The 44030-nt window shown below is 66.2% G+C and carries 38 protein-coding genes and 1 pseudogene (1 of these 39 cut by a window edge); 23 read left to right on the top strand and 16 right to left on the bottom strand.

Annotation, left to right across the window (positions count from 1 at the left end; translation table 11 throughout):
• From HMPREF9006_RS10795 to HMPREF9006_RS03955, 9 genes are all read left to right on the top strand, one after another.
• Nucleotides 1–1758: PD-(D/E)XK nuclease family protein (locus HMPREF9006_RS10795; RefSeq protein ID WP_009212262.1), on the top strand; the 1758-nt coding region annotated here is incomplete at its 5' end.
• A gap of 19 nt (nucleotides 1759–1777) precedes the next feature.
• The gene (locus tag HMPREF9006_RS03985) at nucleotides 1778–5194 is read left to right on the top strand and encodes an ATP-dependent DNA helicase (RefSeq protein WP_009212261.1); all 3417 of its coding nucleotides are present in this window, start codon (nucleotides 1778–1780) and stop codon (nucleotides 5192–5194) included.
• A 125-nt stretch (nucleotides 5195–5319) separates the two neighbouring features.
• On the top strand, nucleotides 5320–6339 hold the full coding sequence (locus HMPREF9006_RS10555) for a hypothetical protein (RefSeq protein WP_156794388.1): 1020 nt from the start codon (nucleotides 5320–5322) through the stop codon (nucleotides 6337–6339).
• Nucleotides 6340–6712: 373 nt separating this feature from the next.
• Nucleotides 6713–7282, top strand: coding sequence for an IS3 family transposase (locus HMPREF9006_RS11080; RefSeq protein WP_083806941.1), 570 nt, complete (start codon nucleotides 6713–6715; stop codon nucleotides 7280–7282).
• The gene (locus tag HMPREF9006_RS10275; RefSeq protein WP_232209824.1) at nucleotides 7188–7580 is read left to right on the top strand and encodes an integrase core domain-containing protein; all 393 of its coding nucleotides are present in this window, start codon (nucleotides 7188–7190) and stop codon (nucleotides 7578–7580) included. Before HMPREF9006_RS11080 ends, HMPREF9006_RS10275 begins: the two co-directional genes overlap by 95 nt.
• Before the next feature lie 270 nt (nucleotides 7581–7850).
• Nucleotides 7851–7997 carry a hypothetical protein gene (locus HMPREF9006_RS10550; RefSeq protein ID WP_009212257.1) on the top strand — a complete coding sequence of 49 codons (147 nt, stop codon included), beginning with the start codon at nucleotides 7851–7853 and terminating at the stop codon, nucleotides 7995–7997.
• A gap of 194 nt (nucleotides 7998–8191) precedes the next feature.
• Nucleotides 8192–8749: an ABC transporter substrate-binding protein gene (locus HMPREF9006_RS03965; protein ID WP_232209823.1), complete on the top strand. Its 558-nt coding sequence runs from the start codon at nucleotides 8192–8194 to the stop codon at nucleotides 8747–8749.
• A gap of 297 nt (nucleotides 8750–9046) precedes the next feature.
• On the top strand, nucleotides 9047–10180 hold the full coding sequence (locus HMPREF9006_RS03960; protein ID WP_009212255.1) for an ImmA/IrrE family metallo-endopeptidase: 1134 nt from the start codon (nucleotides 9047–9049) through the stop codon (nucleotides 10178–10180).
• 3 nt (nucleotides 10181–10183) lie between these two features.
• Nucleotides 10184–10666 carry a DUF4411 family protein gene (locus tag HMPREF9006_RS03955; RefSeq protein ID WP_009212254.1) on the top strand — a complete coding sequence of 161 codons (483 nt, stop codon included), beginning with the start codon at nucleotides 10184–10186 and terminating at the stop codon, nucleotides 10664–10666.
• Here the strand turns inward: HMPREF9006_RS03955 and HMPREF9006_RS10545 are convergent.
• The 12 genes and pseudogenes from HMPREF9006_RS10545 to HMPREF9006_RS03895 all read right to left on the bottom strand — a co-directional run bounded on the left by HMPREF9006_RS10545 (nucleotide 10663) and on the right by HMPREF9006_RS03895 (nucleotide 25282).
• The gene (locus HMPREF9006_RS10545; protein ID WP_009212253.1) at nucleotides 10663–10929 is read right to left on the bottom strand and encodes a hypothetical protein; all 267 of its coding nucleotides are present in this window, start codon (nucleotides 10927–10929) and stop codon (nucleotides 10663–10665) included. The genes HMPREF9006_RS03955 and HMPREF9006_RS10545 overlap by 4 nt on opposite strands.
• A 162-nt stretch (nucleotides 10930–11091) precedes the next feature.
• On the bottom strand, nucleotides 11092–12015 hold the full coding sequence (iolE, locus tag HMPREF9006_RS03945) for a myo-inosose-2 dehydratase (protein WP_009212251.1): 924 nt from the start codon (nucleotides 12013–12015) through the stop codon (nucleotides 11092–11094).
• A 139-nt stretch (nucleotides 12016–12154) separates the two neighbouring features.
• Nucleotides 12155–13812 (bottom strand): annotated as a pseudogene (locus HMPREF9006_RS03940) (MFS transporter).
• A gap of 260 nt (nucleotides 13813–14072) precedes the next feature.
• The gene (locus tag HMPREF9006_RS03935; protein ID WP_009212248.1) at nucleotides 14073–14840 is read right to left on the bottom strand and encodes a GntR family transcriptional regulator; all 768 of its coding nucleotides are present in this window, start codon (nucleotides 14838–14840) and stop codon (nucleotides 14073–14075) included.
• Between the two features lie 452 nt (nucleotides 14841–15292).
• Nucleotides 15293–16441 carry a glycosyltransferase family 4 protein gene (locus HMPREF9006_RS03930; protein WP_009212247.1) on the bottom strand — a complete coding sequence of 383 codons (1149 nt, stop codon included), beginning with the start codon at nucleotides 16439–16441 and terminating at the stop codon, nucleotides 15293–15295.
• 10 nt (nucleotides 16442–16451) lie between these two features.
• Nucleotides 16452–17801, bottom strand: a complete 1350-nt coding sequence (locus HMPREF9006_RS03925; RefSeq protein ID WP_009212246.1) for a lipopolysaccharide biosynthesis protein — start codon at nucleotides 17799–17801, stop codon at nucleotides 16452–16454.
• Nucleotides 17798–18700 (bottom strand): LicD family protein, encoded by a 903-nt coding sequence (locus HMPREF9006_RS03920; protein WP_009212245.1) that lies wholly within the window; start codon nucleotides 18698–18700, stop codon nucleotides 17798–17800. Before HMPREF9006_RS03920 ends, HMPREF9006_RS03925 begins: the two co-directional genes overlap by 4 nt.
• Before the next feature lie 29 nt (nucleotides 18701–18729).
• Nucleotides 18730–19587: a LicD family protein gene (locus HMPREF9006_RS03915; RefSeq protein WP_009212244.1), complete on the bottom strand. Its 858-nt coding sequence runs from the start codon at nucleotides 19585–19587 to the stop codon at nucleotides 18730–18732.
• A 55-nt stretch (nucleotides 19588–19642) separates the two neighbouring features.
• Nucleotides 19643–20617, bottom strand: a complete 975-nt coding sequence (locus HMPREF9006_RS03910) for a DMT family transporter (protein WP_009212243.1) — start codon at nucleotides 20615–20617, stop codon at nucleotides 19643–19645.
• Nucleotides 20614–22449, bottom strand: coding sequence for a phosphotransferase (locus tag HMPREF9006_RS03905; RefSeq protein WP_009212242.1), 1836 nt, complete (start codon nucleotides 22447–22449; stop codon nucleotides 20614–20616). Before HMPREF9006_RS03905 ends, HMPREF9006_RS03910 begins: the two co-directional genes overlap by 4 nt.
• A gap of 116 nt (nucleotides 22450–22565) precedes the next feature.
• Nucleotides 22566–24107 (bottom strand): DUF2142 domain-containing protein, encoded by a 1542-nt coding sequence (locus HMPREF9006_RS03900; RefSeq protein ID WP_009212241.1) that lies wholly within the window; start codon nucleotides 24105–24107, stop codon nucleotides 22566–22568.
• Between the two features lie 32 nt (nucleotides 24108–24139).
• Nucleotides 24140–25282, bottom strand: a complete 1143-nt coding sequence (locus HMPREF9006_RS03895; RefSeq protein WP_009212240.1) for a glycosyltransferase family 4 protein — start codon at nucleotides 25280–25282, stop codon at nucleotides 24140–24142.
• A gap of 97 nt (nucleotides 25283–25379) precedes the next feature.
• Between HMPREF9006_RS03895 and HMPREF9006_RS03890 the strand changes: the two genes are divergently transcribed.
• From HMPREF9006_RS03890 to HMPREF9006_RS03850, 9 genes are all read left to right on the top strand, one after another.
• A complete protein-coding gene (locus HMPREF9006_RS03890; RefSeq protein WP_232209822.1) occupies nucleotides 25380–26498 on the top strand; it encodes a glycosyltransferase family 4 protein in 1119 nt (372 codons plus the stop codon).
• Nucleotides 26495–27640, top strand: coding sequence for a glycosyltransferase family 2 protein (locus HMPREF9006_RS03885; protein WP_009212238.1), 1146 nt, complete (start codon nucleotides 26495–26497; stop codon nucleotides 27638–27640). The genes HMPREF9006_RS03890 and HMPREF9006_RS03885 overlap by 4 nt, the downstream gene beginning before the upstream one ends.
• 75 nt (nucleotides 27641–27715) lie before the next feature.
• Nucleotides 27716–28990, top strand: coding sequence for a rhamnosyltransferase WsaF family glycosyltransferase (locus HMPREF9006_RS03880; protein WP_009212237.1), 1275 nt, complete (start codon nucleotides 27716–27718; stop codon nucleotides 28988–28990).
• Nucleotides 28983–29909, top strand: coding sequence for an NAD-dependent epimerase/dehydratase family protein (locus HMPREF9006_RS03875; protein ID WP_009212236.1), 927 nt, complete (start codon nucleotides 28983–28985; stop codon nucleotides 29907–29909). Before HMPREF9006_RS03880 ends, HMPREF9006_RS03875 begins: the two co-directional genes overlap by 8 nt.
• Nucleotides 29899–30867 carry a glycosyltransferase family A protein gene (locus HMPREF9006_RS03870; protein ID WP_009212235.1) on the top strand — a complete coding sequence of 323 codons (969 nt, stop codon included), beginning with the start codon at nucleotides 29899–29901 and terminating at the stop codon, nucleotides 30865–30867. Before HMPREF9006_RS03875 ends, HMPREF9006_RS03870 begins: the two co-directional genes overlap by 11 nt.
• Nucleotides 30868–30902: 35 nt before the next feature.
• Nucleotides 30903–31838 carry an ABC transporter permease gene (locus HMPREF9006_RS03865; RefSeq protein WP_009212234.1) on the top strand — a complete coding sequence of 312 codons (936 nt, stop codon included), beginning with the start codon at nucleotides 30903–30905 and terminating at the stop codon, nucleotides 31836–31838.
• Entirely contained in the window at nucleotides 31838–33013 is a 1176-nt protein-coding gene (locus HMPREF9006_RS03860) for an ABC transporter ATP-binding protein (RefSeq protein WP_009212233.1), read from the top strand. Before HMPREF9006_RS03865 ends, HMPREF9006_RS03860 begins: the two co-directional genes overlap by 1 nt.
• Nucleotides 33014–33173: 160 nt before the next feature.
• Complete coding sequence (gene rfbB / locus HMPREF9006_RS03855; RefSeq protein ID WP_009212232.1) at nucleotides 33174–34181, top strand: dTDP-glucose 4,6-dehydratase; 1008 nt, start codon at nucleotides 33174–33176, stop codon at nucleotides 34179–34181.
• A gap of 4 nt (nucleotides 34182–34185) precedes the next feature.
• Entirely contained in the window at nucleotides 34186–35160 is a 975-nt protein-coding gene (locus HMPREF9006_RS03850) for a glycosyltransferase (RefSeq protein WP_156794387.1), read from the top strand.
• On the opposite strand, the gene HMPREF9006_RS03845 is transcribed toward HMPREF9006_RS03850, so the two are convergent.
• The gene (locus HMPREF9006_RS03845; RefSeq protein ID WP_034232064.1) at nucleotides 35161–35772 is read right to left on the bottom strand and encodes a hypothetical protein; all 612 of its coding nucleotides are present in this window, start codon (nucleotides 35770–35772) and stop codon (nucleotides 35161–35163) included. It abuts the gene before it with no gap.
• A gap of 311 nt (nucleotides 35773–36083) precedes the next feature.
• On the opposite strand from HMPREF9006_RS03845, the gene HMPREF9006_RS03840 reads away from it, so the two are divergent.
• From HMPREF9006_RS03840 to HMPREF9006_RS03830, 3 genes are read left to right on the top strand one after another with little or no spacing between them, the layout of a single operon-like run.
• Nucleotides 36084–36380, top strand: coding sequence for a WhiB family transcriptional regulator (locus tag HMPREF9006_RS03840; protein WP_009212229.1), 297 nt, complete (start codon nucleotides 36084–36086; stop codon nucleotides 36378–36380).
• Nucleotides 36377–39541: a glycosyltransferase gene (locus HMPREF9006_RS03835; protein ID WP_009212228.1), complete on the top strand. Its 3165-nt coding sequence runs from the start codon at nucleotides 36377–36379 to the stop codon at nucleotides 39539–39541. The genes HMPREF9006_RS03840 and HMPREF9006_RS03835 overlap by 4 nt, the downstream gene beginning before the upstream one ends.
• The gene (locus HMPREF9006_RS03830) at nucleotides 39538–41073 is read left to right on the top strand and encodes a DUF5719 family protein (RefSeq protein WP_009212227.1); all 1536 of its coding nucleotides are present in this window, start codon (nucleotides 39538–39540) and stop codon (nucleotides 41071–41073) included. Before HMPREF9006_RS03835 ends, HMPREF9006_RS03830 begins: the two co-directional genes overlap by 4 nt.
• A 9-nt stretch (nucleotides 41074–41082) precedes the next feature.
• Here the strand turns inward: HMPREF9006_RS03830 and HMPREF9006_RS03825 are convergent, their stop codons facing one another.
• Nucleotides 41083–41505, bottom strand: a complete 423-nt coding sequence (locus HMPREF9006_RS03825; protein ID WP_009212226.1) for a metallopeptidase family protein — start codon at nucleotides 41503–41505, stop codon at nucleotides 41083–41085.
• A 69-nt stretch (nucleotides 41506–41574) separates the two neighbouring features.
• On the opposite strand from HMPREF9006_RS03825, the gene HMPREF9006_RS03820 reads away from it, so the two are divergent.
• Nucleotides 41575–42024, top strand: a complete 450-nt coding sequence (locus HMPREF9006_RS03820; protein ID WP_009212225.1) for a DUF3499 domain-containing protein — start codon at nucleotides 41575–41577, stop codon at nucleotides 42022–42024.
• A 3-nt stretch (nucleotides 42025–42027) separates the two neighbouring features.
• On the opposite strand, the gene HMPREF9006_RS03815 is transcribed toward HMPREF9006_RS03820, so the two are convergent.
• On the bottom strand, nucleotides 42028–42858 hold the full coding sequence (locus HMPREF9006_RS03815) for an RDD family protein (protein WP_009212224.1): 831 nt from the start codon (nucleotides 42856–42858) through the stop codon (nucleotides 42028–42030).
• 18 nt (nucleotides 42859–42876) lie between these two features.
• Between HMPREF9006_RS03815 and HMPREF9006_RS03810 the strand changes: the two genes are divergently transcribed.
• Nucleotides 42877–43869, top strand: a complete 993-nt coding sequence (locus HMPREF9006_RS03810) for a stage II sporulation protein M (protein WP_009212223.1) — start codon at nucleotides 42877–42879, stop codon at nucleotides 43867–43869.
• Nucleotides 43870–43889: 20 nt separating this feature from the next.
• Here HMPREF9006_RS03810 and HMPREF9006_RS03805 read toward each other — a convergent pair whose 3' ends face one another.
• Nucleotides 43890–44030, bottom strand: the final stretch of a protein-coding gene (locus tag HMPREF9006_RS03805) for a DUF58 domain-containing protein (protein WP_009212222.1). It continues 1191 nt past the right edge of the window; only the last 141 of its 1332 coding nucleotides appear in the window; the start codon falls outside the window, past its right edge; the stop codon is at nucleotides 43890–43892.

The following is a 44030-nucleotide window of genomic DNA, read 5'->3' as shown; positions in this document are numbered from 1 at the left end:
CGCACCCAGGCGGCCGAGGAGGACGGCGACCCGGTGGCGCCGATCCCGCTGACGTCGGCCGACCTCGTGGCCGACCCGCGCACCTGGCGCCCCACCATCGAGGAGGCCGAGCGTGCCGGAGGCAAGCGCGCCCGCGCCGCAAGTGCGCTCGCGCGGCCACTCGAGGTCGCCTCGCGCCTGTGGGACCTGGGAATGAACGGCAGCAACCGCCCGCAGGAACGCCTGTGGGAGCTGTGGGAGGCCGCCGGCGTCGCGGACGAGTGGCGCTCCCGAGCAATCGCGTCGGACGAGTCCTCGGGGTGGTACGACGACCAGCTGGACGCCGTCGTCGCCCTCCTGCGCGTCGCCGACGTGTGGCAGCAGCGCAACCCCGCCACAAGTGCGGCGCAATTCGCCGCCGAATTGGCCTCGGGCACGGTCCCCATCGACACAATCTCACGCGTGGGCGTGCGGCCCGCGGGCGTTGAGGTCCTCACCCCCGCCCAGGCGATGGGCCGCCACTGGGAGGTCGTCGTCCTCGCCGGCCTGCAGGACGGGGCGTGGCCAAACCTGCGGCTGCGCGACCGGATCCTGCGCGCAGACCTGCTGGCGGACGCGGGCGCGGGACGAACCAGTGTGGGGGAGGACGGCCGCGAAGAACTCATCGATTCCGTGCGGGCCGCTCGCGCCGCGGTGCTCGATGACGAGTACCGGCTCTTCGTCGCGGCCGTGACGAGGGCTCGGCGCGTCGTCCACGCCGGTGCCGTGCGCGCCGAGGACGCCGCACCCTCCGTCTTCTTCGACCTGGTGGCTCGCCTGGCGGGCACTCCCCGCGTCGGCGACCTGGTACCCGTGGATCCGGTGGACGCGCCCCTGTCACTGTCCGGACACATCGCCGACCTGCGTGCGCGCGCGGCAGCCCCCGACGACCCGGCGGACGCCGACCTGGCGGCCACCCTCCTGGCCCTGCTGGCGCGCGAGGGCATCGCCTCGGCTCAGCCTCACCGCTGGCTGGGCGCGGGCGGAACCCCCACGAGCGCCCGGGACTACCGGGGCGACATCGTGCTGTCCCCCTCGCAATTCGAACGCGCGCTGGTGTGCCCCCTCAGGTGGTTCCTCACGACGGTGGGGGCCGAAGGCACGGCCAACGCGGCGGCAAGCCTGGGAACCCTCGTGCACGCGGTCGCCGAGGAGAACCCGCACGGCACCGCGGAGGAACTGACCGAGGCCCTCGAGGCTCGCATCAACGAGCTGGGCTACAACCTGGACACGTGGGCGGGCCGCGTCGCCGATAGGCGCGCACACGCGATCGTCGACAACCTGGCCAGCTACGTCGTGGGCGTCCCTGGAGACGTCGACGTCGAAGAGACGGTGGAGGCCACGGTCGAGGGCGTGACCATCCGCGGCCGAATGGACCGCCTCGAGCACGTCGACGAGGGCGTGCGCGTCACGGACCTGAAGACCGGCAAGGGCGGCTACACGAAGGCGAGCGTGCGAGACAACCCCCAGCTCGCCGCGTACCAGATGGCCCTCATCGCCTCGGGACGATCGGTCGCGGGCGCGCGCATCGCCCTGCTCGGCGGCGCGAAGCCGCAGATCCTGGATCAGCCACCGCTGCGCGGGCAAGAACTGGAGAAGTGGCTCGATTGCGTGCGCGAGGTGGCTCTCGGCGCCCGCGGCCCCTACTTCCAGGCACGGCCCTCGCAGGAGGCCTGCCGATACTGCTCCTTCGACCGGCTGTGCCCGGCACGCGAGCGAGGCCGCAAGGTGGTGGAATGACGTGGAACAGGAGAGTGCGATGAGCGTGAGCGCCACCCAGATCCAGGCGATCGTTGACCGCTCGAAGACCCCGACGCCCGAGCAGGTGCGCGTGGTGGAATCCCCGCGCCGTCCCCTCCTGGTGGTCGCGGGCGCCGGGTCGGGCAAGACGGAGACCATGTCGATGAGGGTCCTGTGGCTCCTGGCCAATCACCCGGACCTCACGCCGGCCTCGATCCTGGGCCTGACCTTCACGCGCAAGGCGGCGGGGGAACTGGGGGACCGACTGCGGGCGCGCATCCGCCTCCTCGCGGAGGCGATGCCTCACCTGCGCGAGCGCCTGGACGCGGACCCGGTGTCCCTGACCTACAACTCCTTCGCCGAACGCATCGTCTCCGAGCACGGGATGCGCATCGGCATCGACCCCGACTTCTCGATGCTCTCCGAGGCCGGAGCGCTGGACATGATGCTTCAGATCGTCGAGGCGTGGCCAAACGACCTCGATGAGGAACTCACGCCCCTGGGCGCCGTTTCCCAGGTCCTTCATCTGGCCGGGGAGATCGCCGAGCACGGTTACACGGTCTCCAGCGCCCGGGAGGCACTCGAAGAGTTTGGCCGCGAGCTGGAACAGGTGGGCGACACGAACGAGGACGCGAGGCGGCTCCTGCGCGCCAACCGTCGTCGCATCGCCTTCCTCGGCCCCATCGAGGCCTACCAGCAGCGCAAACGGGACCTGGGATTCCTGGACTTTTCCGACCAGCTGGTCCTGGCCACGCGCATCGTCCGCGAGGCGCCGGTGGTCCGCGAGGCGCTGCGCGAGGAGTTCCGCGCCGTCCTGCTCGACGAGTTCCAGGACACGTCCGTCATCCAGATGGACCTGCTCTCCATGCTCTTTGGCGACCACGCGGTCACCGCGGTCGGCGACCCGAATCAGGCGATCTACGGGTGGCGGGGGGCCTCGGCCTCGTCCCTGGAGTCCTTCCTCGAACGCTTCTGCTCCGCCCCGGCCACGCCGGAGCAGACCCTCACCCTGTCCACCGCGTGGCGCAACGACCGGGCGATCCTGGACGCCGCGAACCGCGTGGCCGCGCCCCTGCGCGAGGTCGCCGCCTATCAGGAGGGCAAGTGTGCGCTCAACGCCCAGTCGCCCGTCCTGGTGGCGCGCGGAGGAGCGGGAGGCGGACGCGTCGAGGTCGCCTACGCCCCCGCCTACGAGGACGCGCTGGGGGTGGCCGTCGACTTCGTGCAGCGCATGCGCTCGCGGGCCGGCGAGGGCGGCAAGCGGCGCACGGTCGCCGTGCTGTGCAGGCGACGCAAGGACTTTGCCTACGTGGACGCGGCGCTGCGGGACGCGGGAATCCCCACGGAGATCGTGGGCCTGGGGGGTCTGCTCGACCAGGGGGCGGTCCAAGACGTGCGCGCCGCGCTGGAGCTGGCCCACGACGTGGGTGCGTCCCCGTGGCTGGCGCGCCTCCTGGCGGGCATCGACCTGGGGGCCGCGGACCTGATGGCGCTGGGCGATTGGGCGCGCGTCCTTGCCCGGGCGGAGGGCGCGAGCGCCCACCAGGCGGTCCTCCTCGACGCGGTGGATGCTCCCCCGCAGCCGGGCTGGTCGGCCGAGGGACGTCCGGCGATCAGCGAGGAGGCGGTGCGCCGTGTTCGTCTGCTGGGCGAGCGGCTGCGGGCCGTGCGCGAGGGGGTGGGGCGCACCGTCGTGGAACAGGTGGAACGCACGATCCGCATCATGGGAACCCTCGACGACGTCATTGCCGATCCTCTGTCGATGGGTGGGCGCGCCGCATTGGATGAGTTCATCTCGGTGGCCGCCGCCTACGAGAGGGACACGCCGGGAGCGTCGCTGGGATCATTCCTCGCCTACCTGCGCATGGCGGACGAGCGCGAGGACGGGCTCGAGGCACCCCTGGGGGAACCCGATCCGCGCGCCGTGCAGATCATGACGGTCCACGCCTCCAAGGGACTCGAGTGGGATTGCGTCGTCGTCTTCGGTTTGAGCGACGGCGTCTTCCCGTCGCACGACAAGCGCAAGACGGTGTCGTGGCTGGACGAGCCGCCGATCGACTCCGCGTGGCTGACGGATGCGAGCGCGTTGCCTCACCCGCTGCGCGGGGACCGCGCCGACCTGCCGCCCTTCGCGTTGGATGTGGAGGGCGAGGCCAAGCCTTCCGCCGCGTACTCCAAGTGGATGAAGGGACACTACGGTCGCGCCCTGGGCGTGCACGCAGAGCGCGAGGAGCGACGCCTGGCGTACGTGGCGATGACTCGGGCGCGTAGCGCCCAGCTCCTGGTGGGTTCCTGGATCTATCGGATGGGTTCGGCGACGAGGCAGCCGTCGCGCTACCTGATGGAGGCACGCGACGAGCTTTTCGGTCAGGAACCGGACCTGGTCGATGATTCGCTGACGCGCGTCGATGACCGCGGCGTGTGGGCCAGGGGGGACTGGCGAGGCCTGGGGGTCGAGTCGGTGTCCGGGGCGGGGGCGTGCCTGATCGCCCCGCAGCCCGACGACGAGGAGATCGCTCAGAGTTGCGCCGCGGCGGCCTCGGCGACCTTCCCGGAGGAACCGGGTCCCTCGCGTCGACTGGTGGCTGGTGCGGCCGCGGCCGTGGAGGCGCAGATCCGAGCCCTGGCCGGGGACCGCGACGTGTACGAGGCCCTGGCCGAGCTGGGCGACGACCCCGCGGTGAGGGACACGGTTGCCCTGATCGAGGAATATCACCTGGGGCTCGAGACCCCGGTCGTGGACCTGTGGGCCGAGAGGGTCCCCGCAACCTCCGTCTCGGCGCTCCTCCACGATGGCGAGGAGTTTGCGCGCGACATGCGTCGCCCCATGCCGTCCAGGCCCAGCTCCTTGTCCGCGCTCGGCACCGTGTTCCATGCGTGGGTGGAGCGAGAACTTCACCTGGCCTCCGCGGATCCCGCCTCCGAGGCCTTCGAGCTTGCCACCGGCGAGGACGCCGCGTTGGCGGGCGGGGACGGCGCGGACGAGGCCCTGCTGACGGAGGGGGAACGCGGCCGCCTCGACCGACTCCGCGCGAACTTCCGCGCGTTTGTCGCCACGCGCCTCGCAGGCTATCGGGCGGTCGCGATCGAGGAGGCCTTCTCCGTTCAGGTGGGCGGCGTCTCCGTCCAGGGGCGCATCGACGCCGTCTTTGAGCGAGTGGGCGAGCAGGGGCCGCGTTTCCTGGTGGTCGATTGGAAGAGCGGGGCGCCGATCACCGCGGCGACGAAGCCCGACAAGATCGCCTACTTCGTCACCCAGCTGCGCCTGTACCGGCGCGCATGGGCGGCCCGCACGGGGGTGGGCCCAGAGGAGGTGGGGGCGATGGTCGCTTTCCTCGCGGGCCCGTCGCACCACACGCTCGAGAGCCTGGAAGCCATGCTCGGGGCGGGCGCGTCGTCCCTGGATGAGGCCGTGAAGGGGGCACTGGAACAGTGAGAAAGTGAAATAAGGTGGGTGAGGTGTTCAGTAAGGAACTCAAGTTGACGGCAAGTCGTCACGCACGGCTTTCTGGATTCGTGGATTCTGAGTATAATTTGAGGATATGATCGGCATGGTTAATTATGTTTGACTTAAAATTAATTCAAGACGTCTTACTGTCAGTTCTTCTTGGGGTATTTGGTGGTGCTCTTCTGAAGACGTTCTATTCGATGGTTCGAGCTAAAGCGCCTACTTCTTATGCGTATTCCGCATCGCATCTTGAAAGGAGTGCTAAATCGTCAATCGTTGCGTATATGATTTTTCGGTTCGCTCCTGTCTACTTTGTTAGTCTTGCTGTTTGTGTTACGGCTGAACGTGTAGGGCTTTATGTGTTGCTTGCACTAATTTCGAGTACGGTGCTGTTTGTTCTTGTGTCTTCGGTGGCTTCTATCTATAATAGGTGGGCGGCTCCGGGAAAAGGGGCGCAATTTCATACAGTTTTGCAGTCGTTTAGTGGCTTGGTGACAGTTGCGATTGCATTACTTGCCTATTGCTCATATTCGTCTGTATCCTTTCTTGTTCCCGAGCCTAATGAATTCATTATCGCAATCTGGACTGCGGTGTTTGTAGCAGTCGTTGCACGGTTATTTGCTAGTGTCACGTCCGGATTTGGCGATTATTTGGATGTTGCGAAGCGTGTTGAGCTGGTCAAGAATGATATTGGGGAGGAAAAGTGGGAATGGATTCGTCGAGAGTGTCAAGAGGCTCGTGTTCCCTGGTGTGTTGTTGCTGCAATTGTCGTCGTTGAGGTGAGTGAGCGGCCGGCTTGGATGAGATGTGTTGAACGAATCTGTGCTTATCTGACTCTTCAAAGTTTCACAATGAGTTTTGGCGTCACTCAGGAAAGTTCTAAGCGTGTGTTGACGGATATGGAATCGGTGCGTATGACTATCCAGTGGGTTGCGGATAGTTTGCCTGACGATGCAAAAGAGTATCTATTATGCAAAAAAGAGTTTGAAAATCCCGCTGAGAGATCAAAATTTCATGACGGTGTTGCGAAGGCTAACTCTGCAGTTAAGGCGCTCGCTGATGCTCGTAATCCGGATGGTCGGTACGGGGAAATGGTTGGCCAGGTGTCTTGGGCTTTGTATCACTGGGTTTAGGCTGGTGTTGTTGACACTTCGTGAAGCGGGTGTGTGTGCCTGCGGCCAGTGAGGTGCCTGTGATGGGAACTCGTCGTCGTTTTACGCCGGAGTATCGTCGTGATGTTGCGACTCTGGTGTTGGATACGGGGTCTACGATCGCGTCTGTGGCTTGGGATTGAGGGCTGGGTGAATCGGTGGTGGGCCGGTGGGTCACACTCGAGCGCGAGCGACGCCAGGCCGTGCGTGAGGGCCGTCCTGATCCACGCGAGATGGAAGCTGAGATCACTGCTCTGCGTCGGCGGGTGCGTGAGCTGGAGAAGGAGAATGAGTTTTTGGGAAAAGCCAGCGGTTTCTTCGCCTCTGGGCACCAAAACACCAGCGCTTTGAACTGATGGACGCGCAGAAGGCTTCCTACTCAATCACCTTGATGGCCGAGGTTTTAGGGGTCACGCGCGCAGGCTATTACGCCTGGAAAAACCGAGCGTCCCACAGGGGCCAGCGCGCGCTGGTGCGGCGGCGTCTGGATGAAGCGGTGGCCTGGGAACACGAGGTGTCGGGCGGCACGTATGGGGCTCCCCGCATCAGCCATGCTCTGACGCGCGCGGGCGTGGATGTGGGGGTGCGGGCAGTCGCCGCATCGATGCGCCGGCAAGGCCTCACAGGCCTGAACGCGCACCCGCGCCCGGCCAAGCGCGGCGGACGGGGTCCAGTGGCCCATGAGGATCACTGCGCCCGCCAGTGGGATCAAGGCGCCCTAGACCGCGTGTGGATCACGGACTTTACCTACCTGCGCTGCGCGCAAGGCTGGGTCTACCTGTGCGCCGTGCGTGATGCGCACTCGCGTAGAGTGCTCGGATACGCCATGGGTGAGCAGCAAAACACGCGGTCTGGTCATCAGCGCGCTCGACATGGCCGCTACCACCCGTGGCAGCTTCCCCCGTGGGGTCGTGTTGCACGCTGATCGGGGAACACAGTTCACCTCCCAGAAGCTGGCCGCCAACATGCGCGCCGCGAAAGGAACCATGTCGATGGGCCAGGCCCAAGTGTGCTGGGACAACGCCATGGCCGAATCCCTTTGGGCCACCCTCACAACCGAGTACTACTACCGGCGCACCGTCACCACCCGCGACCAGGTCTACACCGGGGTCGCCACCTGGATCGAAGACTCCTACAACCACCGCCGCATCCACACCAGCCTCGGCGGCAAATCCCCCACCGAACACGAACTACACCAAGCGGTCCAGGCAACAGCCGCATAAACAAACCGTCAACAACTTGCGCACAGGTCCAGACATTGTCGAGGTCCTTGAAGACAGCGGGGGTAGAAGTCCGCTCATCATCAAGGACCTCGACCTCTACCCGCAACCCCCGCTCAACACCCGGTCACCCACACTCAACCCGGAAGAGCCACATAACGGTGGTGCTGAGCTTGTCCTTGGTGCTAACGATTACCTCTCCGCTCCCAGGAAGCCCGACGAGCAGCATGGAAGTCGGCCCGCACGGGGGTGGGTCCAGAGGAGGTGGGGGCGATGGTCGCTTTCCTGGCGGGTCCCTCCCACTTCTCGCTTGACGAGCTGGAAGACGCCCTCGGTGGTGCCGCGCCGCTGGACGAGGCGCTGCGAGGCGCACTGGGGAGGGCAGAGACGTCCCCCGGGGGAGGAGAGGCCCCCGAGTGAGTCTTGTGGGTCATGGACGATTGACAGGCCTTTTGTGGATCGGCCATCACGGCTCTCACCTGCGCGAATGGGGCGCCTGGCACGGGTGAGGGCGCGCGTTGGGCCTCCTTCAGTGCGTGACCTTCCGCTTGTTGGTCTCGGGGATACGCTGGTACAGTTGTCCTGTCAATTTCAATGACGAGAGACGGCACATATTGGACTGCCCCACGGGTGCGCTACTCGCAGGCGCCTGCGGTTCGGGCGGATCCTCGGCGGGTGGCTCCGGCGGCGACCGGGTCCACCAGATGTACACGTGGGTCTCCACGGAGAACGATCGCGCCCAGTGGCAGTCCTTCGTGGACGCCGCCAAGGAGAAGGACCCGAACTTCACCCTGACCTTCGATGGTCCGTCCTTCAACGACTACTGGACCAAGGTCAAGACGCGCATGGTGGGCTCCGACGCGCCCTGTATCCTCACCACGCAGGCCGCTCGCGCACAGGAACTTTCCGGACTTCTCGAGCCTCTCGACTCCTACATGGAAGCCGCTGGAATCCACGCCTCCGACTACAACGCTGCGATGATGCAGGGGATGACGGTGGACGGCAAGGTCCTGGCGCTGCCCTACGACGCCGAGCCGGACGTCCTGTACTACAACCGCGAGATGTTCGAAAAGGCCGGGCTGAGCGAGCCCACGACCTCCTACACGACGGAGCAGTTCCTCAAGGATGCGAAGGCTCTGACGCCCGGCGCGGCGTGCTCGTGGGACGGCTGACCCTGCGGGCGGGGGAGCGGCCGCCGTGCGACGCGCGTGGGGATTCCTTCCCCGTCGTCGTTGACGCCCCTCGGTCCTAACGCGAGGGGGTGTGGGTGCGGGCAATGCTCGCACCCACACCCTGTCCACACCAGCAGCGGCACCATCGCGACGATGGCCGTCGCGACGGGTAGCGTCAGAGCCTGAGACTCCTGTTCCGATGGGGTGATATCGCTGGGGAAAACGCCAAGGAGCTGGAAACGACAGGAGCTCGCTGTACGATGATGTCATCGATCTGTGCCCGGGAGGAGGGACGCTATGAGCGCGCGCGTGGCCGTCAGTCAGTCAGTGCTGTCGTGGGCCCTCCAGCGCTCTGAGCGTACCTACGAGGAAGCACTGACGAAGTACCCGCACCTTGGGGACTGGATGGATGGACGTATCCAGCCTACCCTTCGCGACCTTGAGAAGTTCGCGGTCTTTACCCACACGTCCCTCGGTGCGCTCATCATGCCTGAGCCTCCTGATGAGACGCTGCCCATCGCCGATATGCGTACTCGTGAGAGTGCCGTCATTGAGCGTCCCTCCGGGAACCTTCTCGACACCATCGACCGTTATCAGCAGTTCCAGGATTGGTATCATGATTACGCTCTTGAACAGGGGGCCGAGAAGCTTCCATTCTTGGGCAGCGTGAATGGGGACGCTGATCCCCGCCGTGTTGCTCGGGATGTGCGTAGTCTCCTGCAGCTTGAACTATTGGAAGCGAAGGCACCGGATCAGTGGCGTCGTCGTCTTGTGAGTGTGCTCGAAGATGCAGGCGTGTTGGTTATGATGAGCGGAATCGTTGGAGCGAATACTCAACGGCCTCTATCTACGGACGAGTTTCGTGGCTTTAGCCTTTACGATGACATTGCCCCGCTGATTTTCGTCAATCTCGCCCGAGAACCATACAGTGCTCAAAACTTCACGCTTGTTCACGAGTTTGCTCACTTGCTGCTAGGGCATAGTGCGCTTTCAGGAGGAGATAAGACGCTGGGGGGCAGTGGCGAGGAAGCATGGTGCAATCGTGTCGCCGCGTTTGTGCTGTTACCTGATGAGGCTCTGCAGGCTTTCGATACGGCTACAACCGTGCGGGACTACCGCGCAGTCGCGCATCGCTTTGGCGTGTCCGCTGAGGTAGCACTCCACAGGCTGCACGGTGCTCACCGGATCGATGAGGGGCATTACTGCGCGCTTCTAGAGGCGGTGCGCGCTGACTACGGTGGTGAGAAGCGCAGTAGTGGTGGCGGTAACTACTACAACACCCTCACCGCGCGTCTTGGGCGTTCATTTGCGACCGCGGTCATCACATCCACCTTGGAGGGGCGTACGGGATTCACGGAGAGCTTCCGTATGATCGGCACCCACAAGAGGGACGTGTTCGACAAGCTGGCGAAACACCTCCAGGTGGTGTGACCGATGTATGTCCTGGACACGAACATCTTCATTGATGCGGCGAACGCATACTATACGTTCGATCTGGCACCCGGGTACTGGGATTTCCTGGTTCAGCTCTTCGACTCTTGCCACGCCGTGAGTATCAAGTCGGTGTACGACGAACTAGACGGCGCGAGCGAGGATGATCCTCTCAAGGCATGGGCGAAGCTGAATAAGCAACACTTCGTTGCCCCCGACTCGCGCGTCGTCTCCTGCTATCAAAAGGTCTCCACGTGGGCAATGGGCAGCCATGAGCAGCGAGCCGTCAATGAGTTTCTCCGGGTCGCGGACTCCTGGATCGTCGCGCACGCACTGGCTTACGGATGGGTGGTCGTCACGCACGAAAAGTCGGCGCCGGCATCCAAGAAGCGGATCAAGATACCCGACGCGTGCAGCGAATTTGGAGTGGAGTGTCTCAATCCCTTTAAGATGCTTGAGCATGAAGGAATGAAACTCACCCTCTAGCTCTGCTTGCGCAGCATCGGTGAATCAGCTGACACGGGCGAAAGCCTACGCTGGTAGCTTCTATCACGCCAGCAGCGGCACCGTCGCCACGATCGTCGCCGCGATGGCGAGGGGGCGAAGACGCGTTGGGGAATGCGGGCGGCCAGGCGGCGCCCCGCCCACGCGCATGCCAGCACCACGGGAGCAAGCGCTCCGATGAGCGGCAGATGCTCGAGGTGCAGCAGTCCCATGCCGATGGTGACGGGGGCCTTGATGACGTTCACCGTGAAGAAGAACCACGCCGTGGTCCCTAGGAACCCGCTCTCCGAAAAACGCGAGGCCAGGCCGGGGATTGCGGTTTTGGCCAGTCCCGTCAGCGCACCGAGAATGTCGCTTCCGCACCTTTCCTGTTTCGCGCGGGAATCCGAGGAATCGCGCGACGAGGCTCACTGACCCAGTAGGGTTCCCTTGACGTAGTCGCGCGCGATGTGCGCGTACTCGAGTGGGGGAGCGATCGTCGGATCCTGCTCGGCCTCGACCAGGATCCAGCCCCGGTAGCCGTGCTCGACGAGGAAGGCGTAGGGCTCCGTGAAGTCGATCGTTCCGTCGCCGGGAACCGTGAACATGCCGGCGAGGAAGGAGTCGAGGAAGGATCGCTTGGCCGCGTGGGACTCTTCCATCTTCGCGGGGCGCACGTCCTTGAAGTGCACGTGCTTGATGCGGTCGATTGCTCCGTGCAGCAGGCCCATGACATCGCCGTCGTCCACGAATGCGTGGCCCGTGTCGAAGAGCAGCGAGACCTTGTCCGAATCGGTCAGCTCGAGCAGGCGAAGGGTCTCATCCCTGGTCTGGATGACGGTGCCCAGGTGGTGGTAGACCAGATCGAGGCCGTACTCGTGGGCGATCTCGCCGAGCTTGTTGAGGCCCTGCGCCAGGACCGGCCACTCCTCGTCCTTCAGGACGGGCTTGTTGTCGAAGATGCAGATGCCGCGGATGCCCTGCACCGAGCCGGTCTGCTCGGAGACGACGGCGCGGGTCGCCCCCAGAAACTGCAGGTACTCACAGGTGGCGCGGAAATCGGGGATGACCGCGTCGACGCCGTCGCGGACGATGAAGCTGGAGAACCACTGGGCAACGATCTTCAGGCCCGCGGCGTCGGCCTTCTCCTTCGTCTCCTCCTTCGAGGGATACCAGCCGGCAACCTCGGTGCCGGCGAAGCCGGCCTCGGCCAGATCATCGAACATGACGTCGATCGTGTTCCATTCGCCGACCTCGGGAATGTCATCATTGCGCCACGCGATGGGGTGCATGCCCCAGGTGATGCCATTGGGGTCCGAGATGGCGGTTGCGGGAGCGTAGACGTGAGTCATTGCAGCTCTCCTATGAGTCGCGGGGAAGCATCGGCCACTATGTCGGTGGCAGCTATTGTAGCAAACTATGGACAATTGTCTAGACAAATGAGTGAGTGAGGGGCAGCGTGGACGTCGTACAGCACCCGCGCCCACTCGATCAGGAGAAGTGCTTCTCCATCTCCGTTTCGATCTCCTCCAGCGACTTGCCCGAGGTCTCGGGCATGACATGGAAGAGGACGGCGGCAACCACGAGGTTGACAATGCCGTAGATGGTATAGGTCAGGCCGCCGCCCAGGCCCTCGATCATAACCGGGAAGGTCCAGCCGACGATGGCGTTGACGATCCACAGGCAGAAGATAGCGGTCCCATTCATGACCCCGCGGACGTTGTTCGGGAAGAGCTCGCCCATCATTGTCCACACGATCGTCCCATTCGAGGACTGAACAATGAGCATGAACACGGCCATGAGGCCAAGGACGGCGTAGGCTGCCCACGCCGGGGGTGTCTGCTGTGCGTTCATGTACGGCGCGATGGCGAATTGGAACACAGCCGCAATGGTCAGGAGGGACAGACCCACGCCGATGACGTCGGCGATGAGGATCTGGCGGCGACGGAACTTGAGGATCAGCCAGATACCGAGTGCGGATCCAACGACAGACATGACGCCGTTGGCGACCTGAGCGACGATCGCCGACGAGGTGTCCATGTCGGCGTACTGCAGGACCTTGGGTGCGTAGTACATGACGGTGTTAACGCCCGTGAGCTGGTTGGTCGTGCCCAGGAAGATGCCGACGATCATGAGCCTGCGTAGCCAGGGGGTTCGCCAGACGTAGCCGAAGCCTTTACGCTCACTGGAGGTCTCGGCCCGGTGGACGGCCACAATGTCCGCGAGCTCCTCCACCAGGGGCCCATCGATGGCCTCGTTGCGCACGCGCTTGAGGGTGCCGATCGCCTCGTGCAGGCGGTCCTTGGCCACGTACCAGCGCGAGGATTCGGGCATGAGACGAATGCCGATCCACAGGGCGAGGGCGGGGATGGAACACAGGATGATCATGTAGCGCCACGTGTCGCCGTTGCCGGTGGCGACGGATAGCTGGGCGAGGAACTCGTGGTACTCCGCAGTGCTGAGCGTGCCACCACGCGAGGCCTGCATGAGCGCCAGGGTATCGAACGAGATCGTGTGGCCGATGTGCTCGGCGGGAAGCAGACCCGAGGGGTCGGCGGTGACGGTCAACTCGGGTCCGCCGCGCATCGTGGCGATCAGCGCGTTGATCGAGAAGGCCAGGAGCTGACCGGTCACGATCATGAGATGGTCGACCGCGACGATCGCACCGCGGATGCGTTTGGGGGCCGTTTCGGCCAGGTATACGGGAACAGTGGCCGAGGCGCCGCCGACGGCGAAGCCGAGGACCGCGCGGAAGATGTACATCACCCACACGTTGGGGGAGATGGCGTTGCCGACCGCCCCGAAGAAGAACAGGATCGCGAGGAGCGTGATATTGTGGCGGCGTCCCCAGCGGTCGGACATCATGCCACCGAACAAGGCTCCGAACGCGGCGCCGAGCAGGAGGACGCCGGAGATGCCCCCTCTTCCAGGGGCGTCAGGCCGAGGCCTTACGCGCCAAACGGCATGTACATGTAGGGCAGGGCGCCGGAGATAACGCCCGTGTCATAGCCGAAGAGCAGTGAGCCTAGGGTGGCGACTGCTGCGATGATGAAGACGCCGCGACGCGGCCCGGACGCGGGTGTCTCGTCGACGGCGTCGTGCAGCTGAGCTGGCGTCACCGTCGCGAGCGACAGATTCTTGGCGGACATGGGTTTCCTTAACGTCGTTGTTGGAACATTGTAGTTAGCGATCGAAGGTAGCGGGAAGCGTCACGCGTGTGACGCGGTGCCATGCGCCGTCTGCCGCGGAGGCAACCACCGCCTCGTCGACTTTCGTGTCCTTCGCGATGGATGAAGAGGTGGGGTTGTTCAGGGGTGTGGACAGAGCCGGTGACGATGGAGGTGGCGGGGAACTTCGCGATAGTATTGACGTCTGATTGTTAGGATGATATATCACTACGGTGTGGAGGCTACTGGGCAAAGAGATTGGCCTCGAAGGAGTAGCGTGAAGCCCGGTAGATGTGGTCGCCGTATTCAACGATGCGGCCCGAGGGATCGTAGGTCGTGCGCTGGGTGGTGAGCAGGGCGGCACCGCGATGTTCGGACAGGAGCTTGGCCTCCTTGGTCGTGGCGCTGCGGGCGCCAATCACCTGGCGCGCCGAGGCGAGCGTGACGCCACGCTCGCGCATCAGGTCGTAAAGCGAACCCGACTCGAGTTCCTGCATCGATGGTGCGATGTCGGAGGGGATGGAGTTGGTGAGAACGGCGATGGGTTCGTCGTTGGCAAAGCGCGTGCGCTCAATGTGAACGATGAGCGTTCCCTCGTCGATGCCCAGCGTGTCGGCCTCCTGAGCGCTGGCCGGGCGCGCCTCGTAGCGCTGGATCGTCGTGTGTACCTTGTGTCCGGCCTCCACGAGGTCTCGCATGAGGGAGGAGAGCTCCATGGGGCGATGGACGTGGCGCGGGGAGACGATCGTTCCGACCCCGCGCCGACGCGTCAGGAGGCCGCGATCCACGAGTCGCTGCAACGCCTGGCGGGCGGTCGGCCGCGAGACGTGCAGGCGGGCGGCCATGGAGAGTTCGTCCTCGAGGCGAGTGTTGGCCGGGAGAGTCCCGGAGTTGATGAGCTGCGCAATGGGCTCGGAGATCTGGAAGTACAGGGGGACCGGGGAGGAGCGGTCGAGCGTGATGTCGGGGACGTAAGGGGTGTGTGCTGTGGTAGTTGACGATCGGGGCATGGTGAGACCTTCGTATCCTGACACCGGGGTTTCGGTAAATTTTATAGGGTTACATAGTATCAGCGTTGGCATCGTTCGCAGGTGCGACGCGCTGAACCTATTGTATGGACAAAGATTGACGATTGTCCGCCGATAGTGCATCCTTGGAACGTCGTGCTCGACATACCCCAACGAAGAGGAAGGAGCTGGCATGTCCCTGGATCAGCACTACGCAGACATCCTGACAATGGGGCGCTCCGGCCAAGACGGTCGATGAACACGTGTGGGTCGAGACGATTCTGGTCGACGTTCTCAACGAGCCCGGGTGCTGAAGACGTCTTCGGGCCCCTCAGTCATTGTCTCGTGGCGGCGGATCCAGAGCCTACGATCTGCTACGCCTTGGCTACAGGTGCTGTCGGTACTGTTCGTCGCAACGGCGCCCACCTCGGGAAGGGGATGCGCCGAGCCTCTGGTCAGCCTTGCGAGGACGCGTCACTACCGGCGTTGCGAGCAGCGTTCTTCTCGGACAGTAGCGTCGAGGCGATGCGCGCATACTCGCGCGCCCGCACGGGCCACGTCCACGCGTCGATGAGATCGGGTTGCGCCAGAGGCGCCGGCTCGCGCAGGTAGGAACGCAGGGAGTCGACCAGCGACTCCAGGTTCCTCTCCTCGGTGATCACCACCGGGTGCCCCTGCTCCGCCAGGAGTCTCGCCCCCGGTACCGTGAAGGTGACGACGCGGCCGCGCTCGGCGAGCGCTTCGAGCAGCGTCGTCTGGAATCCCTCGGACAGAACCGTCGGATTGACGAGGGTCGCCCCGGCGAGGCGTGAACGCACCTCCTGCGCGCTCACTCGGCCCGGCGCGCAGAGTCGGTCGGCCAGGTTGCGATCGGCGATGAGAGCACGTGCCGCCTCAAGGTCTGCGCCCGCGCCCAATAGCTCCCCGGTGACCTCGACTCCCTCCGCACTCAGGCGCGCCACGGCCTCGATGAACGTGTCCCAGCCCTTGCCGGGCACCATGCGCCCGACGAACACCAGGTGGCGGTGGCGATCCGCGATGGGATCGGGATGGGGCGACGGGGGCGTGATCGCGTTGTAGAAGACATCGGCGTGCACCCCGCCCAGCCGCGAGGCAAAGTCCGCGGCCTGCTCGGAGACCCCGAGGACGCGGTCGGCGTGTCGCAGCACGTAGCGTCCCATCGTCACGTCAACGACGCGCGAGGCCGCAGCGATCACGGGGGACGAGGCCGCGACGAAACCCGAGCCGTGCTCGGTATGAATGACCGGAAGCCCCGCCTTACGGGCGGCGCGGACCCCGACGAAGCTCATCGGGAAGAAACGCGTGTGAACACTGACGATGTCGATGTGCTCACGCGCCAGGAAACGCGCGATTCGACGGGTCGCCCCGGCGGAGGGGAAGCTAATGACGTCGGCGATGGGAAGGTGAGCGCGGTCCGTGCGAACATCGACCTGCTCCTCCGTGCGATGGCCGGGCTCATCGGAGATGGTGAGGACGAACACTCGATGCCCCAGCTGAGCCAGGGACACCGACAGGTGGTAGATGTGGGACTCTAACCCACCCAGGCGCGGGGGGTAGCTGTTCACGACGAACGCGATGCGCATAGGGAATCCTTCAGTCGGTAGTGGGCTGGGCGCCGGTGGGCGCGTTGCGGGCGGGGATCAGCATGACAAGAGCGAAGAGGAGGGCGAGCAAACCCATGGTGGCGGCATACGCCAGTGACGCGCCCATCATGGCCAGGGAGCGTGTGAGCGCTGGAGCGAGCAGGTATGCGGTGGCGCCAGCCGTCACGAAGACCGCTAGGACCGCCCGCAGGCGGCGCATCGTCGCCAGGGCGTAGTAGAGGATGACGCTGGCCGCGTTGAGTGCGCCTGCCAGGACGAGCACCATTAGCTCGCCTACGTATCCCGACACGTCCGTGCCGAACACGAGGGTCAGGAGGGGAGGGCCGATCATATAGGTGACCGCGGCGACGATGGCGAAGGCGCCGGCCGTCGTCAGGAGGCCCCTGCGCACGATCGAGAAGAACTCGCCTCGCTTCCCCTCGGTCCAGCGCAGCGCCATGCGCGTGAGCAGCGGGCGGAACACGAAGAGTGAGAGCATGTTGATCGCCACCGCGGGCATGTAGATGATCGCGAAGACACCCAGCTCCTCGTCGCCGAGCGCCGCATGAATCGCGAAGCGTGGCGCGTTCGCCAGGTACTGGTTGAGGAACGCGGCGACGAAGAGAGGCAGGCACTCCCACAGGATTCCCGCGACGCCCCGCACGTTCAGGGAGGGAAGGAGTGGGAAGACGCCCCGAGCGGGTAGCCCGTAGGCCACGATGAGGACCACGCAGGTGACTGCGAAGGTGATGAGCGTCGAGGTGAGCAAATCCTGGGTGAACCAGTACAGGCCCGACCATAGGAACGTGGTTGTAAATATGCGCGCGAAACAGGCCTTTCCCGCGATGTCAAGGCGGCCCGAGCGCTGGAACTCGGAGTAGTACACGTCTTCGAAGGCGTCGAAGATCCGCAGGAGCGCCATCGCGGCGATCACCGTAAAAGCGGGGTAGGGCTCCTTCGTCGAGGCGGTCCACGAGTGGTAAGCGATGAGGCCGACCATGACCAGACAGGTCAGCAGGCGCGTCGACAGGTAGGTGCCGAAGTCGAAGCGGCGCCGCACGTCGGTCACGTGGAAGGTGCGCACCTCGTACAGGCCCACCGTCTGATACTGCTGGCCGATCGCCAGAGCCAGCGTGAACAGCCCGTACTGGGCGCGGGCGAAGGAATCCGTGGCGCCCGAGCGCACGATCGCCACGCCCATGATGACCACGGCGAGACTCGACATCAGAGAGGCCGCCGTGTTCCACAGGTAGTCCCGGCCCAGCTGACCGCGCGACTCAAGGGCCTCCCCGGTGGCCTCGACCTGCGCGTCGCCGCTATCCGAGGGAATAGACGAGGCCGTGGTGTCCTTCTCGCTCACAGGTCGCCGCCCTCGGTCGCAGCGTCGAGGCCGGGATCGTTGGGGCCAAAAACGATGCGATACGGCTCGTGAGTGACGCGATCACTCGGGTCGGGGACGCGCATGTAGTCGCCGTATCCCCGCGTCAAGACGACGTCGTAGGCAGCGGGGATGCGCACGGTGATATCGTCGAAAGGAACTGACCGTGCGGGGAAAAGCTCGGCCTCCGAAGCGCTCCAGCGGCGCGGATCGCGCGTTGAGAAGTCGCCGTACAGCGTCGTCCCATCCGCAGCCTTGACGGGGTTGTCGCGGCCCTTGAGAGCGGCACGCAGCCAGCGGCGATACAGGGACGCCTCGTTCACGCGCAGCGCGCGCATCCCCCAGTGGGCGCAGGCCATCGCGAAGGCCGCGAGCTGACGAGCAGGCGTCGGTAGACCCGTCGGCGGGCACGGAATCGAACGAAGGAACATGAGCCTGGCCCACAGCCACGTGCCACGCAACTGTGCGCGGAAACGAGCCGGATCCTCGGCGATCTCGTCCAGGACGAACAAATCGACACCGATCGGCATGCGGAAGGGCCGATCCTTGGCCACCTTGGAGATGAACTCCGACCCCTTCAAGCCCAGCACCCCGAAGCTAATCGGGAAGTCCGAGTGAGAGGCGGGGGACGCGATGAAGAACTCATCTCGCAGGACGGCGGGGGCCTCGGCAATGAAACGCTCGTAGTCCGGGCGGGGCATGCACACGTCCCCGTCGTCGTCCCACGGGATAAAGCCCTGATGGCGTACCGCTCCGATCGCGGTACCTCCGTAGGCGACGTAACGGATATCCAGGAGTGTACAGACGCGGTCGATCTCGGCCAAGCACCGCTTGGTAACGCGCTGAATGGCTGCCAGGGTTGCGGGATCAGCTTCGCTCATGTGTGTCCGATCAACAGTGGGTGGATGGCTTAGAGGATGGACTCGTAGGGGCCGAAATCAACGACGGCCGGAGCGTGGTTGTAGCGCTTGTCCGGCGGCGGCAACTGCATGTAGTCGCCGTAGCCCCGGCGCAGCAGCGCATCGTAGTCGTGCTGGATCATCACGGTGATGTCCTCGAAGGGGACCCGCCGAGTGGGGAAAAACTCCTCCTCGCGCACGATCCAATTCTGCGGGTCGCGCATCGTGAAGTCCGCGTACACCCCCGTTCCCGCGCCCTCGTAGCGGCGGACGGCGCGCTCCCAGCGGGCCTGCAGGCTGCGCGGGGTTGCGCGCAGTGCCTTGAGTCCCAGGTGCGCCACGGTCGTCGCCGAGTAGATGAGTGCCTTCTTCCACGTCGGCGGATTGATGAGGTAGGGGCGAGCGGTGCCCTGCAGGAACAGCAGGCGTCCCCACCACCAGGACGCGCGAGACATTGCGCGGAAGGCCTTCTCGTCGGCGGGGATCTCGTCGAGGGGAAGAATGTCGACGAAGAAGGGCATCCGATAGGCCGAATCGCGGGCCGCTTCCGGGACGAGGAGGGTCCCGGGGATCACCATCTTCGTGAACATGAACGGAAAGTCCTCGCACGTGCGAGTGTTATCCAGACGGAAACGCTCATCCATGTGCTCGGGCGCCTCGGCGAGAAAACGCTCGTAGTCGGCGCGCGTCATCATCACGTCAATGTCGTCGTCCCAGGGAATGAAACCCCCGTGGCGAATCGCCCCGATGGCGGTTCCCCCGTAGACCGCGTATGACACCCCGATGAGCCCGCAGACACGGTCCAGTTCCGCCAGGATCAACGTCAGAAGCTTGTGCACCTTGGCCAGGTCACTCCGGGGTGTCGCCATAAGTCCTCCACTTGTGGAAAGCTGGTGGGCGCATGCGCGCCCACCAGCCATTGTCTCACGCCTGATTACGGCTTTCCGTCCCAGTGCGCCTGGGAAGGAGATCACCCCACGAGGGGGTTGCCGCCAGAACCGTGCCGACGAGAATCACCGCGCAGCACAGGATCTGGAATGCGGTGGGCACCGTCCCCTGCAGCACGAGAGCGAAGATGACCGCCCACGCCGAATACGAGATGTTGAGCGCCATGCCGCGCGACGCCCCGATCGCGGACAGCGCCTTGTAGTAGAACAGGTACGAGGCAGTACCCGCCAGGCCCGCGAGTACCGCGACACCCGCCGAGAGATGGGCGAGGGAGTGCAGCGTGAAGCCAAAGACTCCCGCGATGGGTGCGACGATGAAGAGATAGACCGCCGCCGAGGTCGTCTCGCGGATCTGCAACGCAACCTCGTTGTCCACGGTGTCGTCGCGCATCCCCCAGGTCAGGATCACGGCCTCCGATCCCCAGCCGACCACGCACGCCAACGCTCCCGCGACTCCGAGAACGGCGTTGCCGCCCTCGACGGCGTCGGTGGTGGCCGTCCACCCGGTCGCCACGATCGCGGCCAACGCGACCAGCAGGGCCACGATCTGGCGGGCCGCCATGGACTCCTTGAGGAGGACGAAGGCCAGCAGCGTGCCCAGGGCCGGGTAGAACGTGGAGATGATGGCCGTCGGCCCGGGGCCGATGTTGTCGATCGCGATCAGGTAGCCGCTCATGCCGATCGGTCCGCCCAGCAGCGCCGCGGCGACCACGGCCCGTCCCGCGCGGCTGCGCAGCGCCTTCGCGCTGTCCCGCAGGCGTCCGCGAATTGCCATGTAGACCAGCAGGATGACGGCACACGCCACATCATGCAGGACCGCTCCGGCCAGGGCCGACTGCTCGAAGGACGCGAAAGGCGTCATCGCCAGAGCGATCGCCAACACCACCGTGTCCAGACCCCACAGGGCACCCGAGAAGATTCCGTAGCGCTTACCTCCACTCTCCTTCCTCATGCCAGCTCACCGCCCTGCGTGTTCTCCTGAGCGTGCTGCGCACACGCCTCGTAGGAGGCGAGCAGCGAATCGAGGGTGCGCGTCGCGTGCGAATAGTAGGTATAGAGCCATTCGCCCACGTCGTCGCCCTCGGCCTCCTTGACGAGCGCCCACACGTACCAGCACCAGCCCGCGAAGACCTCGTAGGAGAAGAAGTGCCTCTCCTCGCGCTCGCTCGGTGCGTGCCCGAGGTAGAACTCCAGGGCGGCGCGTGCGCGCTCGCCGTTCATCTCCGGCGTGCACACGACCATCGTTCCAAAGTCTGCGGCCACGTCGGACATGCCGGCGTACTCCCAGTCGATGAGGCTGATGGCTCCGTCCGTGGACACGAGGAAGTTGGGCGGGAAGAAGTCATTGTGGGAGGGGACCACCTCGAAGCCGTCGGCGTCGGCAAACGCCTTCAGGCGCGCGACCTTCTCGCGCAGCTCGCGGTATCCGGGTACGTCGATCGGCCCGAACTGGCGCAGAATGTTCTCGTAACGGTTGGCCTCGGTGATGAAATCGAAGGACCTCTTGAGGATGCGCCCCGAGCAGTGGAGCGCCCGATCCATCTCCATCGCCGCGCGAAGCTCCTTCTCGCTCGTCACATCCAAGTTGCGAACGTCGGTGATGAAGCGAGAGATCTTCCAGCCCGCCTGCGGGTCTCCGGCGACGAAGGTGTCGTCAATGCCCAGCTCGGCGGCCAGTCGCAGGGCGGCGAACTCGGCGCTGCGGTCCACGATCTTCTCGGTCCCAATGCCCGGATGACGGTACACGTACTGCGCGTCGCCCACCGCGAAGTGGCACGACAGGTTCGTGATGCCCTGTTTGAGCGGATAGAAGTCGCGGATATCGGACTTCGCGCAGCCGAGCGTTTGCACGATGTGATCGAAGACCTCCGAGTCCACGTTCTCCATGAACAGCGGGTCGAAGCTGCGAAGCTCGTCGACGGAGTCAAACTCGTGGATGACTCCGTCCGGGTAGCGGCGAATCACCATGTCGAAGGACTTGATGTGGTCGAGGTAGATGGCCTCCCAGAGCTTGGCCGCGGTCTCCGGCCGGTCGTAGACGCTCTCCAACACGGTGCGGAACTGAGCGGAGAACGCGCGGTCGAAGTAGACGTGGCCGAGCATGACCCACGCGTCCGCGCCGCCGATGCTCGCGCCCGTAATCCGGTCGGAGGGACCGACCTTGAGGCACCACTCGGGCGTGGGACCCTCCACGTAGTTGGCCGAGTAATAGGCCTTGTACACGTAGGGTTCGAACGGGTTCGTCGTGAAGTAGTCGTCGGAGGAACACACGTAGGTGTTGTCCAGGATGTCTCGCACCAGCCACAGGGAGCCGTTGTTGTTGCGGGTGGCGTACTCGCGATTGACGACGATGTTCACCCCGTACTTCTTTCCGAGGTAGAAGAAGTACTCCTTCTTGTAGCCCACAACCATCGTGACGTTGGTGATTCCGGCCTCGTGAAGCTGGCGGATCTGGCGCTCCACCAGGATCTCCCCGCGCACCTTGAGCGTGCCCTTGGGGCGCTCGTAGCTGATGGGCGCGAAACGCGAGGATATGCCGGCGGCCATGATGACGGCGCCGGTGACCCGGTAGGGTTCGAGGGCCTCGCGGCCAGCGGGGGTCAGGGCGCGGTCGTCAATGTAGCCCAGGGCCTCGCACTCGCGGGTCGCCGTGTTGACGCGGCCCAGGCTCATCCCGGTGACCTCGGAGAGGGCGCGCTGGGTGAGGGGGCGCTCCTCCTTCAGGAGCGTGGACAGGATGTTGAACTGAGGTTCGGTGAGGGAACCGATGGTGCAGGATGCCATGGCCTCCCTTTCGTTCACTAGGTGAAATGCTGACTGCGCGTTCGAGCTTAGCACTCAATCCTCAAACTGTGAACATGAGGGGTTTATCCCACTCCACCGCTTCCCAGGCCTTGCCTCTAGTCGCGCGGCGAGGCCGAATCGCTCACTTCCTCGCGTGTGAGAAGCAGCGCAATCGTCAGGGCCACGATGAAGGCGAAGGAGGCTATCAGGCACACCGCGCTGGGCCCGATGGGGGCGCTTTCCCACCACCACGATGCCTCTTTGCTGAGGTTCAGGGTGTTGGACGAGGCGCTGCCGTGCGTGTAGCGCAGCAGGAGCGTAAAGATGGCGTAGAAGTTGAGCGTTCCCAGGAACACTGCGAGCATGCCGACCTGGGGGCGCGTGATCGTGCGCTCGCGCCGATCCATCGTGAGCATGAAGAAGAAGAGGACCGCCAGCAGGGGCATCATGTAGCGCGGCTGGTAGGAGATGACGTTGTTGAAGCGCTGGAGGACACCCAGGAGGATCGGAACCCCCGCCATCGCTCCAGCCAGCATCAGGGATGCCATTGCCTTACGCCACGACCACGAACGAACCCCCGCAATGATGATGGCGCCGGCAATCAGGAGGCCGATCGTCGACACGAAGCCGTCGTAGGGCACGTCCATCCATCCCGGCCCCCAGCGGTAGCCGTAGAAGCCTGCGAAGAACTGGGGGAGCGCGTGCAGGTTCGCCGCAAGCGCCTGAATGGCAGACATGTTCGGCGTGTCCGTCGACACGAGGGTGTTGGACGCGACGCTCGTCGATCTCATGATGAGGATTCCAATGATCGAGGCGAGCAGGGCGAGCACGCCCTCGGGCCAGCGATCGCGGCGCCAGCGCACCGCGAAGATCAGGGCAGCCGAGACGACGAAGAGGAAGAAGGCCGCGTCCGCGCGCGACGTGCACGCCAGGAGGGCGCCGATTGCGGCCCCTCCCATGAGACTCCAGCGGCGCCAGCCCTCGGAGTTGGCGGCCGACCACAGTCCCGCGGCGAAGGCGAGGACCCCGGAAAATGCCCACGATGAGGGGTTGTTCGACGCGATGAAGTAGATGCCCATCGGCGTCCACGCCGCCGCCATCGCCACAACGTAGCCTCGACGCAGGAACGAGGGCATGAGCGCTGCGATACCCCCCAGCAGCAGGACGGCAATGCCCCAGTTGATGATGCGCATCGTCAGGGCTGCGCGATGAGTGTCGTGGGCGATGAAGTGGTGGTGGAACTGGTAGTAGCCCCACGGGTAGTTTCCGTCGTCCCACCGGTCGGTGACGGCCGTGCGCTCGTCCGACAGGTTGTAGACGCAGGCGGCCGAACTCTCCCCGTGGAACGCGTAGCACGCGACGCGGTTCGACGCGATCGTCTCGGGAACCACCGGACCATAGGTGTCTTCCTCCGTGTAGCCCGTCTCGCATCCCGATTCGGAGAGTGGGGGAGTACACCAGATGGAGGCCAGGTGGTAGTCGTCATCGGGGGAGCCGCCCACCGGCGAGGAAACGGCCCACGCGACGCCCAGGGCGAACACGGAGGCGAGAAGGGCGATGACGCCCAGGATGTTCCAGTGACGGCGAGTCAGCGGGAGGCGTGTGGCGGGGGCGCGGCGTCCCTCGGTGTCGTTGCTGGAGTTTTGGGCGGTGGCCATGGGGTTGCTTCCTCGTGCTATCGGTGCGGGGGTCAGGAGACGGCGGCGCGGTAGGCCTGCGCGTGGATGCGGGCGGCGCGCTCCCACGTGAACTCGCCCGAGCGCTCGATGGCGGCCCGGCTCAGCTCGTCGCGCCGAGAGGGTGCGTCCAGCAGCGCGCTGAGCGCCAGCGCGATCGAATGGGGGTCCGTGTCGCAGTACTCGACGGCGTCTCCGCCGACCTCCGGCAGGGAGGTGAGGCGGGTGGTGAGCGTTGCGGCCCCACAGCTCATGGCCTCGAGAACGGGCAGGCCGAAGCCCTCCGCGATCGAGGGGTAGGCCAGGACGAGGCAGCCCGAGAGGAATCCTGGCAGGTCCGTCAGGGGCAGGTAGCCGGGCCGCAGGACCGTCAGATGGGAGGGAACCGAGGCCAGCGCCGGCTCGATGTCCTCATCCCAGCCCTTTCCTCCGGCCAACACGAGGGCGGGGGGTTGTGGCCGATCCGACACGGCCTGCACCCAGCCGCGCACCAGGTTCGGCACGTTCTTGCGGGGCTCGAGAGTGCCCAGGAAGCCGATGTAGTCGCGGCCATCGAGCCCGAGGCTGGACTTGACGCGCTCGCGCTCGGCGTCGTCCACCGGGTGGAAGATGTCGCGGTCCACACCGTGGTAGGCGACGTAGAACTGGGAGGCGTCCCCTCCCGCGTACTTGATCGTCTCGTCGCGCGTCGCCTCCGAGGGGACCACGAGCGCGGACGCGCGACGAATGGCACGGCGGATCGCAGACGTGAAGAAACGCTGCTTGAGGCGAGAATGGGCCTGCGGGTGGGAGAAGAACGTCGCGTCGTGCAAGGTGATGACGACCGGAACGCCCGGGAACTGCGGGGAGGTGTAGTGGGGGGAGTGAAGGACGTCGGGGCGCACCTTTCGGATGAGGGAGGCGAGCCCCGTCTGTTCCCACGCCATGCGTGCCGGGCGTGACTCGAAGCGCGGGGAGATGGGAATGATGCGGGCGGAGGGCAGGCGCGTCGCGAAGTGCTCCGCGTCGCGTTCCTGAACCGCCATCGTGAGATCGACGCCCTGCCGCTCCAGTTCGGGCACGAGGTCATCGACGTAGCGGCCGACACCCCCAAGGTTTGCGGGAATCGCGGTGGCGTCCATCAGGACACGGATTGGGGAGGAGAGGAAGGTGGGCATGAGGGTCCCCCGGGTCGCGGCAACGAATCCTCCCTATTGTAGGACATGATGCGTGCGCGATATCCATCGAGGCTGCCGCGTCCACTATTGTGAGGGCATGAGCCTGCGCGTCGGAATGGTAGTGGAACAAATGTGGCAGAGCGTGCCCGGAGGGTCGGGGCGCTACATCGTTGAGCTCGCCTCGCGCCTGGCCGCCGAGGGGATCAATCCCGTGGGTGTTGCCGCTCGCCACGGGGGGCGAGCACCTTCCGCCGAGCAGGTTGGCCTCACGATTCCCGTGCGTACCTCTTTCCTGCCGCGCCGCGCCCTGTACGCCGCGTGGGACCGGCTGACCTGGCCGAGCGTGGACCGGATGCTGGGGGTGGGCTCGCCGGGCGGAGCCCGCGTTGTCCACGCGACAACCTGGGCGATTCCTCCCACTTCTCTTCCGCTCGTCGTTACCGTCCACGACGTTGCCTTCCTGCGCGAGGCGAGCCACTTCACCGCCCACGGCGCCGCCTACTTCCGCCGCGCCCTCGCGACAACCAGGTGCTGCGCCGACGCCGTCGTCGTCCCCTCGCGCGCCACGGCCGAGGATTGCATCGAGGCCGGGATCGAGGAGGACGTCATCACGGTGATTCCCCACGGCCTGACACACACGCCGGTCACGGGCGAGCAGGTCGATGCCTTCCGCTCGCGCAACGGCCTGACGCGCCCGTACATCCTGTGGGTGGGCACCCGCGAACCGCGCAAGAACCTGCCCACCCTTCTACAGGCCTACCGCGCCCTGGCCCCGACCTCGGAGCTGGACCTCGTTCTCGTTGGACCCGCCGGATGGGGGCAGGACCCCACCGAGGCCGACCTGCCCTCCACCCGCGTCCACGTCCTCGGGCGCTTGGACGATACCGATCTGGCGTGCGCCTACGCCGGGGCCCGAGTCTTCACCTTCCCCTCCATCTGGGAGGGCTTCGGCCTGCCGGTCCTCGAAGCCATGGCCCACGGAACCCCCGTCGTCACGAGCGCCGATACGTGCATGGCGGAGATCACCGGGGATGACGCCGGCCTGCTGGTGCCCGCAACCAGCGCCTCCGCGCTCGCCGACGCCCTCGAGGCGGCCGCGGGACCCGAGCACCAACGCCTGGCCGCAGCCGGACTCAGGCGCGCCAGGGACTTCACGTGGGAAGCATCCGCCGCGGCCCACGCCCTGCTCTACGAATCGCTGGCGGGTACCCGATGAGTCACGCGCGCGGAGATGAGACCCCCGTCAAGGCGGCCGCGTGTGTGCCCCCCGCTCTCGCCAGGCCGAGCGCACGCGTCGTTCTCGTCAACTGGAAGAACGCGCCCCTGACCCTGAGAGCTGCGCGCTCCGTCGCCGTCCAGCTCGCGCCGGGAGATCGGCTCGTCCTCGTCGACAACGGCTCGGCAGACGGCTCCCTCGCCGCCATGCGCGCCGAGGTGCCTGGCCTCCTGGCGCTCGTGGGAACACGCAGCCCCCGGGGTGGCGCCGCGCAGCACGGGCAGATCGAGGTCGTGGACGCGCGAGAGAACGGCGGATTCGGGGCCGGGGTCATGGCGGGAGCGCAGGCGATGACCGAGGATGCCCTCGTCCTGCTCAACAACGACGCCACCGCCCGCGACGGGTTCCTTGACGCCCTCCTCGCGCCGCTGTCCGACCCCGACGTGGGCGCCACGACCGCGCTCCTTCTCCTGGCGGGGCGCTATCGGCCCGCGCTCGCGGGGGACGGCGAGGCCCTTGTCGGGCCCGACGGACAGCGCTGGGTTCGCCTCAGCGAGGCCGAGGCCGATACCGGGGAAGGGATCGTCCTGGTGAACTCGACGGGGAACGTGGTGGACGCCTCGGGCAACGGCCAGGACCGCGACTGGCTCACGCCGGCCTCGCACCTGAGCGCATCCCCCGACGTGTTTGGCGTGTGCGGGGGTGCGTGTGCGATCCGGCGCGACGCGTGGGAAGCAGTCGGAGGAATCCGCACGGATCTGTTCATGTACTACGAGGACACGGACCTGTCCTACAAGCTCCGCGAGGCCGGCTACCGGGTGCGATTCGCCTCTCGCGCCATCGCCGATCACGAGCACGCCGCCTCCTCGGACGCGCACTCGCCGATGTTCATGCGGGTGAATGCCCGCAATCGCCTGATCGTCGCCGCCGAGCACGCGCCGTGGGGTGTGCTCGTCCGGGCGCTCGTCAGGTCCCTCGGGCGAGCGGCGAGCGCGGGCTTTTCCGGCCCGGCGGCGCGCGGCATCGCCCAGGGACTGGCGGCGCTCCCGGGAGCGCTGCGTAGAAGGAGCGCCGCACGCACCAGCTGCGCCAGTGAGAACGCCCACTCGTCTAAGGCTCGGCGAGGGCGGGAACGTGAGTAAAGAGACAGCGGTGCCGGGCACCTCGGAGGGCACCCCCATCCGAGTATGGTTCCGTTAGCCGCTAGACTTGCGTCCATGACACAGACGAATCCTCTGGTGCGTAAGGTCGCGAAGGGCACCTCCTACCTCAGGCGCAACGGGGTGCGGATGACCACCGCCCGACTCCTGCAGGGAATGGGCAACCAGATCGCAAACTCCGGCAAGGGCAAAGGCAAGGGCAAGATTCCCCTCGGAATGCTCGTGAAGTTCTCCGACGCCGCAGCGCTGGACTGGGCAAGCGAACCCCACTGGAGGACCAACCCCCGCACCGTCGGCGAGGGGCCCTACACGACGGCCTGGATCATGTCCCCTCCGGGAGAATCCTCCGGCGGGCATCAGAACATCTTCCGTTTCCTGTCCTACCTGGAGGCCGCCGGACACCGGGTCAAGATCTTCCTGTACTGGTCCCAGAAGATTCCCGTGGACGCCGATCGCGTGCGCGAGATGATCGAGCGTTCCAGCGCATACCCGACCCTGAAGGCGAGCTACGCCCTCTACGACCCCGCCGTCGGGGTGGGTGAGGACGTGGACGCCATCTTCGCCACGGGGTGGGAAACCGCCTACCCCGCATACCTGGACCGCTCCCGCGCGCGGCGCTACTACTTCGTCCAGGACTTTGAGCCCTCCTTCTACCCCGTGGGGTCGGAGAACCAGCTCGCCGAGAATACCTACCGCTTCGGCTTCGAAGCATTCACCGCCGGCAGGTGGCTGGCCAAGAAGCTCCACGACGAGTACGGGATGACGACCCATCCCTTCGACTTCGCCTCGGACCTGTCGCTGTATCAGCGCACGAATGACCAGCGCCGCAAGGACATCTTCTTCTACGCTCGGCCGGTCACGATGCGCCGCGGCTTCGAGCTGGGGTGCATGGTTCTAGCCGACGTGAAGAAGCGTCGCCCCGACATCCGCATCCACATGGCCGGATGGGACGTGTCGGACTGGAAGGTGCCCTTCGACTACGTCAATCACGGGGCGATGAAACTCGAGGAGCTGTCGCCGCTGTACAACAGGTGCGCCGCGGCCCTCGTCATGTCGCTCACCAACCTGTCTCTCCTGCCGCTGGAACTGCTGTCCTGCGGGACGATACCGGTCGTCAACGACGGGCCCAACAACCGCCTCGTGGCCGACAACCCCAACATTGACTACGTGCCGCTGTCCCCCGGGGCGCTCGCGGCTGAGCTCATCCGCATCGTTGACGCCGACGACCAAGTCGAGGCGTCGCGCAGGGCTGCGGCCTCGGTCGAATCGCTCAGCTGGGCGGATTCGGGCAGGCGCTTCGTTGCCGACTTCGAGGAGGCCATGCATGCCTAAGATCTTGGTCGTCGGAGGAAACGGGTTCCTCGGCTCGCATCTCGTCGACGCGCTCGCCCGCAACGAGGGAACGTCGATCCGCGCCTTCGACATGTTCGGCAGCGGGACTCACTGGAACGCTACCGGCGTCGAAGCCTTCGACGGGAACTTCCTCAATCACGACGACGTGTCGCGCGCGGTGACGGGCGTCGACATCGTCGTGCACATGCTCTCCACGACCGACCCGGCCACCGCGGAGAACGACCCCACGCTGGACGTTCGCACGAACATCCAGGGAAGCATCGACCTCTTCCAGGCGTGCGTGGATGCCGGGGTCAAGCACGTGTACTTCGCCTCCAGCGGGGGCACGATCTACGGTGATCAGGATAAGGTGAGCTACCACGAGGGCGACCCCACGCTGCCGGTGTCCCCCTACGGGATCGGAAAGCTCACCATCGAGAACTACATGCGTTTCTTCGCCCGCAAGTTCGCGCTCAAATCTACCTCGCTGCGCATCTCCAATCCCTATGGAACCAGGCAGAACCCGCACAAGAGGCAGGGCATCATTCCGATCTTCCTGCGCCACGTGCTGGGGGGAGAAGCCCTGACGGTCATGGGCGATGGCAGCATGTTCCGCGACTACATTTACGTGGGCGACTTCGCCTCCATCGTCTCCACCATGATCGAGCGCGGGGCGACCCGCTCGATCTACAACATTGGATCGGGACGAGGAACCAGCGTGAATGACATCGTCGCCTCCATCCGCCGAGTCACCGGGACCGACCCGGAGATCCAGTACGTTCCCACCCCCTCGACTTACGTGCACGGTTCCGTCTTGAACACCGAGCGCGTCAATAGGGAGTTTGGTCCCTTCGAGATGACAACCCTGGATCAGGGAATCGCGAAAACCTGGCAGGAGATTCAAGCACATGGCTACTGAGAACGCGCCCATCGAGGCCAAGGATGCGACCCTGGACGTCAGCGTCGTCATCCTGACGTACAACGGCGAGCAGCACATTGACGAGATCCTCTCCTCGCTGACCAATCAGCGATACGAGGGGACCTACGAGATCCTCGTCATTGACTCCGGCTCCACCGACTCCACCCTCGACATCGTCGCCACGTACCCGTCGGTGCGCCTCCATCAGATCCCGAACAGCGAGTTCGGGCACGGCAAGACCCGCAACCTCGGCGCTCACCTGGCCAAGGGTCGCATCGTCGCCTACCTGACGCACGACGCGACCCCCGTCTCGGACCGTTGGCTGCACGAGATCACCGCGCCCTTCGCCATCTCCGAGCGCATCGTGGCCGTCATGGGCTCGCAGATCCCTCGCCCCGATGCCTTCCCCCTGCTGCGCTACGAAATTAAGGGCGTCTTTGGTGGTTTCGGCCCGGGTTTTGGCACCACGCTGTTCTACGACGATGACTTTATCCAGGACGAGGGCGTGCGCAACGCCGTCACCTTCTACTCCGACGTGAACTCCGCCGCCCGCAAGGACGTGCTCACCGGCGAGGTGCCGTACCGCGACGTGTCCTACGCGGAGGACCAGCTGCTGGGCAGGGATGTCATCGCGGCCGGATACATCAAGGCCTACGCCCCGCGAGCCGCCGTCCTGCACTCGAACGAGATGACCGTCAGCGAGTACGACGATCGCATGTTCGAGGAGACGCAGGGGCTGCGCGAGGTGGGCATCGACGTGGCCATGCCCTCGATCCCCACCGTGATCCGCATGGTGACCACGGGCATTCTCAAGGACGCGCTGCGCCTGGCGCGGGACCGCGAGGTCGGTAGGCGCCGCAAGATCAGCGGCTTCTTCCTCAACCCCGCCTACCACGTCCAGAAGTGGAGGGGCGTGCGCAGGGGCGTTCGTTCCCCGCTGAAACGATATGGCCAGTGAGTCCCTGACTAAGCGGTCGGATATAGTGAGTTGTTATGACTGAAAGCACGCCACGTTCTCCTTCGACGTCGCTCGCCCAGCGGGTTGCGCGCATCGAAGGCGAACCCCTGCGCGAGCTGGGGGACAAGAGCGGCCTGTGGAACGGGACGAAGCGAGCGTTCGCCGACGTGTGGAATCGTCGCGAGCTGCTGCGCCTGCTCGTCAACCGTGAGCTCAAGGCTCGCTACAAGGACTCCAACCTCGGGTTCGTGTGGTCGTTGTTCAAGCCGCTCTCACAGCTCCTCATCTACTTCATCGTGATCGGCCAGTTCCTGGGTGCCGCCCGGGGAATCCCCTCCTTCGCGATCTTCGTCTTCACCGGCCTGACGGCCTGGGGCTTCTTCCTCGAAGCGGTCACCGGCGGAACGGGGTCGATCGTGGCGAACTCCGGACTCATCAAGAAGGTCTACCTCCCTCGCGAGATTTTCCCGCTGTCAACCTTGGGTACCGCCGCGGTCAACTCCGCGATTCAGCTGGTCATCCTGCTCGGCGCAATCGTCGTCACCGGCGCGATACCATCGCTGCCCCAGCTGGCCTACCTGCCGCTGAGCCTGGTCGTGCTGGTCATCTACGCCACGCTCTTCGCCCTGCTGCTCTCGGCGCTCAACGTCTACATGCGCGACATCCAGCACCTGATCGAGGTCATTACCTTCCTGGCCTTTTGGGCATCGCCCATCGTCTACTCCTACAGCTACGTGGAGCGGGCGCTGGCGCAGAGCTACCCCGTCATTCACGAGATATACCTCAGTAATCCCGTGACGCTGGCGATCCTCGGCTTCCAGAAGTCGCTGTGGGCAGCGGGGGCGGATCAGCCCTATCCCTCGCACCTGATGATTCGCCTCGCTGTGGCGGCCATCGTCGGTCTTCTCCTTATCTTTGGGGCGCACCGCATCTTTGCGCGCCTCGAGGGCAACTTCGCTCAGGAGCTGTAATGTCAATGCCCGAAGTCGTCCGCGTGGACAACGTCTCCAAGGTCTTTCAGCTGCACAGGGACACCTCCGTCAAGGATCGTATCCTGCGTTCCTCGGGCAGCCGGGTCAAGGAGTTTCGGGCCCTCGACTCCGTGAGCGTTGATGTGCGACTGAATGAGTCGGTGGGCCTCATGGGGCACAACGGATCGGGCAAGTCGACGCTGCTCAAGATCATGGGATCCATCATTCGGCCCACCTCCGGTCGCGTGACGACCCGCGGGCGCATGGCCGCCCTCCTCGAGCTGGGTGCTGGCTTCCACCAGGATCTGACGGGGCGAGAGAACGTCTTCCTGAACGCCTCGATCCTGGGCATGACGCGGGCGGAAACCGAGGCATGCTTCGACGAGATCGTCGCGTTTTCGGGTATCGAGCAGTTTATCGACACCCAGGTGAAGTTCTATTCCTCGGGCATGTATGTGCGCCTGGCCTTCGCCGTCGCCGTCCACTCCGACCCGGACGTGCTCCTCGTCGACGAGGTCCTGGCGGTCGGCGACGAGCCGTTCCAACGCAAGTGCATGGACAAGATCCACGAGTTCCAGACCGAGGGACGAGCCATCGTCCTGGTCTCCCACTCGGCGGAACAAGTGGAGTCCGTGTGTACGCGGGGAGTGGTTCTCGATCACGGCAAGCTCGTCTTCGAGGGATCGACGTCGGACGCGGTGCGCATTCTGCGCGAAGGATTCCAACGCGACGCCCTCGCCGCCCCCGTCCACACGGAGGAGAGCGGCACGATCTCGATCCGCGACATCGCGATGGTGGACGAGGACGGGGCGCCGCTTCGCGTCGCCCGCACGGGGGACACCATTCGCATTCGCATGGATCTGCACGCCTCCAAACGCGTCGAGGGCTGGGTGACGGCCTTCTCCTTGGACACGAACCTGGGCCAAAAGCTCCACTACTACAACTCGCGCAACTCCGGTGTGACGCTGCCGCCCATCGACGGAGACGCGACGGTGATGATCACCGTGCCCACCCTGACCCTGGGAGAGGGCATGTACCGGATGAACGTCTCCATTGACGACGCGGGCGGGCAGCCCTACGCTCAGCGCGACGGGGCGTGGGACCTCGTCGTGCAGGGCAACGGCATCGGCTCGGGGCCCGTCGCTCTTGATTCCGCGATCGAAGTCGAGGGCTGAGGGGCGCCCGGACTGCCGACGCGAGGCTTCCGACTCCAGATGGCGCGTGAGCGAATGCCTGCGCGCCGATCTGCGGCATAATGGGGGCAGCATCGGGCGCGGGTGCGCCCGACGAGACACGACCACGACAGGCCTGCGGGCACACGAAGGAGAAAGACCCATGAAGATCGTCGTCACCGGCGGCGCCGGCTTTATCGGAGCGAACTTTGTTCACACGCTCCTCGAGGACCATCCGGACGTCGACGTCGTCGTTCTGGACAAGTTCACCTACGCGGGCAACCGCGCCTCCCTCACCGACATCCCCGCCGATCAGGCGGCCCGCCTCAGCGTCGTTGAAGGCGACGTCGCCGACGCGGACCTGGTCGACGGCGTGGTTGGCGGCGCGGACGCGGTCGTTCACTTCGCCGCCGAATCCCACAACGACAACTCGCTCCTGGATCCCTCGCCGTTCATTCAGACGAACCTGGTGGGAACCTTCACCCTGCTTGAGGCCGTGCGTCGCCACAAGGTTCGTTTCCACCACATCTCCACGGACGAGGTCTACGGTGACCTCGAGCTGGACGATCCGGCGAAGTTCACGCCCACGACCCCCTACAACCCCTCCTCGCCCTACTCCTCCTCCAAGGCCGGGTCGGATCTCCTGGTGCGCGCGTGGGTGCGTTCCTTCGGAGTCGAGGCGACGATCTCCAACTGCTCCAACAACTACGGTCCCTACCAGCACATCGAGAAGTTCATTCCTCGCATGATCACCAACCGCCTGCGCGGAGTGCGTCCGCGCCTGTACGGCGACGGCCTGAATGTGCGCGACTGGATCCACGTGCGCGATCACAACACGGCCGTGTGGGAGATCCTCATGCGCGGACGGATCGGCGAGACCTACCTGATCGGCGCCAACGGCGAGACCAACAACCGCGACGTTGTCGCGATCCTGAACGAGCTCATGGGCTACCCGGCGGACGACTTCGACCACGTCACCGATCGCCCCGGGCACGACCTGCGCTACGCGATCGATAATTCCAAGCTCGTGACTGAGCTCGGCTGGGAGCCCCGCTTCACCAACTTCCGTGACGGCCTGGCCGACACGATCGCCTGGTACACGGACAACGAGGCCTGGTGGGCGCCCCTGAAGGAGGCCGTCGAAGCCAAGTACGCCGCCGAGGGGCACTGAGTCGTTGGCTGAGGTGAGCCGAGACGGGGGTGGACCTCGTCCCCGCGTCACCGTCCTCATGGCCACCTACAACGGGATGGCCGAGGGCGGGGCGTGGCTCGACGAGCAGATCGACTCTGTCCTCGATCAGGTCGGGGTGGAGGTGTCCCTGGTCGTATCCGACGATGCTTCCACGGACTCGACGCGCTCCCACCTGGATGCGCGCTCCGCCGCCGACCCGCGCATCACCGTTGTGCCCCAGCGCGAAGGCAAGCCGGGGGTCACGGGTAACTTCCTGCACCTGTTTACCACCCACGTTCCCGACGGCTCCTACGTGGCGTTCACGGACCAGGACGACGTGTGGCACCGGGACAAACTGTCCGGGCAGCTGGCTCTCATGCGCGCCGAAGGGGCCTGCGTGGTTTCCTCCAATGTCACCTCCTTCGAGAGCCTACCGGGCGGGGCGGTGGGTGAGCGTCGCCTCATTCGCAAATCTCAGCCGCAGCGCGCGTGGGACTTCCTGTTTGAGGCCGCGGGACCGGGGTCGACCTACCTCTTCTCTCCCGACGCTCACGCGGCTCTCGTCGAGGCGGTCTCACGCCTGGACTACAGCGAGATCGGCGTTCACGACTGGTACCTGTACGCGCTCGCGCGCGCGCGTGGCCTGCCGTGGGTGATCGGCGAGGAACCGACGCTGGAATACCGCCAGCACGGCGGCAACGTGCAGGGAGCAAACTCTGGTGCGGGGGCGCGCGATGCTCGCATGGCCAAGCTGCGCAACGGCTTCTATCGCAGGCAGTTCATTCTGACGGCGCGTGCCGCCCTCGCGGTGGGCACTTTTGAACCCCGTCGACGCCGCGAGTTGGAGGCAATCCTCGGCGAGCTTGAGGATCAGGGTCTGGCGGCGAGGCTGCGCTTTAGCATGCGCTGGCCACACATCAGGCGCGACCGCGTGGAGGGCATCAAGCTCGCCGCCGCGCGCGTCCTGGGAGTCTGGTAGCTAGCGCCGATACGCCACCAGGCCTGTGTCAACCGCCTCGGAGCGGAGGATCTGGGTCAGAGACTCGGGCGGGGTCGTGCGCGGGTCGATGATGACGACGGAGCGGCCGGCCATCCACTGGTCCAGGACCTGCCCCACGCCCGTGCGCTGGTCCCATAGGAGCGCGACGCGATTGCCCACGATGGGTCCCTGCTGGCGAAGCCCGGCCAGCGCCTCGTCCCTGACGGCGTCCAGGATGGGGGGAGTGTCCACGACGAGAACGTCGGGTTGCATCGCGATCTCCGCGAGAGCGTCCAAGGCCCCGCCGAGCGGACCCTCCCACGAGAACGACAGGTAGGCGGCCGGTTGAGCTAAGACGTGCGCGCCGGCCTCAAGGGCATGCGCGGCCTCGGGCCCGAGATCATTCGAGACGAAGACGTCCCCGGGGAGGGGGCGACGCGTCTCGAGCATCTCCCACGACAAGGACCGGGCGGCGACCTGCCACAGGACGTCCTGCCACGGTTGCAGGGAGGTGTAGAGCCGCGCGGGCGTGATCTCATCCGAGCCGAAAAGGTCGGTGGCAAGCTCGTTTGTCAGGTAGTTTGCTATCTTCGCGAGCCATCGGGCGACCACGGGGCCACCCAGTTCGACGCGTTCGTTCCCGTACTGCGTGAGAGTCGGGCCTGACCAGCCGTTAACGACCTCCACGCAGTCGGTGAGGCTCGTCATAGTTTTTGCCGGATTCTCTTTCATGCTTTCAAGTATATCGAAGGTCCTAGACCAACCAAGTACCTAGTAACTGTGAAGTATGTGGGGGACTGCATTGTTTTACCGCTGGGTCAAGTGGAACGGCAAAGGTCTCAATATCGCGAAAGCGCTTGACTTCCGACAACGACACGCGTGTAATTCTCGTATTGATCGATTCGTTATAAGGAGGCTTCGCGATGTGGAGCATCTTCGGTGACGGACCCCTCGAGTGGTCCGAGGACGCCGACGCGGCGCTGTATGCGCGCATTGACGGACCTCTTGCCTGGCAGCAGCACGCGCTGTGCGCCCAAACGGATCCCGAGGCCTTCTTCCCCGAAAAGGGCGGCTCGACGCGCGAGGCGAAGGCCGTGTGTCAGGCCTGCCAGGTTCGCGAGGAGTGCCTCGAGTATGCCCTCGCCAACGATGAGCGCTTCGGCATCTGGGGTGGCATGTCCGAACGCGAGAGGCGGCGCCTGCGCCGTATGGCCGGTTGAGCTCCCTTCAGCGCACGGTCGGAGCGATCCTCGTCACTCGGGGAGACTCACCGCTCATCCAATCCGTCCTGAGGGCCATCGACGAGCAGACGGTGGCGCCTCACTCCGTGACCGTCGTCGATGTCGCAGGACGGCACGTGACGCCATTTCCCGCGGAACGCCTTCCCGAGGGTGCTGACATCGTTCGCGTGGGGCGCGCACGCAACCTCGGCGACGCCATTCGCCGGGCGCAGTCCCAGGGCGGCGCCTTCGCCTCGCACCAGTGGTGGTGGATCCTCCACGACGACTGTGCGCCCGAGCCCGAGTGCCTCGGCGAACTCACCCGCGCGGCATCCGTCGGAAAGACCGTCGCGGCCGTCGGTGTCAAGCAGCTCAGCTGGGATGGGCGCCGACTCCTCGAGCTGGGAATCTTCGCCACCGCCAGCGCGCGCAGACTCGAACGCGTCGGCGAAGGCGACATCGACCAGGGCCAGCACGACGGCACCTGCGACGTTCTCGGGGTCGGCACTGCCGGGCTCCTCCTGCGCGCCGACGCTTACGAGGCCGTCGGCGGATTCGATCCCGCCCTCGGCCCCTTCGGAGACGGCCTCGACATGGGGCGCCGCCTCCACCTCGCGGGATACCGCGTGATCGTGGCCCCTCGGGCGCGCGTGCGCCACGCCCGCGCCTCGCTGCACGCGGCGGCCGACCCCGCGGGCGCCTCCGCGCTCACCGCGTCGGGATCCCCCGAGGGGTCGCGCGAATCGAGCGGCGATGCCTGCGATGAAGACGCCTCTTTCCGCAGGCGGCGCTACGCCCAGCTCTACAACTGGTGCAAGGCGGTGCCGCTCCTCGCGCTTCCGTTCCTCGCCCTGTGGCTCCTCGTGTGGACCCCCGCCCGCGCAATCGGACGGATCACGACCGGGCGAGCGGCCCTGGCTCTGCCGGAACTCGGAGCGCTCGCCTCCCTCATCGGCGCCACCCCGCGTCTCCTGCTCGGACGGGCGCGCGCCGCCAAGTCCCGCGTCGTTCCGCGTTCCTCCCTCCGCGCGCTCGAAGAGGCTCCCTCGGCGCTGCGCACCGAGCCCGCGCGAGCAGAGGAAGACGACAGCGGGGAGCGCATCGATCCCCTCGTCCTCGCTTCGATGTGGCGCTACAGGATCCGGTCGGCCTCGACTCTCGCCGCCGTGCTGATCGGCACGTCCCTCGTCGCGATCCTGCAGTGGTGGGGGGCGCACGCCGGACTCGTTGGGGGAGCGTGGGTCTCCCTGCCAACGTCCTGGACACAGCTGTGGAGTGCCGCCTGGTCCGGCTGGATCCCCGGCGGCGACGGCCACGCGGGTGGGGCCGATCCCATGACCATCCTCCTGGCCATCCTCAGCGCACCACTGGCACCGCTGGGCGTGACCCCCGGAGCGACGGCAACGTTCCTGCTCGTCGCCTCCTCGCCCATCGCCGCCCTGGCCGCATGGGTACCGACACGCTCTCTCACCGCCTCCCTGCGCATGCGCGCCCTGCTCACCCTCGCCTGGTCGTTCGCGCCCCCGCTCATGCTGAGCGGGACCCACGGCGTTCTCGCAGGAGGGCTCGCCCACGCCGCGATGCCGATCGCCGCAGCCTACTGCCTGCGTGCCCCCGCCCCGCTCCTCGTCGACGGTGCCGCGGGAGTGGTGGCGGCCCCGACTCGGCCCAGGGGAATCTCCGCGGGCTGCGCCTCGCTGGCCGTTCTTGTTCTCGCGTGCTGCGCCCCGTGGACCCTGGCCCTCGCGGCTACCGTGTTGGCACTGCGCTCCTGGCGCCGCCTCTTAGTCGCTCTCCCCGCGGCCGTCGTCCTCGCTCCCACGCTCGTCTCGATCCTCGCCCACCCCATCTCCTGGCCCGCTCTGACCTCCACCGCCGGGGGAGTGCACGCCTATACCCGCGCGCCCTCCTGGCTCGCACTGCTCGCGCTTCCCGCCGCCCCGGCATCCGCCCTCGAAGGCATCGCGCTCGCCCTCATCGGCGGGGCGGTACTCGTCGCCGCGATCGCGTCCCTTGCGATAACTCGCTCCCGCCCTGCCCTCACAGCCTCCTGCGGGGCCGCGCTCGCCGCCGCTATCGGCTGGTGCTTCTCCCACGTGGGTGTCGGCCTGCACGGTTCCCTCGTCGCTTCGGCGTGGACGTCGCCCTTCTTCTCCCTCTCCTTCCTCGCCCTCCTCGGCGTGGCGGCTCGTCTCGCCATCCCGTCCGGCACCCGCGGAGGGATGGAACGCGCGTGGGATGCCAGCCGTCCCCTGATTCTTCGAGCCAGCGCTGCCGTGGCGCTGCTCGCTCTCCTCGGCTCCGGCGGCGTCGCTGCGGCATCCGCGCTCCGCATGCGCGTCGACGCCTCGTCCCTCCCGACCTACGCCCTGTCCCAGCGCGAAACCGTCTCGGTCATGTCCTCGCCCATCGTCTCCGCCGTTGCGTCGCAGGCGCAGCGTCACCAGCGCGCCGGACGCATCCTCGTCCTCGACGGCGACCCGAATAGCGGCACCGTCAACGCGATGCTGTGGCGCGGAGCGGGCGTGAGCCTCACCGACTCTTCTCCCGCGTCCCGGGCCCGGAGCCTCGGGCAGGCGCGAGCGGGGGCCACCAGCGGGGTGCTCAGTGACCCTGCCACGGCCTCCCTCGCCCAGGCCGCCTACACGCTGGTCGTCTATCCCGACGATGCCACCGTGGAGCAGCTGGCCGCCCACGACGTGGACACCATCCTCGTCCCGCTCGGCGCGTCCGGAGCGACAGCCCTGGCGGACGGCCTCGACCGGGCCTCCGGACTGGAGAAGGTGGGGCAGACGACCTCTGGGACAGTCTGGCGCGTCCGCCCCGACGGTATCCCTCCCTCGCGGGTCAGGATCGACTCGGCGGGTGGCGGACACACCGTCGTGGGGTCCTCACAGCTCGCGGTCGACGGCGAGGTGAACGCGGCGGGCACGCTCATCCTGGCGGAACGGGCGGACCTCGGATGGCATGCCTCGGTCGACGGCGTTGAACTCGCGCCAACCGAGGCACCCGGAGGGTGGGCGCAGGCATTTGATATGCCCACTGCGGGAAGCCTGAGTGTCGCCTACCGCGCGTGGTGGATTCTCCCGTGGCGCATCGGAGTGGGCATCTGTCTCATCGTGGCCGCCGCCAGCGCCCTATCCGTGAGGAGGTCGCAATGATGGCATCCAGGATCCGTACCCTAACGTGCGGCGTCGGTGCCGGATGCGCCCTCGCACTCCTCGCATCGGCATCCCTGTGGGTCAGCCCCACCCCATCGGACGTGGCGGGCACGGCGCTCAGCGCCCATCCCTCCCAGATACGGCTCGCCTGCCCGGCCGGAATCGTGGACCCCTTCGACACGAGCAACGTGGCCGCCGCCACCGCCTGGACCTCCACATCGGCGGCGCCCGTGAGCCCCGCGCCGACACTGGTGACCGGAGAAGCTGGCGTCATCCCGTCCGCCCTGAGCATCGCCGGACAAGGAGGCGGTGAGCTGGCCGGACTCAGCGCGGTCGGCTGCGCCGCCCCCCGAACCTCCCAATGGATCGCCACCGGAGCAACCACCTCCGGAGCCGACATCGTCCTCCTCCTGTCCAATCCCGGCCCCACCGCCTCCGTTGTCAGCGTCGACGGCTTCGGCGCATCCGGACGCCTCAACACCGCGCCGCGGCAGGTCACCGTCCCGGCAGGCTCCACGGCCTCCGTCCTCCTCGCGGGCTGGTTCCCGGACGAGAGCGCCCTCGCCGTGCACGTGCAAGCCGATGGGGGAGGAGTCGCCGCGTGGGCGCAGGCGTCCCTCATGAACGGAGAGATCCCCCAGGGAACGACCCTCGCCTCGGCGAGCGTACCCGCCCCCAGCCACACCATCCTCGGGATCGACCCTCGCGGGACATCGCTGCTGCGCCTCGTCTCTCCATCCGGCGACGCTCGTGTGCGCGTGTGGGTCGCCGATTCCTCAGGCGTACACCCGCTGCCCGGAGGAGAGGCCACGGTCGCCGAGGGGACCACCCTCGACATGCCGCTCGACGGCGCCTCGAACGACTCCACTCCCATTGCTCTTCTCGTCACCGCCGATCAGGACGTGGTTGCCCACGCGACCACGATCACGCTCGGAGCGCCCTGGGCCGAGCGCGCGAGCGCCTGGATCATGCGGGCCAACGCCACGCCGACGACGTCACTGACGGAGGCTGCCATCCCCGGCCGCAAGCAGCTGCAGGACGCGGCAACGAGCGTCCTGTCCTCCGCCCCGATCCGCGACACCTCGCTCGCCACCGAGTCGGGAGTCACCGCCGTGCGCGCCCACCTGCTCCTCTACGTGCCCGCGCAGGCCACGGGAAGCGCGCCCCAACAGCAGAGCCCCGCCCCTCAGTCGGGTACTCCGACACCGACCCCCACCCCCGACATTTGGTCATCCCCCTCCCCGACGCAACCGCAGTCCGACCCCGCGCAGGACCCGCAGTCCTCCGGCACCTCGTCCTCCACCCCCGGGGCAGTCGCCGTGCGAGTGGGGGAGCGCACCGTCTACGTCGCGCCGGGGATCCCCACCCTCGTGGAGGCTCCCGACGCGGCGGGACGCATCCTCGCGCAGTCGCCCATCCACGCCGCCATCGTTGTGTCGGCGGACACGGCAGTCGGCACCATGAGCACCACGTGGAATGTCGGAACCGAGGGAATCAGCGCCGTCACGGGCGACATTCGGCTCACGAACTGAGGGGCTGCCTCACGCCAGCGCGTCGTCGATCTCATCCGGCGGCAGCGCCAGGATGTGGCTGATTCTCTCGACGAGAACCCGCCGGGTCGTGGCGGCAACCTCCTCGGCGGGACAACGCTGCACGATCGGCAGCCGATAGACCACGATCCGGTCCCGCAACGCGCGGCGCCGATCCGCGGGGAAGACCCGGGCGACGACCACGCTGTGTGACTCCCACGGCGCGGGATCCGACGGGGGCACATCCTCGACCGCAAACTCGATCGTCGCGACCTGGGGCCAGCGACGAATCAGGTCGGAAACCAGCTCTTTGACGAGCAGATCGAAGTCCTCGCGCCGCGTCCGCCACGCGGGCGTCCCCGGGAAAAAGAGGGGACCGCGCGGCCCGCGACCGTGACGGTTGCGGCTCGAGAGGTGACGGCGCGTAGACAACACCCCCTCAGAGTATGCCGAGCGTGCGCCGGAGCGCGCGATGCGGGCACAGAGTGTCGTACTCTTAGGGGCGTGATTGCCCAACGACACTGCTCCAAACCCGGCTGCTCAACGGCGGCCGTCGCAACTCTGACCTACGACTACAAGGACTCCACGGTCGTCGTCGGCCCGCTGTCCACCGTGGCCGACCCGAACTCCTACGACCTGTGCGACGAACACGCCCAGCACCTCACGGCGCCCCTCGGCTGGCAGGTCGTGCGCCTGGCCACCAACTTCGAGCCGGCTCCCCCTTCGGGCGACGACCTTGCCGCCCTCGTCGATGCCGTGCGTCGGGTCGCGCAGGAAGCCCAGGAAGCCCCCGACCCGAGCGCGCACACGCGCAGGGCAGAAGCCGGACCTTTCGGCGCGGCTCACTCCGTGGGCGCACCCGACACCTCCAGTCCCCTGGACCCGTCGAGCCCATACGCGCGTCGGCGTGCCCAGTTCACGGTTGTCAGCGGCACTGACGAGGCTGACGAGTAGGGCCTACAGGCCGAAACGAGGCTGCGTCGCCTCGTGGAAACGGGCCTTGCCCTTGGCTCGGCGCCGCGCCTCCCTCTCCCACTCCCGGTCGCGGCGCGCGACCATCACAGCGGCAATCACAATCTCGGGGTGCAGGCCCGAAGGCAGAGGAGTCTGGACGCGACGCGAGAGACGGTCGGCCAGCTGGAGCGCCACCTGAGAGCGCACCTCGGCGGTGAGGTGACGATTCGTGGTGAGGAACGCGCGAGCCTCGGCTGCGAGAGCTTCATCGAGCGGAAGGATCGTGGCCGTGCGCCCCCACTCCTCCAGCCCCGGCGGCATGACGAGCGGAGGATAGAACACGGACGGCCCCTGCGAGAGCACCATTGTTCCCGCCGCCATGTCCCCGAGGCGCTTGCCTTTCTTGCTCATCAAGACGGCAAAGAACGCGATGCCACCCATGGTGAGCCAGCACTCCAAGATGCCTGCAGACACGCGCACCGCGCTGTGACGCGCGGTGATTCGGCCGCCGTCGTCGCGGACAACCCTCAGGTTGAACGCCCACTTGCCCAGGGACTGCCCGCGGGTAGCCATCTCGACGGCCAGGGGGACGAAGAACATGCACGAGGCGAGAACACCGATCATGAAGACGCGGGCGAGGGACGACGAGCCGTGCCAGGTCCGCGCCGCGATCATGATGATGATAATGGCACCCCAGAAGTAGACGGTGCCATCGATGACGGCCGCAGCCAGACGTTCGGCAGGAGAGGCCGGAGTCACGTCCAGGACCACCGCCTCGCCGGTGCGAACGTAATCGTCTTGAATGAGGCTCGTTTGACTGCGTGGTGCGCTCATGTATGACACGCTAGTCCAATGGACATCGACGTGCTGCGGGTAAGCGGAAAAACAGAGTGGAAGAGACTCGACGAGCTCACGCGCACGAGAAACCTGAGCGGCGAGGACATCGACGAGCTGGACCGACTCTACAGGTCGGCAACCACCGACCTGGCGCGCGTGCGCACATCCAGCCCCGACCCCGACCTGATCGCGGACCTGTCCCGTACCCTGTCCGCGGCGCGTGGGCGCCTCGCCGGAACGGGCAGCCTGACCGGCGCTGCGATCGCTCGGTTCTTCCGTGTTTCCCTGCCTCTGACCCTGTATCAGATTCGGTGGGGGACCCTGGCGGTCGCGGCCGTTTTCGTCGTGCTTGGCGCCATCCAAGCCCACTACCTCATGACCACCCCCGACGCAATGAATGAGCTGGGAACACCCGAGCAGCTGCGCAACTACGCTCACACCTACTTCGTGGAGTACTACCACCAGGACACGCACGCCGAGTTTGGGCTCTCCGTGTGGGCCAATAACGCCTGGATTGCGTTGCAGGCCGTGGCCACGGGAATCACGGGCGTGTATCCCCTCATGATCCTGTGGCGCAACGCGACGGGGGTCGGCGACGCGGCGGGCATCGTCATCACCTACGGTGGGCCCTGGCACTTCTTCCGCTTCATCCTGCCCCACGGTCTGCCCGAACTCACGGCCGTGTTCATCTCGGTTGCCGCCGGCCTTCGGGTCTTCTGGGCTCTCCTCGTTCCCGGCGCGGCAACGCGCTTCCAGGCCGTCGGAGTTGCCGCCCGCTCGTCAATGACCGCAGCGGTTGGCTGCGCGATTCTCCTCGCAGGATCGGGCGTCCTGGAGGGCTTTGTGACGCCCTCGCAGCTTCCCGACGCCGTCAAGATCTCCCTGGGGGTCACCATGACGGCAGCCGTGTGGGCCTACACGCTGATCCTCGGCCGACGGGCACACGCCGCGGGGGAGAACGCGGACGTCGGAGTCGACTCCGGCTACTATCAGCCGGTCGCCGGCTGATCGAGCGGCGCGGGTGGCGGCTACAGGCGCCCGCTCTTCTTCAGCTCAATGTAACGGTCGGCGGTGCGCGCGGGTAACAGTCCGGCCGATGCGCGCACAGTGAGAGCCCCTGTCATTCGCACATCGGACGCGCCCGCGTCATCGGAGCGCTCCGCGAGAGC

Source organism: Actinomyces sp. oral taxon 180 str. F0310 (assembly GCF_000185285.1).
Lineage (GTDB): Bacteria > Actinomycetota > Actinomycetes > Actinomycetales > Actinomycetaceae > Pauljensenia.
The sequence above is the reverse complement of the archived record's forward strand: the minus strand, read 5'-3'. Positions and strand labels throughout refer to the sequence as shown.

Excerpts from the sequence above, each read along its gene's own strand:
- HMPREF9006_RS03985 (WP_009212261.1), top strand. The coding sequence starts at position 1,778 with ATGAGCGTGAGCGCCACCCAGATCCAGGCGATCGTTGACCGCTCGAAG.
- HMPREF9006_RS10555 (WP_156794388.1), top strand. The coding sequence starts at position 5,320 with ATGTTTGACTTAAAATTAATTCAAGACGTCTTACTGTCAGTTCTTCTT.
- HMPREF9006_RS11080 (WP_083806941.1), top strand. The coding sequence starts at position 6,713 with ATGGACGCGCAGAAGGCTTCCTACTCAATCACCTTGATGGCCGAGGTT.
- HMPREF9006_RS10550 (WP_009212257.1), top strand. The coding sequence starts at position 7,851 with ATGGTCGCTTTCCTGGCGGGTCCCTCCCACTTCTCGCTTGACGAGCTG.
- HMPREF9006_RS03960 (WP_009212255.1), top strand. The coding sequence starts at position 9,047 with ATGAGCGCGCGCGTGGCCGTCAGTCAGTCAGTGCTGTCGTGGGCCCTC.
- HMPREF9006_RS03955 (WP_009212254.1), top strand. The coding sequence starts at position 10,184 with ATGTATGTCCTGGACACGAACATCTTCATTGATGCGGCGAACGCATAC.
- iolE (WP_009212251.1), bottom strand. The coding sequence starts at position 12,015 with ATGACTCACGTCTACGCTCCCGCAACCGCCATCTCGGACCCCAATGGC.
- HMPREF9006_RS03935 (WP_009212248.1), bottom strand. The coding sequence starts at position 14,840 with ATGCCCCGATCGTCAACTACCACAGCACACACCCCTTACGTCCCCGAC.
- HMPREF9006_RS03930 (WP_009212247.1), bottom strand. The coding sequence starts at position 16,441 with ATGCGCATCGCGTTCGTCGTGAACAGCTACCCCCCGCGCCTGGGTGGG.
- HMPREF9006_RS03920 (WP_009212245.1), bottom strand. The coding sequence starts at position 18,700 with ATGAGCGAAGCTGATCCCGCAACCCTGGCAGCCATTCAGCGCGTTACC.
- HMPREF9006_RS03915 (WP_009212244.1), bottom strand. The coding sequence starts at position 19,587 with ATGGCGACACCCCGGAGTGACCTGGCCAAGGTGCACAAGCTTCTGACG.
- HMPREF9006_RS03910 (WP_009212243.1), bottom strand. The coding sequence starts at position 20,617 with ATGAGGAAGGAGAGTGGAGGTAAGCGCTACGGAATCTTCTCGGGTGCC.
- HMPREF9006_RS03905 (WP_009212242.1), bottom strand. The coding sequence starts at position 22,449 with ATGGCATCCTGCACCATCGGTTCCCTCACCGAACCTCAGTTCAACATC.
- HMPREF9006_RS03900 (WP_009212241.1), bottom strand. The coding sequence starts at position 24,107 with ATGGCCACCGCCCAAAACTCCAGCAACGACACCGAGGGACGCCGCGCC.
- HMPREF9006_RS03895 (WP_009212240.1), bottom strand. The coding sequence starts at position 25,282 with ATGCCCACCTTCCTCTCCTCCCCAATCCGTGTCCTGATGGACGCCACC.
- HMPREF9006_RS03890 (WP_232209822.1), top strand. The coding sequence starts at position 25,380 with ATGAGCCTGCGCGTCGGAATGGTAGTGGAACAAATGTGGCAGAGCGTG.
- HMPREF9006_RS03885 (WP_009212238.1), top strand. The coding sequence starts at position 26,495 with ATGAGTCACGCGCGCGGAGATGAGACCCCCGTCAAGGCGGCCGCGTGT.
- HMPREF9006_RS03880 (WP_009212237.1), top strand. The coding sequence starts at position 27,716 with ATGACACAGACGAATCCTCTGGTGCGTAAGGTCGCGAAGGGCACCTCC.
- HMPREF9006_RS03875 (WP_009212236.1), top strand. The coding sequence starts at position 28,983 with ATGCCTAAGATCTTGGTCGTCGGAGGAAACGGGTTCCTCGGCTCGCAT.
- HMPREF9006_RS03870 (WP_009212235.1), top strand. The coding sequence starts at position 29,899 with ATGGCTACTGAGAACGCGCCCATCGAGGCCAAGGATGCGACCCTGGAC.
- HMPREF9006_RS03865 (WP_009212234.1), top strand. The coding sequence starts at position 30,903 with ATGACTGAAAGCACGCCACGTTCTCCTTCGACGTCGCTCGCCCAGCGG.
- HMPREF9006_RS03860 (WP_009212233.1), top strand. The coding sequence starts at position 31,838 with ATGTCAATGCCCGAAGTCGTCCGCGTGGACAACGTCTCCAAGGTCTTT.
- rfbB (WP_009212232.1), top strand. The coding sequence starts at position 33,174 with ATGAAGATCGTCGTCACCGGCGGCGCCGGCTTTATCGGAGCGAACTTT.
- HMPREF9006_RS03840 (WP_009212229.1), top strand. The coding sequence starts at position 36,084 with ATGTGGAGCATCTTCGGTGACGGACCCCTCGAGTGGTCCGAGGACGCC.
- HMPREF9006_RS03830 (WP_009212227.1), top strand. The coding sequence starts at position 39,538 with ATGATGGCATCCAGGATCCGTACCCTAACGTGCGGCGTCGGTGCCGGA.
- HMPREF9006_RS03815 (WP_009212224.1), bottom strand. The coding sequence starts at position 42,858 with ATGAGCGCACCACGCAGTCAAACGAGCCTCATTCAAGACGATTACGTT.
- HMPREF9006_RS03810 (WP_009212223.1), top strand. The coding sequence starts at position 42,877 with ATGGACATCGACGTGCTGCGGGTAAGCGGAAAAACAGAGTGGAAGAGA.